A 57,671-nucleotide genomic window follows, 5' to 3' on the forward strand; every position below is an offset into this window, starting at 1 on the left:
GTTCTGAATAGGAACGTCTTTAATTTTTTGGGTTCTGTAGTCATGGACTTTAGAAGTAGTAGAGCCACAAGAAGGGCAAACATGAGATTTTTTTTTAGTTTCAACATGAAATTCAACGAAATCATCACCATTTACAATATTTTTTACGAAAACATCTTTTAAATTAAGCAAATTATTGATAAAATTATTCCTAAGCACTTTATCAGATGCCTCCTTTCAAAATATTTTGTGGGTTAATTATATTTTAGCAAAGCTGGCATCTGAATAAAGTGCTTTTTTGTATTTAAAGAAAAAATGTTGAGGTTTATTTACCACCCCAACATTTATTATAGAACCAAAAATATAAGCCCAAGAACGATATGTTTATACTCTGATGGTTCCATATTATTTCGCAACCTATCGGCTGCTGCCCAAAGGGTTGAAGAAAAGTTTAACACTCCATCGTTGTTCTGACCCATTTCCTTTTTCACTCCCCTAAATATTATTTCGCTTTTAGTAAAATTAGGCTCTTTGTTCTTCCTTATCCATGACACGGAAATAAGTATAAACCATATTTCGTAACAATCGGCTAATAGTTACATTGTAGCGTTGAGCAAGGCTTTTGATATACTCAAGCTCTGCATCGGAAACTTTTATATTAACCATTTTCCCCGACTTCGACTGGAAAGTGTAATCCTCCAAAAGGTTGGCTGGATGAAAATTGTAAAGGATATACATAATCATCTTCGCCCGCGTGGAAGCTATTTTGTTTTCAACTGCATACTCCTTTAGTTTCCTATGCATCGCTGGACTCACTAAAGCCCAAATCTGATGAGGCTTTCTCACGAAACAAATCCCTCCCTCTCTTTAATCATAGCACAATGCGTAATAAAATTCATCAAGTTTTTTTTTAGATTTTTCTTTAAACTTCATGAGTAAAACTAAGCTTATACTGCAGCATTGAAAATTACCTTTTAAGACTGACTTTGGCAAATAAAAGGCATTTATAAGCTTTTATCTATGAATTATTGCGTTTTTCTTTCGCTTGTCACGATTTTCTTTATAATGTTTTCTTAATAACCGGTGAGTGTGTGGCGTTTTTAAAAACATAAAGCTTCATTTTCGGTTAATACTTTATCTTCTAAAGTGCATTTTTAGTGGGCCAACAGTAATTAATTTCTATTAATTGCTATTAATGCGGATCAATATGCATTAATAGAAATCAATAGCCATTAATACGGATCAATGCATATTAATAGGAATTGATAAAGCTGCTGCAATTTAAACTCGTTTTTAAAAACCTCTGCTTACAACTCATCTTACGATATTTGAAGCAAAATTAGCCAATCCCTTGTAATTTAAATACAATTTCGATTTTAAAAACGAAAATCTTTAAGTTTCATATTCAAAATCGTTCCGTTCATTTTTAAAAATGAAGTTCAAAAACGAAAAAAAAGAAAGCCTCTATTCTGAAAGTCTACAGAATAGAGGCTTTTCATTTTATAGTTCTATGCACCAACACTTTTAAATCCTTAATCCTTTTTTCTAATAAACCTTTAGTAAAATTTGATTTTAAAATCCCTTTTTAGTTATTATAAGAGCAAATAATAACATTCCTAAGAAGGGAGAGTGATAGGTATGGAGCAAATTGACATAAGCATAAAGGATTTTAAGACGCTGATTGTATGGCAAAAAGCAAGAGAATTAGCTCAAGATATTTATCAGATTTCAGCTAATTTTCCTGCATTCGAAACTTATGCAACAAAATCGCAAATAATAAGGGCCGCCACCTCCATTGGCGTCAACATTGCGGAGGGCAACGGCCAGCTTTATAAGAAAAAACAAATCAATTTTTTAAACAATGCATTAGGAAGCGCATCAGAAACAAGGCACTGGCTTATTACAGCCCTTGATAACAAATATATCTCACAAGAAGACTATAATAAGCTCGAACAAAAAACAATTAAAATAATTAGAATGTTAATCGGCTATATAAAAAAACTGCAGGAACAAGCAGATGAAAGGGAATTGTGGAATAGGTAACATACAGCTACTTTGCCTATTCCTCTTTTTTTTGTAACTTTATTCCTAAAACCCCTCATGCCTCTATCTCTTACACCATATAAACCTGTTCCTGTACTTCATCTATTATTATATTTTTTTCCGTTACATAGAACCTGATAAAAATTCGTTCGTTAATATCAGTAATCTTGCCAACATCTCCTTCTTCGAGTTGCATGATATAATCTTTGCTTCTGTTGATCATTTCAGTAACCTTTTGTTCTAATACCTTCTTGTCAGCATCATAGCAATCCATCATACAGCCATTCCTGAAAAATATTCTTCGCTCCAGTTTCTATCCCTCCTTATCTTTCCTGCAATAATAATATCAAATTTTTATATCTGTTAAAAGAAGATGTTTTTTACAGGTTCAAGGATTTCAGAAATAAGCAAATTTCCCTCCCTCAAACCCGCAAAAACTCTGCCTGGCATTTCCTGGGAGGTAATAAAGTTTTTCCGTTATTGAGTTGTTTTTATACTAAATTTTCCCAAACACTGCCCTATTTTGTGCGAAAAAAGTCTTTCCAAATGGACAGTGTCAAGGTTAAAAGGAAAAAGGGATAAGTGGCGTAAAACCCTCATCTATCAAGGCTTCACCACTTATCCCACTTCTTGTCCAATGCTGCTTATCCATTAAACCTTTTCCCTTTTCCCTACCTAAATGGAACCACTTTTTTCGCATGCGGAAAAGGTTTATTTGAAATATACACTTTCACTACTTATCCCTGATCTTTTTATTCAACTGTTACAGACTTTGCAAGGTTTCTTGGTTTATCAACATCGCATCCTCTTTCAACTGCAGTATAATATGCAAGAAGCTGAAGAGGAATTACGCTTAAAACTGGAGCTAAAATTGATAACGTTTTTGGGAGATATACAACTGCATCGGAAACCTTTGATATATCATCGTTTCCTTCAAAGGCAAAGGATATTACATGGGCACCTCTTGCAACAACTTCCTTTATATTGCTTAACATCTTTTCAAACAATTCTTCTTGAGTTGCAAGGGCAATTACAGGAACTCCTTTGTCTATAAGGGCTATAGGACCATGCTTTAACTCTCCTGCCGCATAAGCTTCTGCATGTATATATGAAATTTCCTTTATTTTTAATGCACCTTCTAAAGCTACTGCAAAGTCAAGACCTCTTCCTATATAGAACATATCCTTATGAACATAATGGGTTGCTGCAAACTTTTGTATTGTTTCCTTTTGATTTAAGAGGTATTCTGCCTTTTCTGGCAATTTTAACATTTCATCCCTTATAAGCCTAAATTCTTCTATACTCAAGTTTCCATTTAATCTTCCAAGATATAAAGCAATTATATACATAGCTATAAGTTGAGTTACGTAAGCCTTTGTTGAAGCAACTGCAATTTCTGGACCTGCCCATGTATATAAAACATCATCTGCTTCTCTTGCAACAGAACTTCCAACAACATTCGTAATAGCTATAACCCTTGCACCATGTTCCTTAGCAAGCCTTAAAGCTGCTAGTGTATCTGCTGTTTCTCCTGATTGGCTTACTACTATCATTAGCGTATTTTTATTTATTAAAGGATTTCTATATCTAAATTCTGAAGCCACATCAACTTCAACTGGTATCTTTGCAAGTCTTTCTATTACATATTTTCCAACTATTCCAGCATGATATGCTGTTCCACAAGCTACAATATAGATTTTGCTTATACTTTCAAGATCTTCTTTCGTAAGCTTTATATCATCAAGTTTAACTTCATCAACATCCATCATTATCCTTGATGTCATAGTATCCTTTATGGCCTTTGGCTGTTCATGAATTTCCTTTATCATAAAATGTTCATATCCACCTTTTTCTGCTGAAGCAGCATCCCATGTAACATGGAATATTTCCTTATTAATCTTTAATCCTTCTAAAGTATAAAATTCAACATTATCCTTTGTCAATACTGCTATCTCTCTATTATCAAGAAGATACACATCTCTTGTATAAGGTAAAACTGCAGGTATATCTGATGCTATAAAGTTTTCGCCTTGTCCCTTTCCTACAATTAAAGGACTATCTTTTCTTACTGCTATAAGCTTATCTGGTTCTTTACTGCAAATTATTCCTAACGCATAGGAACCTTCTATTTTTGATACCGCCTGCATTGTAGCTTTTAATATATCTCCTTCATAAAAATAATCTATAAGATGAGGAACAACCTCTGTATCTGTTTCTGTTTTAAATTCATATCCTAAAGACATTAACCATTCCTTAAGTTTTAAATAATTTTCAATTATACCATTGTGAACAACACTTATTGTAAAATCTTTATTTGAATGAGGGTGTGAATTTACATCTGAAGGTTCTCCATGAGTTGCCCATCTTGTATGTCCAATTCCAACTGAACCTTCAATTGGATTATTTTTTAATCTCTCCTCAAGGGCTGCTAATCTTCCTTTGCATTTTTCAACTTGTATTTTACCTTGGTTTATAATTGCAACACCTGCAGAATCATATCCTCTATATTCAAGCTTTGATAAACCTTCTATCAAAATTGGAACTGCCTTTTTTGGTCCTATATATCCAACTATTCCGCACATACTTATCTCCTTTCAATCATTTTTTGACCTGCTCCCTCTTTGTCCCGAAAATCGCTTTCCGGTTTTGTAGGGTAGCTAACGGTGGTCAGCCGCAGGGCATCCGCCGATAACTCGATAAACCCTGTCCTCGTCAACTTATCAGCATATAGCTGATAAGTCCCGGCGCTTTATTTTAAACTACTAATTTAATTTTATCCCTCCTTCCTTTAATAAATCAAAACTGCCTAAAAAGGCAGTTTTGACTTAATTCATTATATAATATTCATATTATCTTTAAAATATATTTGCTAAAAAATTAATAAAATATTAATTATTTACACCTTTCTTCTATTAAATTAGCAAGCTTTCTAGCCATATCGGTAATCTTTTCTAAATCTTCTCCCTCAAGCATAACTCTAACTAAAGGTTCTGTTCCTGATGGTCTTATTAGAACCCTACCTTTACCTTCAAGATGTTTTTCTACTTTCTGTATCTCTTTTACTATAACTTCATCATTTAAGTAAGCATTCTTTTTATCGTTTGAAACCTTTGCATTTACAAGAACTTGTGGAAGTTCTTTCATAATTGATTTTAGCTCTGACATTTTTTTGCCGCTCTTTTTTAATATTGAAACAAGCTGTAAAGCCGTTATAAGCCCATCACCAGTAGTATTATAATCAAGGAATATTATGTGTCCTGATTGCTCTCCTCCAAGTTTATACCCATTTTTTAACATCTCTTCTAAAACATATCTATCTCCAACCTTAGTCTTTACTGTTTTTATTCCTTCTTTTTGGCAAGCTATGTCTAAACCTAAATTACTCATAACAGTTACAACTAAAGTATCTTTATCTAATTTTCCTTTTTCCTTTAAGTATTTAGCACAAATTGCCATAATAAAATCTCCATTTACTACTTCTCCATTTTCATCAACTGCAAGACACCTGTCAGCATCTCCATCAAAGGCAAGTCCAATGTCACAGCCCTTTTCAACTGTAAACTTTCTAATATCCTCCATGTGAGTTGAACCACAGTTTTTATTAATATTTTTTCCATCTGGATTATTATGAATAACAAAAACTTCTGCACCAAGAGCTTTAAAAACTTGTGGAGCAACAAAATAAGATGCACCTTCTGCACAGTCAAGAGCAATTTTAAGCCCTTTAAAATCAATATCAACCGTTGATTTTAAAAAGTTAATATAATCAAAAATCGCATCATTTTTAAATTCCCTAACTCCAAGTTCTTCCCCTATTGGAGATGGGACATCTTCAAGTCCTCCCTTTATTACTTCTTCAATTTTATCTTCCACTTCATCAGGAAGCTTATAGCCATCTCTGTTAAAAAACTTTATACCATTATATTCAACTGGATTATGGGATGCAGATATTACAACTCCTGCATCAGCATTGTAAAGCCTTGTAAGATAAGCAACAGCAGGCGTTGGAACTGTCCCTACACAAATAGCCTTAGCCCCAACAGACATAATTCCTGCAACAAGGGCAGATTCTAACATATCTCCTGAAATTCTTGTATCCCTTCCAACAATAATTGTTGGTTTATGAGCCCCTTCAGTTAAAACATAGGCTCCGGCCCTACCTAGTTTATAAGCAAGCTCTGCAGTAAGTTCAGTATTTGCAATTCCTCTTACTCCATCAGTTCCAAACATTCTTCCCATATTCTTCTCCCTTTCTATGCTTAATTAATCTCCTTTACAACATATACAACTAATTTTTTCTTTAGAACATACAAAATCATAGGTATTTAAAATCTAAAGATCCAAACAATCTTATATTTGGTTCATATATCCTTTTAAATTTTTTAAGCTTTGGCATTATAATTACACCAGATTGTATTTTTCATTATTATTTTATCATTAAAAAAAATTAAATCAATATAAAAAAGAGGGGAATTCCCCTCTTTATCTTGCATACTCTGCTCCTCTTTCAAGAGCCTTTTTATTTAATTCATAGAACTGTTCTTTTCCATGTTCCTTTAAAGCTTTAAGTAAAGATTCCATTGAAACTATCTTAGTTTTTTCAACTAATGCCCCTAAAAGAACCATATTAGCTATTTTCTTTGACCCTATTTCTTCTGCTATTCTTTGAGCAGGTATTTTAATAATTTCTATATCTGTTCTTTCAGGTTCTCTATTTACAAGGTCGCTATCTATTATTAAAAGTCCACCTTTAACAACATGGGATTCAAATTTATCTAAAGAAGGTCTATTCATAACAACAACCGCTGTTGCATCAGTAACTATTGGTGCTCCTATTGGGCTGTCACTAATTATAACTGAACAGTTTGATGTTCCTCCACGCATTTCTGGTCCATAGCTTGGGAACCAAGAAACATTTAATTCCTCTTCAAGTCCTGCATAGGCTAAAAATTTTCCCATTGATAAAATCCCTTGTCCTCCGAACCCTGCAAATATTATTTCTTGATGTGGCATTATTTCACCTCCCCAGCTGTTATATCCTTCTTAACTCCTAGAGGATAATATGGTATCATATTTTCTCTTAACCATTTAATTGCTTCGTTTGGTGACAATCCCCAGTTTGTTGGACATATTGATAAAACTTCTACCATAGTAAATCCTTTTCCTTGCATTTGAAGTTCAAATGCCTTCTTTATAGCCTTCTTTGCCTTTATTATGTTTGGAACGCTGTCAACTGAAACTCTTTCAACATATACAGCACCATCTAAAGTTGCAATCATTTCTGATACTCTTATTGGATAACCTGCTGTATTAACATCTCTTCCATAAGGTGATGTTTCTGTAACTTGACCCGGAAGCGTAGTAGGTGCCATCTGTCCCCCGGTCATACCATAGATTGCGTTGTTTACGAATATAGTTGTTATTTTTTCTCCTCTTGCTGCTGCATGAACAATTTCTGCTGTTCCTATAGCTGCAAGGTCACCATCACCTTGATAAGTAAATACTATGCTATCGGGAACTGCTCTTTTAATACCTGTTGCAACAGCTGGTGCTCTTCCGTGAGCTGCTTCATACATATCACACGCAAAATAATCATAAGCAAGAACTGAACATCCAACAGGCGCAACACCTATTGTCTTATCTAATATTCCAAGTTCGTCTATAACTTCTGCCACAAGTCTATGGATAATTCCATGGGTACAACCAGGGCAGTAATGGGTTGGCACATCTAAAAGTGCCTTTGGTCTTTCAAATACTATAGCCATTACTTAGCACCTCCTACGATTTCCTTTATCTTATTTACAATTTCAGCTGGGGTTGGAACCATGCCACCACTTCTTCCATAGAAGAACACAGGCTTTCTTCCATTTACTGAAAGCTTAACATCTTCAACCATTTGTCCTTCATTCATTTCAATTGAAATAAATCCTAATTTAACTTTATCCATAACTTCATCAAATGCCTTCTTTGGATATGGCCAAAGAGTTATAGGTCTTATAAGCCCTACCTTTATACCTTCCTTTTCAAGCATCTTTATTGCGTTTTTGCATATTCTTGCTAATGTTCCATAGGAAACTATTACAATGTCAACTTCATTTTCTAAGTTGTAAAGCTCATATTTTACTTCATTCTTTTCAATTTCAGCATACTTTTGTTGTAATTTTTTGTTATGGGCTTCTAATTCTTCAGGTTTTAAGTAAAGTGAGTTTATAACATTATGAATCTTTCTTCCCCTTAATCCATTTGCAGCCCATGTCTTTTCTGGAAGGTTTCTTGTAGTCTGTCTTTCTTTAAATTCAACAGGTTCCATCATCTGACCTAACATTCCATCTCCCATTATCATAACAGGGTTTCTATATTGGTCTGCAACATCAAAAGCTTCTTGAACTAGGTCAACAAGCTCTTGAACTGATGATGGCGCATAAACAACCATTCTGTAATCTCCATGTCCGCCACCCTTTGTTGCTTGGAAATAGTCAGATTGAGCTGGCTGAATTCCTCCAAGTCCTGGACCACCTCTTACTATGTTTACAATAACACATGGAAGCTCTGCTCCCGCTATGTAGGAAATACCTTCTGACTTTAAGCTTATTCCTGGGCTTGAAGAAGAAGTCATTACCCTAACCCCTGCTCCTGCAGCACCATAAACCATGTTTATAGCAGCAACTTCGCTTTCTGCTTGTAAAAATACTCTACCAACTTGTGGCATTCTTCTTGCCATATAAGCTGCAATTTCTGTTTGAGGAGTTATAGGATAACCAAAAAAGCATTGGCATCCAGCATGTATAGCAGCTTCACCTATGGCTTCGTTACCCTTCATTAGTACCTTTTTTGCCATCTTAGGTTACCTCCTTAATTTATTTTTCAACAGTAATAACAACATCAGGACAAATCCTTGCACATGATGCACATGCTACACACTTTGACATATTTTCATCTTTTACAGTGGCAGGGTGGTATCCTTTTGTGTTTAATTTTTCTGAAAACTCAATAATTTTTACAGGGCATACTTCAATACATAAGCCACATCCTTTGCACCTATCTTCTCTAAATGTTACTCTACCCATATAAAGGCCTCCTTTAAATTTTTTTATTCCATGCTTTGCCTCCATGGTGGAAGCATAAATATTTTTATAGGAAATACATTTCCATCAAACTTTGTTTTTAATTCATCTACTAAATCCTCTCTAACTGCTGTAAAGGCTATAGGTATGTTTAACCTATTTGAAACCTCTTCCACAATTTTTTGTCCCTCTAAAATCATATCAACAGTAGTCTCATAGGATAAGTTAGTATTATTTACAAGATACTTAACCTTGAGCCTTGACGCTTTTTGGATATCATTTATATACTGGATTATACCATCAGCATCCATAGTAAAAGGCCTTGTTGTATTTATTACAAAATACATGTCATAATCTTCTTCTTTAAAATATTTATTAAATTGTCCTAATGCAACAGCCCCTTGATCATCTCCTCCAACGTCTAAAACAACATCATAACTTTTGTCATTAAATACCATCAAAGTATTTAAAGGAACTGTTCCAAGCTCTGCATTTGAAAGCTCTTTTGGAGTTGAAATAACCTTTATACCCCTACTTTCTAAAAATTCCGTCTTATCCCTTGTGCAAAAGTAAGGGTTAACTATATCAAGGTCTGCAATTGCAACCTTTTTCCCTTCTTCATTAAGCTTTAAAGCATAGTTTATAGCAATTTCTGTCTTACCGCTTCCAAAATGTCCAGTAAAAACTCTAATCCTTGACATTTAATCACCTACTTATATTCTTTTGCAGGTTCTTCTCCCCTTAATACCCTAAGTCCGCCTTCTGCAAGGGCTAGCATTTCATCCTCTCCTGGGTAAACCACAACAGGGGCAATAAAGCTTACTCTTTCCTTTATCCATTCAACAAATTCTTTTCCATATGCAAGTCCACCTGTTAATATAATTGCATCAACCTCTCCCTTTAAAACAGTTGCACACATTCCTATTTCCTTTGCAACCTGATAAGCCATAGCTTTGTATACAAGCTCAGCTTCTTTATTTCCTTCATCCATCATCTTTTTAACATCCCTTGCGTCGTTTGTTCCAAAATAAGCCATAAGCCCGCCTTTTCCTGTTATCTTCTTCTTCATCTCTTCTAAAGTATATTTTCCTGAAAAACACATCTTAACAAGGTCCCCTACAGGTAAGCTTCCTGTTCTTTCTGGTGAAAATGGTCCCTCTCCATCCAAAGCATTATTTACATCAACAACTCTTCCTTTTCTGTGGGCTCCAACTGAAATTCCTCCACCAAGATGAGCTACTATTAAATTTAACTCTTCATATTTTTTACCTTTTTCTTTTGCATATCTTTTAGCAACAGCCTTTTGATTTAAAGCATGGAATATACTCTTTCTTTGAATTTCTGGCATACCTGATATTCTTGCTATTTCATCCATTTCATCAACAACAACAGGGTCAACTATATACGCTGGTATATTAAGGCTTTTAGCAATTTCATAAGCTATGACTCCGCCTAAATTTGATGCATGCTGTCCTTGAACACCAATTTTTAAATCTTCTAACATTCTTTCATTAACAATATAAGTTCCACCTTCAATTGGCTTTAAAAGTCCTCCTCTTCCAACTACAGCATTTAATGATTCAAGAGGAATATTTTTTTCTTTTAATGCATTTAAAATAACACCTTTTCTAAATTCATATTGTTCAAATATAGTATTATATGGCGCTAGCTCTTCAGAAGAGTGTCTTAATGTTTCAACAAATACAGGATTTAAATCATCAAATACAGCAATTTTGGTAGAAGTTGAACCTGGATTAATTATAAGCATTCTAAACATAGTTCTTCCTCCCTACTTTGTAAGTTCAGCAACTAAACTTGCAAGAGCTATTGAATACAATTTACTTTCATTGCTGTCTGCCCTTGATGTTAATATAACTGGTGCAGCTGCTCCTAAGATTATTCCACCATTTTTAGCATTTGATGTGTATGTAAGGGTTTTATACATTGCATTTCCTGTTTCAATATTTGGAACTAATATTATATCTGCATGACCTGCAACCGGGCTTTTAATTCCTTTGTGTTTTGCAGCCTCTTCTGATAAGGCATTATCTATAGCTAAAGGACCATCAACTATGCATCCCTTTATTTGTCCTCTGTCATTCATCTTAGATAAAACAGCTGCATCAATAGTTGGTTGCATATCTGGATTTACAACTTCAACTGCCGCAACAACAGCAACCTTTGGCATTTCCATACCTATTGCCTTTGCAACAACAACCGCATTTTCAATTATCTGCTTTTTAGTCATAAGATCTGGAGCTATATTCATAGCAGCATCTGTTAAAAGAAGCATTCTGTTTAAAGCTGGAACTTCAAAAACTGCAACATGAGATAAAACTTTACCTGTTCTAAGCCCTTTTTCTTTATCCAAAACTGCCCTTAAGAATGTTGCTGTATCAACTAATCCTTTCATTACCATATGAGCTTGCTTAGTTGAAACAAGTTCTACTGCCTTTAAAGAAGCCTTTGCATTATCCTTTTCATCTATTATTTCAAAAGTATCTTCTGGAATATTTAAAATCTTTTCGCACTCTAATATTTTTTCTTTATCTCCTACTAAAATAGCATCTGCTATTCCCATTTTTTTAGCTTCATATACAGCCTCTAAAACAGGCTCATCTTGAGCAACAGCAACTGCTATTTTTTTAGTTGGATAATTTTTTACCATTTCTAAAATTTCATCAAATGTCTTAATCATATTCCCACCTCTTCTTCGTAAATTTTTACCTTTTCTTCTCCATTTATAACTCTTAATGCCCCTTCTGCAAGGGCAAGCATTTCATCTTCCCCTGGAACTATTTCAACATCTGATATAAATTTTACCCTATCTATAATTAAACTATTTAATAAATCTGAATAAGCTAGTCCACCTGTTAAAATTATCTTATCAACCTTTCCACACAAAACAGCAGCACAAGCTCCTATTTCCTTTGCTATTTGATAAGCCATAGCCTCAAATATAAGCTTTGCATATTGATCGCCTTCATTTATTCTTTTTACAACCTCTCTTGCATCATTTGTTCCTAAGTATCCTACAAGTCCACCTTGACCTACCATCTTTTTCTTTAATTCTTTATATGTATATTTCCCTGAAAAAGCCATTTTAACAAGATCTCCTACTGGAAGTCCTCCACACCTTTCTGGAGAAAAAGGTCCCCCCTCATTTGCGTTATTGACGTCCACTATTTTACCCTTTTTTAACGGAGCAACTGAAATTCCACCACCAAGATGGGCTACTATAAAGTTCACTTCATCTAAGTTTTTGTTCATCTTTTTTGCTATTTTCCTTGATACTGCTTTAATATTTAAAGCATGCACAAGGGACCTCCTTGGAATTTCTGGAAGACCTGATATCCTTGCTATATCTTCAAATTCATCCACTGCAACAGGGTCTACTATATAAGCATTTATTCCTTGTGAATCGGCAATTGATTTGGCAATAATCCCCCCAAGATTTGAAGCATGTTCTCCTTGATAACCTATTTTTAAATCCTCAATCATCTTTTCAGTAACTAAATAAGTTCCACTTGGCATTGGTCTTAAAAGGCCTCCACGGCCAACTATAGCTAAAAAATTAGACAAATCAAATCCTTCTTCTTTTAGCCAATTTAAAATAGCATTTTTTCTATATTCATACTGATCTGATATTCTTTCAAATTTTGACAATTCCTCAGCAGAATGAGATATATTCTTTTGTCTTATATTTTCATTTCCTTTAAAAACAGCCACTTTAGTTGAAGTTGAACCTGGATTAATAACTAATATGTATTCCCTCATGATACCCCCACCTCTTAATGAACCTCCAACTATATTTTAATTTATTTATCGTCAATTTTGCAACTATTATTTTAAAATTATTTAAAATTTTAAAATTTATTCTTCAATGGGCCTATATTTTTGCATGATTCTTTCTGCAACTTTTATACCATCCACTGCAGCAGATATAATCCCCCCTGCATATCCTGCTCCTTCTCCTGTTGGATAAAGCCCTGATATATTTACACTTTCTAAATATTCGTTTCTCTCCATCCTTATAGGAGATGAAGTTCTTGTTTCAATTCCTGTTAAAATTGCATCATAACCTGCAAATCCCTTAATTTTTTTGTCAAATTCTAATAAAGCTTCTTTTAGAGAATCTACGACAAATTTAGGAAGGCAATTTTTTAATAAAGCAAAGTTATATCCCCTTGGATAACTTGGTTTTACTTTTCCTATCTTTTTAGACAAACTATCCTTTAAAAAATCTCCAACTAACTGAACTGGAGCTAAATAACCTCCTTTTCCAACTTCAAAGGCCAATCTTTCATAATGCCTTTGAAACTCAACCCCTGCAAGAGGATGGCTTGAGCCAAAGTCACTAGGGTTTACCCCAACAACTATGGCACTGTTTGCATTTTCTTTATCCCTTGCATATTCACTCATTCCATTAGTAACAACCATATTTTCTTCAGAGGAAGCTGCAACTACAATGCCTCCTGGACACATACAAAAAGAATATACCGGCCTTCCTTCCTTTGTTGTATATGTTAACCTATAATCTGCCGCTTTTAATCTGGGATGACCTGCAAACTTTCCATATTGATTTTCATCTATCATACTTTGAAGATGCTCAATTCTAACCCCTATTGCAAATGGTTTTTGAGATATCATAAGACCTTTTTTAAATAAAACCTCATATGTATCCCTTGCACTGTGCCCAATAGCTAAAATAACAACATCACAGGGAACTTCAATATTACCATTAACTACAACAGAGTTTATTTTGCCATCAACTATTTTAAAATCTGTAACCTTTGAATTAAAGTGAATTTCTCCTCCTAAGGATATAATTTTATTTCTTATATTCTTAACTACTGTTTTTAAAATATCGGTTCCAATGTGGGGCTTTGCAACGTACGTTATTTCTTGTGGAGCTCCTGCCTTTACAAATTCTTCTAAAACAAAATCACACCTTTTATCCTTTATCCTTGTTGTTAGTTTACCATCAGAATATGTTCCCGCTCCACCTTCTCCAAACTGTATGTTAGATTCTGTATTTAATATGCCTTCCTTCCAAAATATATCAATATCTTTATCCCTTTCATCAACACATTTTCCCCTTTCAAATATTATTGGTTTATAACCATGTTGAGCAAGTAAAAGGCCAGCAAACAAGCCTGCTGGACCTAATCCAATAACAACCGGTCTATGACTTAATTTTTCCTTTCCATACTCTATTTTTAAAGCTTCTTGTTTTTCTTCATAAAGAACATCCTTACTTCCAACTTTCTCTACCACTAACATTTCATTAGGACATTCAAATATAACTTGATAAACAAAATCTATTTTGCCTTTTCTTCTTGCATCAACCGACTCTTTTATTATTTTAAAATTTCTAATATCCTCCACCTTTATTTTTGCCGTCTTTGCTGCAATATAAATTAAAGATTTAGGATCATCTTCTATTGATAGCCTTATATTGTTTATTCTAACTGGCATAGTATACCTCCATCACTTTTTATTTATTTTTACTAAAACCTGATTCTGCATTTTTTTGATATTTACATCTTTTAAAACTTCTATTTTTATAGGAAGATAATGCTCACCCTCATTTTTATTTTCAACATCCACATAAGCCCTTATATCTTCGCTACTTAAAGAGTTTACAATGCTTTCAGGTCCTTCAACAGTAACATTTATTTTATCAGGATATATACTGTAATCAAAATTATTGTTGATATTTAAAATTCCAACATCCACAACAAAATTTTTCTCTACTTTATTTTCTACTTTAATTTCAACAGTTATGTTTTTAAAATTTTCTTCTATATATACATCCTTTGGAATGATTAATTTTACAGTTTTGCTTATAGACTCATTTACTTTGGATAAATCTATAGGCTCCGTTTCAATAAAATTAATAGAATTTAAAATATTTTTATCTCCTAATATAGTAATCTCACTAGGTTTTGCAGAAAGCGAATTTAAAATTTTAGAATCAAGTAAATTCCCTTTAGTTTTAACAACTATATTTACCTTCTTGGAAGGCTTTATAGGAATAAAAACATCAACATACTTGGGCTCAACACTAACATATTGTATAGTATCTCCATAACTGTCTATTATTTTTACAGGTAGAGAGGATAAAAGATCACCCTCTCTTTTTGATAAGTCTACATTTATCAATGCACTAGAAGCCTTTGAAACATAAGTTTCAGCACCCCTTATTAACACTTCCATAGGTTTTACTAAAGGATTAATATATCCATATCCTTCCTTAGGTTTGCCTAAAATATTTAAACTTACAGGGATAGTTCTCTCTAATAAACTATCTACTTTTACCTTAACATAAGGCATGCCCTTATCATAAACTACGGAAATTCCTTTTGGAGCTGATTTAACTTCCACCATAATATTATTTATACCCTTTTTAATGTATCCTCCAAGATCAGCTTCCACTCTAAAATCCTCAGGTTTTACTTTATAAACATCCATTGCTCTTCCTGTTATAGTTAAATTTACAGTAAATGTCTGATTAGGAAGGATGGTTAAATTATTTTGTTCAAGATTTTCAAGGTTTGTAAAATAAACAGGAACATCCTCAATAACTTTTGTTTGAACAGGATTTTGTTCTCCCATAACATAAAGCCATAAAATAAAGGATATAAGTATACATATCAGCATAGTTATTATTTGCTGTTTGTTTTTTCTAGCCATAACTTCACCTTCTTAAACATATTTGAATCAACAAACATATTTTTTATTAAAATTTTTGTTAATATATTTTTAAGCCTCTCTACACTATATCCCCTTGTTAATTTACCATTAATAGCAAGGGAAATAGTCCCTGTTTCCTCAGAAACAACAACAGATATAGCATCTGAAGATTCTGTAATTCCTATAGCAGCTCTATGTCTTGTTCCAAGTTCCTTATTTACCTCCTGTTCCGTTAGAGGCAATACACATCCTGCCGCTAGGATTCTATCCTTTCTAATTATGACAGCACCATCATGCAGTGGAGAGTTTTCAAAAAAAATATTTTCTAAAAGTTCTGATGATACTAACCCATCTATTTTTGTTCCACTTTCTATAAAATCATTAAGCCCTGTTTCCTGCTCTATAACTATTAATGCTCCTGTTTTTGTTTGAGACATATTCCCTACAGCTATCGCTATCTCATCTACAACCCTTTTTATTTCTTCATCAGATTCAAAAAGCTTCTTTGTTAAGAATCTGCTTCTTCCTATATGTTCAAGGGCCTTTCTAAGCTCAGGCTGAAAAATTATAAGAAGGGCTATAACTCCAACTGTAAGAGTATTTTTTATAATCCAATGTAAAGTCACAAGCCCAAACCATTCACTAAACTTCATCACAACTACGACAAGAATAAGTCCTTTTAAAAGCTGTTCTGCTCTTGTTTGTTTTATAAAAATATAAAACTTATAAAGTAGATATGCAACAATCAATATATCAATAACATTCCTAAAAGATATGTTTTTTATAAGTCCTAATAAATCACCTAAGCTACTCATTTTATCCAACTCCTTATCAAAGTTTCAAGTACAATTATATAACAAAAAATTTTTTATTAACATAACTTGATGAATTAAATTTAAATATATTGGAAAAATTATTTAAGGAATAAACAATAGGGGAGTGGTAATATGTTAGAAAATGAAAGAATAGAAAACAAAATTAAAGAGCTTCTTGAAAGAGAAGTTAAAGAACTTTCCTTAGATGTAAACGTAAGATATTCAAACGGACATGTTACTTTATATGGAATAGTGGATACACTATCTGAAAAACTTGCAATAGAAAATCTAGTATCAAAAATTGATGAAGTCAAATCAATTGAAAACTGTTTAACCATATCAACAGATGGAACTTTAGAAGATAAGGAAGCAGAACAAAACGTTATAAACAAGCTTAAAAATCATCCTAAACTTTCTTCTTTAGGCGTTGAAGTTCAAAGAGGTGTCGCAATATTAAAAGGCAAAGTAGATACATTAAAGGAAAAAAGAATGGCAATGAAATTAGCATCTGAAGCCTTTGGGATAAAAGATGTAGTATCTCATATTGAAATAGACTCTTTGTATAAAACAGATGATGTAACTATAAACAATAGAATACAAACCGAGCTTGTTAATAATAATTTAGACAAAAACGACATAAGAGTTAATGTAGAAAATGGAAGCGTAACATTAAATGGATTTGTAAATAGTTTAAAAGACGTGGAAATTGCACAAGAGATTGCAGAAGGCATAGAAGGGGTAAGAAATGTAAAAAACTTTTTAAAAATTAGAAATTAACCTGGAGGGGGATAAATGAATATAAAAAACAAAACTATAATAATCATACTTACCTTGTTAATTACATCTTTTATAATTTCAATTTCTTTTTATTATCTATATAACTTTGAAAATATATCCTATACTCGCAAAACAAAAAAAATATTAGCAAAACTAGAGAAAGAAAATGAAATATTCTCTAGAGAACTTAGCAATTTAACAAATGTCCCTATTGAAGATTCTACTTATATCTTAAACTTAACAAATGCTATAAAAAAAAGTGAAGCCAATATAGATACTTTAATAAATCAATTATATTCAATAACTGTTCCAGAAAAATATTCAAAAGAACATAACAAATTGATTGAAGCTATAAATATGAATAAAAGAATATATACTCAATCAAGACTTATACTAAACAATTTAAAATCAGATAAAATATCCAAAGCTGCAGAAGATTTTGATAAATACATAACAAACACTCAAAAATTATACAATAACTTAAAAATTCCTTATAAAATCAAATTGCCTACAAAATTTAAAGACATATCCAATGAAATGCAATTATTCGCATATAAATGTTATTCAAATTTTGAAGAAAAAAACAGGCTTTATGAACAATATCAAAATTACTTTTCAGAAATAGACAAATTAATAAATGACTTTGCAAACATAAAAATTAACTTATCCTCATATTTAGATAACATCAAAAAAAATCCAAGTTATATAAAACAAATAAAAACTGAAATAGAAAAAAAACTTTTAAAATTAGAACTTATACACATGGCCTTTTTAAATATATCTGTTCCTGAAAATTTAGTAGAAATTCATAAAAACATAGACAGCATAATAATCGATTTTACTAACTACTGCAGAGAATTTAAAGAATGCTTAGATCTTTTAAACATATCAAATAAAAATGAATTTATAAATGAAAAATTCGAGGAACTCAATGAAAAATATAACTTAATAAACGAATCATGGATAAAGCTATTAGAATTATATAACCAACAAAAACAATCTCTAAACGAGGTAAATAATACTTAGGGGGTAGCTAAAAGCTGCCCCTTATGTTTTATTTGGCATTTGTGCCATAATTTTTTCATTTAAACCCCAGTATAGATCTTGGTATAATTATAAAAAAATAAAAGGGGTGATGGTATGCTAAAAAGGATTATAGCATTTACCATAGTTATTTTCATGCTAATTCCTTCAATAGTTGATGCTGCCATAAGCCTTCCTTTATACTACGGCTCTAAAGGGCAACAGGTTGAAGAGCTTCAATCCAATCTTAAATCCTTAGGATATTACTCTTCCACTGTTGATGGAATTTATGGATATGAAACCTATCTTGCTGTAAAAAAATTTCAAGAAGATAATTTATTAACTCCAACAGGCAATTTAGATCTAGTGACATTAAATCAATTAAACAAAGTTTTAAACAATGAACCAAAAATTTTATACTACGGCATAAGACATGAAAAAGTTGCAGAACTTCAAACATACTTATACGCTTTAGGATACCTCTCAGTTCAACCTACAGGATACTTTGGTAGTTTAACTCAAAATGCTGTATTAAACTTTCAAAAAGATTATGGCTTAAGTTTAACAGGACAAGCTGATAAGGCTGTTTTTGATAAAATATTTGAAGTTATAGATAATAAATACAAACCATACACAACCTATGAAACCTACATCGTTCAAAGTGGTGATACTCTATGGAGTATTTCTCAGAAATTTAAAGTCACTATCCTTGATTTAACCTCCGCTAATGGAATTACTACATCAACAGTTTTATATGTAGGACAAGCTTTAAAAATTCCAAAAATAATTGTCCCTGTAAAACCATATTATCCTAAGTATGGTGAATATCTTGACTGGTTTACACAAGCTCAATATATATTTCCGGTTGGTACAGAAGCCACAGTAATAGACTATTTTACTGGAAAAAGCTTTAAAGTAAAAAGAACCACAGGATCTGGACATGCTGACGTAGAAACCCTAACAGCACAAGACACTGCTATAATGAAAGAAATATTTGGTGGAACATGGACTTGGGATGTAAGACCTATAATTTTAGTTGTCAATGGAAGAAGAATAGCTGCATCAATGTCTGGTATGCCCCATGCAGGTTTAGATGCTTATCCTAGCAATATAAACGTTTATAACAGATCTGGTGGATATGGATATGGCCCAAACTATGATTATATAAAAGGAAACAACATGGATGGACATTTTGATATTCACTTTGTCAATTCCCTAAGACATAAGGATTGGCAGGTAGATGAAAGACATCAAGCAATGATAAAAATATCAGCTAATAGATAAGCCAGGTTATTTTAACCTGGCTTGTTATTTTAATCTTAATTTTAGCATATTCTTTATATAGATTTATTTTAAAGGGTGATTATGTGAAAAAGTATTCTTTAATGATTTTTATAACCTTAATTTGCTTTGTAGTTATTATTCTAGGTAAAATAACTTTTATAGAAAGTAACAGCGTATTTAAACAAAACCATCTTCCAAAATATGAAAATTTATATATATTCGTTGATATAACTGAAAATAAGATGTATTTAATATCTAATGGTAAAGTTATTAAAACCTACCCTGTATCTTCAGGCAAACCTAAAACCCCATCTCCCATTGGAACATGGACTATAACAAGTAAAGCAAGATGGGGAGAAGGATTTGGAGGATATTGGATGGGGTTTAACGTTCCTTGGGGAATGTATGGAATTCATGGAACAGATGAACCTTGGTCTATAGGTCATGCTTTATCCCACGGCTGTATAAGAATGTTTAACAAAGATGTAGCTGAACTTTATAAAATAACACCTATAGGAACAAAAGTAACTATATATGGAGGCCCTTTTGGGCCCTTTGGCAGCGGTTTTAGAATTTTAAAGCCTGGTGATAGAGGATCTGATGTTTATTTTGTTCAAAAAAAATTAAAAGAACTTGGATTTTTTAAAGGTTATGTAAATGGTATATATAACGAAAGCATGAAACATGCTGTTCATTCTTTTCAGAAAAAACACAATTTAAAAGTAAGTGATTATATAGGAATATCATTTTACAACAAACTTGGAATATATTTATTTGACTAGCCCTTGGCTAGTCAACTTTTATATACTTTATCTCTCCATAGATATTTTGCGGATTTTTTGATTTTACAAGTAAACATAAGTAGTTATTATTTAAATCTAAAAAATACAAATATTTATCCTTTGGTAAAGCCTTTGCTATACCTTTAGAAATATCAATATATTTTATGTTATCTCCTTCTACACTGTTAATATAAAAAAGTCTTTTATCCTTTATATAAAAGTCCTCAACATTTTTTTCTAGTATTTCTTTTTTATAGTTCTTTAAGTTAACTCTAATAAGTTTTTTACTTTCATAGTCAATAAAATATAAATATCCATAATCTACAATAAGCCTACCTTGATAAAAATCTAAAACGTTCTCTTGAGCTTTACAGCTGATTTCTGTCAATTTTTTACCATTAAGGTCTATAACTGATATATTAGACAAACTATTTATAAAATAAATTTTATCATTATAAACATCTAAGGAATAAACAGGGCCATCATATAATTGTTTAATAGAATAATTATCTAAATTTATTTTTTTTATTCCATTTTGTCCCCATGTTAAAATATAGTTTTTAAAACATCTTTTGTTTTCTAATAAAGATAAGGCAATACTGTTTTCATAAGGAAGGACCTTAAATTCCCTTCCATTTTTTATTTTTCTTAGTTTATTGTTTGAATCATAATAAAAAATATAATCTTTAAAAATAAAGAAAGTATTATACCCAGTTAAAACTTTATTTTGGCTTATTTTTTTAAGTTTTTTAGTTAAAATATTATAAGAATACAAACAATTATCTTTATTAGAAACAAATATAATTTGATTGTTAAACAAAATAAATCCTGCCTCATTTATGTTATAAATTATAGGATTTTTGTTTTTATATAAGTTAAAATTATTAGTATTTACATAGTAAACATCTTTATCAACAAAATAATAATTAGGATATATTAAAGTTTGTCCATAATCCATATTTGAAAAAGCCTTATTTATAAACAAAACATACAAAACTATAAGTAATAAAAAAATTTTTCTTTTCATACCATCCCCTCTTTCTTTTTATAACTTATTTATTATTTTTCCCATACAAAGTAAAAATATTCACTTAACCCAAATTTTTAAAGAATAATTCTTTGTTTATATGCAAAAAATATTTGTGAAAAACAACAAGGAGGGGAAAAAATGATAAACAAGAACATTTCCTGCAATGTTAAAGACTGCAAATATCACGCTCAGACTGAAAACTACTGTACATTAAATTCAATTCAAATAGTAAACCACACAACCCCTGCAACAACTAAAGAAAGCACCGACTGTGCAAGCTTTGAAAAAAAATAAGGATCTGGATAGCCAGATCCTTATTTTAATTCAAACTCATACTCATTTTTATATTCAAAACCTAAATTTTTAAACTCCAAATAGTAAACTCCTTTTTCTAACCTTAAAAAGTAAATGCCTTTTAAGTTTATTTCCTTTAATACCTCTTCTTTTTGATTTTTTAACAAAACTTTAACTTTAGGTGAAAGATTATAAATTTTTAATAGTACATCCTTATAAGCATAAAACTTAAAAAAATCTACATCTTCAATATAATCTATCCTACCCTTATATACCTTATTAAACTCAGCCTCATAAGCTTTATTTATCAAATTATTATATTCATAATCATCCATATCTATGTATATACCATCCTCTATTATTCCCTTATACCTCATAGCTTTAAACTTCTTACCGTTTTGTCCTTTTTTTATTTGTTCATAACTTCTATAACTTACAACTGTTTTATCTACACTATCTTTGCTGTGCCTTGCTTCAAGAGTTATAATTCCACTTTTGTCATAGCTTTCCTTTAAATAAATAAATACATGCTCCCCCTCTGCATTATATATATCCATTGGTTTTATTTTGTTTTCATTTATATATTTAAAATATTTTTCCATATCTTTTGTTGAAATTTTTTCAGGTAAATTAAAAACTGCACTAACAAAACCTGAGCAATCAAGACCTGCCGTTTTTTCCTTATACAATCCCTCTGTCAATACATTTCCTGGAACATACCCTTTATAGAGGGCATCTTTAAAATTTTTAACTTCCTTTATGTTGCTAATATCAACAGAAATGTATCCTCCCCAGCAATATGGAATTCCAACTACAATCTTTTTTTCATCACCTAAAAAATTGGGAAGTTTTATATCCTGCCTATATAATTTAATAGGCTCATATTCCCAAACAAAATTAATTATATCCATTGCTCTTTTATATGCTTCTTGACGAGATATTTTTCTTATAAAAATCTCTTCTTTTTTAGGCTTAATTAACATAAAAATCAAAAAAACTATTATAAACAAAACTAAGCAAAGCTTTATCAAAAAACCTTTTCTTCCCATGTCCTCCTCCAAAATATTACTTTCTTTAAATTTTTATGATATTAAAACCAAAAACTTCACATACTAAATATAAAGTTAAACTGAGGGGGACTATATATGACCCGGGTCAACCAAGTAATAATAGACTTTTTACTTATATTTTTGCTAATACTAATTAATGGATTTTTTGCCGCATCAGAAATTGCAATTATATCTATAAATAGAAATAAAATATCTATGCAAGCTCAAGAAGGAATCAAAAAAGCAATTTTAATTCAAAAATTATTTAAAGAACCTAGCAAATTCTTAGCAACAATACAGGTTGGAATAACTTTAACAGGATTTTTAGCTAGTGCATCAGCTGCTGTAAGCATTTCAACATATTTTTCACAATATTTAAAAAGACTAAATATCCCCTTTAGTGAACAAATTTCCCTTATTCTTGTAACCCTTTTTATATCATATATAACTTTAGTTTTAGGAGAACTTTTGCCAAAACGTTTGGCTCTACAAAATCCTGAAAAAATAGCATTTAAAATAATAGGAATCATTTTATTTATATCTAAAATAACTTCTCCTTTTGTAAAAATATTAACACTTTCCACAAACTTCTTTGCAAAAATGTTTGGAGTAGGTTCCACCTATGAAGAAGAAAAAGTAACAGAAGATGAAATAAGAATGATGATAGATGTTGGAGAAGAAAATGGTGTATTAAACCAAACAGAAAAAGAAATGATAGATGGAATATTCGACTTTGATGATACCCTTGCAAAGGAGGTTATGACTCCAAGAACAGCAGTATTTGCAATTGACATAAATACGCCTTTAGAAGAAATAATTCATAAAATCATAGAAGAACAATACTCAAGAATCCCAGTATATGACGGGGATATAGACAACATAGTAGGAATTCTTTATATGAAGGATTTATTTGTAGAAATGGTAAGCAAAAAAATAGAAGATATATCAATAAAAAATTTACTTCGCAAAGCTTACTTTGTTCCAGATACAAAAAAAATAGACGTATTATTTAGAGAACTTCAAACCAGCAAAAACCACATGGCAATCCTTATAGATGAATATGGAGGAGTTTCTGGAATAATAACAATTGAAGATTTGATAGAAGAAATTGTAGGAAATATATCTGATGAATATGATGAAGATATAAAAGATTTTCAAAAGCTTGAAAATAACATTTACTTAGTTGATGGACTTGTTAGTATTGATGAAGTAAACGAAAAATTAAATTTAAAAATACCCTCTAAACATCATGATACAATAGGTGGCTTTGTATTAGACCTTATAGGCAATATACCACAAAAAGGCCAAAAAGTTGAATATGAAAACATAACCTTTACTGTTGAAAAGATTGATGAAAAAAGAATAGAACAAATTAAAATAGAAATAAAATAAGTTTTTAAAACAACAATGCCCCATGAAAGCTTATCTTTCATGGGGTTTAAACTTTATTCATTTAACATCTTGTCTATCCAATTTAATTTTTCTTGTAACAATTCTTTGTATTTCTTTAAAACTTCTTTTCTATCCTCTACATTTGCGTTAAATGCATTCATACAAAATTGCCCTCTAAATCCTCTACCCAAATTGCATAACCTTCTTCTTTGTCTTAATTCCATTCCAATAGGACCATATCCACATCTTCCAAACATACTTTCACCTCCCAAGTAATTGGCATATGCTATTTACAATTATTATTATACTACTTTTTTGGCATACGTCAATAACTTTATAAAAATAAAGCATGTTGAAATTACTTCAACATGCTTTATTGGTTTTCTTCATTAAATATCTTACACCATCTTTTACAACGCTTTTCAGCATTATTACATTTTACATTATTTGAACCGCACTTAGGGCATGTTGTTTTATCCCGCTCATAATTAACTTCATACACATTGCCACAATCTAAGCATATGTTTTTACAAAAATGGGTAGTATAATGCCCTCCACTAATTCTTATTGCTTTTCCTTCTGTTAGGGCAATAGCTACTTTTTTCCTTGCAGAATCTATTATATTTTGAAAGGTTTGTCTTGATACTTGCATCCTTTCTGCACACTCTTCTTGACTTAGCTCTTCTATATCCTTTAGCCTCATCGCTTCAAGTTCTTCTACCTTTAAGACTACCTCTTGTAAGTCACATCTTGGTCTACCAAAAGGAATAAAATAAGTATCCTGTGGAAAAAATTCTACTCTTCTAAATTTAATTGGCCTTGGCATTTTAATTCCTCCCTGCATATATTACATAATCCATAAAGCATCATATCCATGTCATGTATTTCTATATTGTTTTCCTCTTCTAATCTATTATTTAGTTTAACATATTCAACGCTTATTTTGCTATTAATATCTATCGTTTTTCCACAATTTAAACATTTAAAATGAATATGCAGGGGGTTTTTGCTAAACATTTTCATTTCATAGTAACTAACTCCACTAACATTTATCTCTTTTATAATCCCTAATTTTTTAAATAACTTTAATGTTCTATATACAGTAGCAAGTCCTATATTTTTATCCTTTACCTTCTCATATATTTCTTTTGCACTTAAATGAACCGGACTTTTTATTATAACATCTAATATTAATTGTTTTTGTTTTGTAAACTTATAATTATTTTTTTCAAACATTCTCTTAAAATAACTTATATCCATATAATCATCCTTTTTACATTAATCATTGCAATGACCTTCATGGTGATGTTCTTTACATATACTACCAGTAGATTTTAATTCACCCCTTATATATTTTTCTACTACATCATCAGCTAAACCTTGGGCACCTACTACTACCTTTATTCCATTTTCATTAAACAATTGTTGTGCAGTTTCTCCCATTCCTCCAGATATCACAACATCAACCTTCAATTCTTTCAAAAACACTGGTAAAAAGCCTGGTCTATGACCCGGATTTTCAACAAAACTTTTATCAACAACTTTTTCTTCTGCGATTTCATAAATTATAAATCCTTCACAATGTCCAAAATGAGCACTAACAAACTTATCTTCACACGCAACCGCTATTTTCATAATGTTATTCCTCCTTTAATTTAATATATTCTTTTATATTGTTCCACATATTCCTAATAGCTTTTGCTGCTATGCTATCTTTATAAAAAGTTATAGGCTTAAGTTCATTTATTGATTTTATAACTATATCATCATATGGAATTTTACCTACTAAAGCTAAGTTATTATCCTTAATAAAATCTTCTATTTCCTTTGTAATATCCTCATTTATGTCGTATTTATTTATACAAACCATAGTAAAAATGCCAAAATATTTACAAAGCCCTACTACCCTAGATAAATCTTGTAAACCTGATTTTGTAGGTTCAGTAACAACCAATACCATATCTGCACCTGTTATTGAAGATATAACAGGACATCCTATACCTGGCGAACCATCTATTATAATAAGTTTATCTTTTTCATTTACTCTTCTAGCATTTATTCTTAATTGAGTTATTAATTTTCCTGAGGCATCGGCTCCAATTTCCATCTTTGCCCTTGAAATTATTCCCTGTTTAAGTTCCGTTAGATAAATATCTGCCGTTTTTTCATATTCTAAAGTTATAGCATTTTGATGGCAAACTAAAGTACATGCACCACATCCTTCACATAAAAAAGGCTCTACATTAAAATTCTTTATAGCATCAAATTTACAAACTTTTTCACATTTTCCACATTCAATACATAAAAATTTATTAATTGATGCTTTTTTACCTCCAAAAAAATCCTCATTGTGGATATCTTTACCTTGATAAAACAAATAAAAATTTGGTGCATCAACATCACAATCAACCCTAATCACATCTTTAGCAAGCTCTGAAAGTGCTGTTGCAATCGTAGTCTTTCCTGTTCCACCTTTCCCGCTAATAACAACTAATTCCATTTAAGTTCCTCCTTTAAACGGCTTGCCAACTCATCAAATAACTCTTTATATTTTACATCTTCATATAATATTTTTCCCTTTGAATACATAAAAGCAATCTCTCTTTCATAGGGAATAAGCCCTATTATTTTTATACCCTCTTTTTTACAATAAACCTTTATTATATTTTCCCCACCATCATCTTTATTAATAACTATTCCAAAAGGTATTTTAAAAGTTTTAACTAACTCAACAGCCATCTTAAGATCATGAAGTCCAAACTCAGATGGTTCTGTAACAAGCACCGCCACATCAGCATACCTCAATACATTAATAACATTGCAAGAAGTTCCTGGCGGGCAATCTATTACATTTACTTTGCAAGTTAAATCCCTAAGTAGTTCTTTTATTACAGGCACAGCCATAGGTTCTCCTACATTTAAAATACCTCGACTACAACCTATATTTTTATATTTACCTTTTTCAATTTTCCCAATTTCTCTATTAGAATATTCTATTGCTCCAAATTTACAAGATATTTGGCATGCACCACAACTGTGACACAACTTTTGAAAAAGTACAATCTCCTCTTTTGCTTTTGCTAAAGCATTAAATTGACACACTCTAACACATTCTCCACATAAAGTGCATTTATCTTTATCTATAATAGGATACTCCACTAATACATCTTTTACTTTATAAATTTGAGGTTCTAAAAATAAAAAACCATTAGGCTCCTCAACGTCTGCATCGATATAATTAGCATTTAAAGCCAACGCAAGATTTACTGAAACTGTAGTTTTACCAGTTCCACCTTTACCACTCAATACTGCAATATTCAATCTATTCCCTCCCATTATTACATACCATGATGTGCTTTACCTGCTACTTTTATCTCTTCAAGTTTCGAATTTTTAAATTTTTCCAATACAATGTTTATTGGCATTGCTTCACATTTATAAGCTTTTATTCCTGCTTTATTTATAAGCTCAAAAGCATTAGGTCCTAAGCTGCCTGTTATTATGATATCTATCCTTTCATTTATTAGTTGCTGTGCAGCAGCAATGCCTGCCCCTCCCCCTGAAAGCTGTCCTTTATTTTCTATTACTTTTACTTTTCCACTATCTGTATCATGAATCTGAAAATATTTACATCTACCAAATCTTACATCAAGCATGCTGTCCATAGAACTTCCAACTGATGATATTGCAATTTTCATCATCATCAACCCCTTAAAATATTTTTAGCATTTGCTAATTATATATTACTACTAAATACCATTACTGTCAAATGCCAATTATAAAAAAACAAAAAAACTTAGGGGGTTGCCCTAAGTTAATTTGAAAACTGGCTATTGTAAAGTTCTGCATAAAATCCACCCTTAGCTAAAAGTTCTTTATGGGTTCCCTGTTCTATTATTGTTCCACGGTTCATAACAAGAATTAAATCCGCATCTTTTATCGTTGAGAGTCTATGGGCAATTACAAAGCTTGTTCTTCCTTTCATAAGATTTGCCATGGCCTTTTGAATTAAAGCTTCCGTCCTTGTATCTACATTACTTGTAGCTTCATCAAGTATTAATATTGGAGGATCAGCTAAAAAGGCCCTCGCAATTGTTAGAAGTTGCTTTTGACCTTGTGAAATATTAGAAGCTTCCTCATTTATAACTGTATCATAACCATGGGGCAATGTTCTTATAAAATGATCTGCATGAGCAGCCTTAGCAGCTTTTATAATTTCTTCTTCTGTTGCACCTTCTTTTCCATAAGCTATATTATCTCTAATCGTTCCATTAAATAACCATGTATCTTGTAGCACCATACCAAACATTCTTCTTAAGTCTTCTCTTCTCATATCTCTTATATCTACACCATCAATAGTAATTCTTCCGCCTTTTACATCATAAAATCTCATCAAAAGATTAACAAGGGTAGTTTTACCAGCACCTGTTGGCCCAACAATTGCAACCATCTGTCCTGGCTTTACATGTATATTTATATCCTCCATTAAAAGTTCGTCATCTTTATAACCAAACTTCACATGCTCAAACTTAACTTCTCCTTTTGGATTTTTAATTTTTACAGCATCTTCTTTATCCTTAACTTCCTCAACTTCATCTAAAACTTCAAATACACGTTCTGCTGAAGCTACTGTAGATTGAATTATATTAGCTATATTAGCTGTTTGAATTATAGGTTGAGTAAACTGCCTCATGTATTGTATAAAAGCCTGAACATCTCCTATTTCTATTTTTCTTTTTGCAACAAAAATTCCACCTACCACACACACTAAAACATATCCAACGTTATTAACAAAATTCAAAGCAGGCATTATAAAACCTGACATGAATTGTGCCTTCCAACCTACATTATAAAGCCTTTCATTAATTTCCTTAAAGGTTTTTATAGAATCCTCTTCACGCCCAAAGGCTTTAACAATTTTATGCCCTGTAAACATCTCTTCAACATGTCCATTTAACTGTCCTATAATCTTTTGTTGCTCTGCAAAATATTTTTGAGATTTTTTTGCAATCATAGCGGTTAACATTCCAGATGAAGGTAACGTAAAAAGAGCAATTAAAGTCATAACAGGACTTATGGATATCATCATTCCTAAAATACCTATTATAGTTACAACTGAAGTTATAAGCTGAGTTAAACTTTGCTGAAGGGTTGTTGCAATATTATCCATATCATTTGTAACACGACTTAAAATCTCACCATGGGTTCTTGAATCAAAATATTTTAATGGCAATCTATCAAGCTTATCTTTAACTTCTGAACGCATCTTAAATACAGTCTCTTGAGCTACCGTTGACATTATATATGACATAATAAAACTTAAAATAGCGCTTATTAAATATAAACTAATCAAAATAATTAAAATTTTTCCTATATACTCAAAGTCAATGCTTGGAACAGGTTGCCTTTTTAAGTTTTCAATAACTTGCCTTGGCATATTTCTTTTAATAGCTATTTGTATTTGAATAATACGCAAGTATCTTGCAAGTATTCCTTCTCCAATTTTAGTAGTTGCTTTACCTAATATTTTAGGTCCTACAATATTAAATACTGTACTTAATATTGCAAGAATAAACACTGCTAAAAACTTATATCTTTGGGGCCTCATATATTCTACTAATCTTTTTACAGTTCCTTTAAAATCCTTTGCCTTTTCAACAGGTCTTCCCATGGCAGGTCCCATATGACCTCTTGGTCCCCCAAAGGGTCTTTGTCCTTTACTCATGCTATCTCCTCCTCACTAAGCTGGGAAGACACTATCTCACGATAAACCTCACATGTTCTTAATAACTCTTCATGTTTTCCCATACCAACTATTTTTCCTTCATCTAAAACAATGATTTTATCTGCATCCATAATAGTTGCAACACGCTGAGCAACTATCAATACTGTTGAATTAGAAGTTTCTTTTTTTAGTTCTGAGCGAAGTTTTGCATCCGTTTTAAAATCTAAAGCTGAAAAGCTATCATCAAACATATATATTTGGGGCTTTTTAACAAGTGCCCTTGCTATAGACAAGCGCTGTTTTTGACCTCCCGAAAGATTAGTACCACCTTGAGAAACTAAAGAATCAAAACCATCCTTCATATTTAAAATAAACTCTGTTGCCTGAGCAATTTCTGCAGCACGCATAATTTCTTCATCTGTAGCATCTTCTTTTCCATACCTTATGTTATCCTTTATAGTCCCTGAAAATAAAACTACTGTTTGAGGAACATATCCAATTTTTGATCTTAATTCTTTTTGAGACATATCCCTTATATCTACGCCATCAATTAAAATACTTCCACTTTCAACATCATAAAAACGCATAATAAGATTTAAAATAGTAGACTTTCCTGAACCAGTTCCCCCTATTATAGCGGTAACTTCCCCAGGCTTTGCTTCAAAGGAAATATTCTCAAGAGCAGGGCTTTCTGCTCCAGGATATCTAAAGGTTACATTCCTAAACTCTATGTGACCTTTTGATATCTTAGGAGTCTTTGGCTCTTTAGGATCCTTTATTTCAGGTTCAATCTCTAAAACTTCATTAATTCTTTCAGCTGAAGCTTGAGCCCTAGGAACCATAACAAACATTATAGATACCATTATTATTGAAAACAATATCTGCATAGCATACTGGATAAATGCCATCATATCTCCTATTTGAAGCTTATTTGCATCAATTCTTTTTGCAGCAACCCATATAATTGTTATATTTGTAAGATTCATCAAAAGAATCATTATAGGCTGCATCATTGCTAATATTTTATTAACTTTTATTGCTGTATCTGTAAGATCTTTATTTGCTTCATAAAACCTTTTCCTTTCTGTCTCTACCCTGTTAAAAGCTCTAATTACCCTAATTCCTATTAAATTTTCACGAAGTATTTGATTAACTTTATCAAGCTTTTTTTGCAAAGCTTTAAAAAGGGGAACTACTTTAGCTGCAAGTAAAGCGATTGTTACAACAAATAAAGGCAAAACAAACGCAAGAACTAAAGTTAAATGTTTATCCTTTGAATATGCCATTATTATTCCGCCAATACACATTATAGGCGCATAAATCATAAAACGCATCATCATTACAAGAACTGTTTGTATTTGAGTTATATCATTTGTAGTTCTGGTTATTAAAGAAGCAGTTCCTATTTTATCAAATTCATTTAATGAAAATCCTTCAACTTTAGTAAATACTTTATCCCTCAAAAGCGTTCCAAACCCTACTGCTGTCCTTGAAGATAAAAATGCTCCAATAATTGAACTTATTGAACTTGCACCAGCAACTAAAAGCATGTATCCACCGTATTTCCAAATAAATACTGTATCTCCTTTCATCATTCCATTATTAACAATTTCGGACATAAGAGTTGGAAGATAAAGCTCTGAAATGGCTTGAACAAACATAAACAAAAGAGTAAAAAATATAAGCCATTTAAACTTTTCTAAATATCTAAATAGTTTTATCATAAAACATCATCTCCAGCTATTTTATATTTACAACTGCATTATCAAACAAATTATTTACATTGGATATTGCTACTTTTTCATTTTCCTTTAATCCACTTATTATCTCAACCTCTTTATTATTTTGAAGGCCTACTTCAACTTCTCTTTTTTTAGCTAAATTGTTTTCTATAACATAAACATAGTTCTTTCCGTTATTACGAACAAGTGCTGAAGAAGGAACTACAATTCCCTTTTTTGATATATTTAAAACAGCATGAGCAGAAAGTCCAGGCTTTATATTATCAACATTTTTTATGCTAATTTCAATTGGAAAATACATTCCTGTGCTAACTGCCATAGGCCCAACGCTAACTATTTGACCTTTATAAATCTTATTTGGATAAATATCCACAATAACATCTATAGTTTGACCAACTTTAACATAAGGAAGATATTTTTGTGAAATAGTTCCTTTTAATTTAAGAGCTGAAAAATCTCCAACTACAAACAAAGGCACTGTTGGTGAGGCTAATTCTCCAACGTTTATATTTTTATTAATTACTATTCCACTTATTGGACTTACAATTTTAGAATTTTCAATTTGAAGCTTTACATTTTTCATGTTAGCATAGGCAACATCTAAAGCAGCCTTTGCTTGTTTTAAACTTCCATTTGATACAGTCTCATATTGCTTTTTAGCCAGCTCATATTTTGTTGCTATCTCATCTAATTGATCTTTTGTAACCAATCCCTTGCTATATAAATCTTTAGTTTTTTCATAGGCCTTTTCCATAGAGTCAAGATTTATTTTAGCTTGATCTACTTGGCCTTTTGCTAAACTTTCAGCTGCCTTTGCTGATTCTAAAGAAGCCTGAAGTTGTTCAAGTTGTATATTTAATGCTTTTGTTTCTATTTGTGCAAGTATGCTTCCTTTTTTTACTTCACTTCCAACTTCAACATTAACTTTTTCAACTTGTCCTGTTAATTTGCTATAAATATTAACTGTTTTTGCTGGAATTAATGCTCCTGAAACATTCAACTGTGAATTTATATCTTGTGTTTTAGCGACTGCAACTTGAACATCAAAAGCATTTTGACTTGAATTTTGGAAGTTACATCCCAATATAAACAGTAAGCCCATCAATAAACTTATTAACTTTTTCATACTTATCCCCCTTTACTTTATGTGAATTTTAACAGTTGCATTCATTCCTGGCATTAAAACTACATTATCATTGTTTATGATAGTTATTTTAACAGGAATGTATTGAGTTTGCTTTGAATAAGTTCCACTAGTAGTTAAACTTGGCATAGAAGAAAAAGCTGATTGTGTAGCTTGACCTATAGTTTTTACATATCCTTCAAATTTCTTATCTGGATATGCGTCTATCTTTATATCTACTTTTTGACCTTCCTTTATTTTTGAAATATTTGTTTCTTCAATATTTGCTTTTATAAAAATATTAGATAAATCTATTATTTGTGCAATTTCCATTCCAGGAGATACCACCTGACCTACAACTGCATTAGATAAAACAACCTTACCATCTATAGGAGATTTTATATAAGACTTAGAAGCTATAACATCTGCAGAAGAACTCAATCCTTGGGAATTAATAGCACTAGTTGAAACAAGGGCACTTACATCTTGGCGTCCAAGTATTTGACCACTTTTTACATAATCTCCTTCTTTAATATTCCACTCTTCTATCTTCCCAGTTAATTCCGGAGTTATTGATACCATAATTGCAGAAACTTGAGCATTATCTGTTGTAATGTAATGGCTATCATTATAAAAGTAAAAATACAATCCAACACCTGCTCCAATTAATAACAACAATAAAATGCTTATTAGGATAGATTTTGCTTTTTTCATGTTAATCCCCCTTTTTTATTAATCTAATTTATTAAAAATAATTTTTAACTCATCAAACAACTGGCCTAATTTTTTAATATCGTTTTCATCAAGCACCTCAAGCTTTTTTAAAATATCCTGCTTACTTTTTTGTTTACACTCCTTTAAAAAGGCCCTTCCCTTTTCAGTTATTTTTAATAAAATAACCCTCCTATCCTTTGGGTCAAAAACTCTTTCTATAAGTCCATCTTGAATTAATTTTTCTGATATGGATGTTAAATTTGATTTTGGAATCATCATCTTTTCACTATAATAACTCATAGGCTTTTCATCATAATTTTCTACAAGATGCAAAAGCCAAAGCTGTTGCTTAGATATTCCAGTAATCGAAATACCCTTCATAAGTTTTTTATAAAAAGCAGGTAAAAAAGTTAATAAATCCTCTGCAATAATTTCCCTCATCATTTTCCTCCTCTTTTTTATGTTACAATTTATAATAGTTACTTTTTGTAACTATTATAAATTGTAACATAAAAACCAAAAAAGTCAATAAAAAACTAGAAACCTGGATAATCCAGGTTTCAATTTCTATACATAACCATACAGCTTATTGAAGATACCCTTACTTTATCACCATATATTTTATACAACGTATCCACCCCAGCTAATCTTCCATCTACTACAACGTTCCAAACTCCATTTTGAAGGTTTAAATCTATAGGATTTTTATTGGCGTTATAAACAACTATTATTTCCCTCCAAGAATCAGCAGGACATTCTATTTTAAAAGCTATAGTTCTTTTAGGAGAATCAATAAATTTTAAATATTTTTTAACATCCTCCACTGAATCCAATCTAAAGGCTATATGTTCTTTTCTTAAAGTTATAAGCCCCTTTACATATTCAAATACATCCCTAAACTCATATTTTCTATTCCAATCAATTGAATTTATATTATCTGGAAGATTATAACTATTTTCGTATCCTTGCTTTGTTCTGCAAAAGTCACATCCAAGATGTAAAAAAGGAACACCTTGGCTTGTTAATAATATAGCATAAGATAATTTATGAATTCTTACCCTATCCTCTATTGAATCCTCTTTATTTGTAATACTTATCTTATCCCAAAGAGTATGATTATCATGGCAAGAAACATAATTAATGGATTGATTAGGCGAAACATAAGGACCTTTTAAATCTTCACTATAATTTGTACATGCAACTACACTTCTTTTTATGTCGTATTCTCTATCCTCTCCTCCAGCAAATCCCTTCTTTTCTGCATCAAAAGTATTTCCTCTTACCGCATCCCTTATTGTATCGTTAAAAAATCCAATGTTTAAAACTTTATAAGCATTTTTTTGAATAACCCTTTTATCACTTTCTAAAAAAGTATTTAAATCCCAACCTTCACCATAAACTATGATATTCTCATTTATTTTTTTAAGTTCATCATATATCTCATTTATAGTATCTATATCAAAAAGTCCTAAAAGATCGAATCTAAATCCATCAATATGATACTCCTTTGCCCAATGTAAAACGGAATCTTTTATAAACCTTCTTACCATTTTATTTTCTGTTGCTATATCGTTCCCACATCCGCTGCCGTTAGATATATTGCCAAATTTATCGCTTCTAAAATAATATCCAGGAAATAATTTTTCAAAACTGCTTTGTTTATAATCATAAACATGATTATAAACAACATCCATTATAACGCCTATATTGTTATCATGAAATTTTTTAATCATAGTTTTAAGCTCTTTGATTCTTGATATAGGATCATAAGGATCTTTTGAAAAACTTCCCTCCACCGCATTATAATTTTGAGGATCGTAACCCCAATTATATTTTTTAAAAGGCTCCCTTTCATCTACGCTTTCATAATGGAAATCATAAAAGGGCATAATCTGAACATGGGTTACTCCTAACTCTTTAATATGTTCAAGTCCTGTTTTAACTCCTTTTTCTGAAAAGGTATTTTCCTCTACAAGCCCTAAAAACTTTCCCTTATCCTTAATACCACTATTATCACCTAAAGAAATATCCCTTATGTTTATCTCGTAAATTATTGCATCAACATATCTTTTTAAATTTACTGGCTTATCCTTATCCCAATTTAAAGGATTTGTATCATTAAAATCAATTATGGCTCCTCTTAATCCATTTATTCCAACTGCTTTTGCATATGGGTCAACTACTTCATAAACCTTATCATATACTTCAACTTGATAATTATAAAAATATCCCTTTAAATTTTTATCTATTAAAATTGAAAAAAGTCCATTTTTTTCTTCCATTTGATATACCAAAGGTTTTTCATAAATCAAAGGATCTTTGGTTTTATAAATAAGCAAACTGATAGATTTTGCAACAGGCGACCATACTCTAAATTCAGTTTTATCATTTATAATCCTACATCCTAAAAATCCATCATAAAAATATTTTTCTTCAAATTCCTTTGTCTTAAAAAGATAAGAATAAGAAACTTCAACCTTGTTTTCTTTTAAATATAAATATGTTTTTTTCTTTATATCAATTGGATCTTTTAAAATTATCTCACATAAATCCTTCCTTTTGTTTATTACGCTAATTTCTAAAGGTTGATTTTCTTGAAAAACCCTAATACTTGTTAAATCTACACCATCAAATTCATTTAAGAAAAATTTTATCTTATAAAATGTTGAAAAATAAGCCTTCATATCATACCTCCACTATTTGAAATACTTTCCCTGCCAAGTATCCCTTTCCTCAAACCTTTTATCTATAGCATTTAAAACTTCCCATTTTTTTAAGCTCCATAAAGGTTCTATTATAAGGCTTCTTGGACTGTCCCCTGTTAATCTGTGAACCACCATATTTTCAGGAAGCCTTTCTACACAGTCAACTATAAGATCAACATATTCCTCTTTAGTTAAAAATCTTAACTGTCCCTTTTTATACATGTCAACAAGTCTTGTTCCTTTCATAAGGTGAAGAAGGTGAAGCTTTATCCCTTGAGTATTTGTATGCGCTACAAAATCAATAGTTTCAAGTATTCTTTTTTTATCCTCTCCTGGAAGGCCTAGTATAACATGCGTTACAACATCTATATTTCTTTTTCTTAAATTTTCTACAGCTTCTATATAAGTTTCTAAAGGATATCCTCTGTTTATAAGCTTTGCTGTATCCTCATGAATGGTTTGAAGACCAAGCTCCACCCAAAGATAAGTTTTTTTATTTATTTCATCTAAAAGCTCCAAAACATCCTCCGGTAAACAATCAGGCCTTGTTGCTATAGCCAATCCTACAACTCCTTCAAGATTTAAAACCGCCTCATATTTTTCCCTTAAAACATTAACTGGCGCATAGGTATTAGTAAAAGCTTGAAAGTAAGCAATATATTTTCCATGTTTCCACTTTTTATTCATCATTTCTTTAACTTCATAAAACTGCTCAACTAGATCCTCCTTAGTTCCTGCAAAATCTCCTGAACCTCTCTCGCTACAAAATATACAGCCTCCATACCCTTTTGTCCCATCTCTGTTAGGACATGTAAATCCCGCATCCAAAGATATTTTAAAAACTTTTTCTCCAAACTTTTGCCTTAAAAAATAGTTTATAGAATAATACCTTTTATCTCCCCAAAGTTTCAAACGACCACCTTCTTTTGTTTAATATTTTCATAACCATTTTACTTATATTATTATTTTCTTTCAATAAATTATAAACCCAAACTTTAATAATATACCTTTTAGAGGTATACTTAATAGTATAAAAGCATATGAGGAGGTAATAATATGCATAAATTTGATCCTAAAAATTTAAAAAAACTTGACAATCCTACAAGAAGAAAATATATGCCACCATATAAAACCCTTGAAAGATTTGGATTAAAATTAAAAGGTGAGGAAACATTTCTAGATGTTGGATGCGGTATAGGCTACTTTACCATTCCTGCTGCCAAAATACTTTCAAAAGGTAAATCCATAGGAATTGATATTTCAGAAGAAATGCTAAACTATGCAAAAGAAAGAGCAAAGGATATTGACAACATAGAATTTAAGCAATGCTTTGAATATGAATTTCCTATTGAATCAAATTCAATAAATTATGTAATGCTTTCAAATGTTTTACATGAGATAGAAGATAAGAAAAAATTTTTAAAAGAAGTAAAAAGAACCTTAAAAAATAACGGCCAAGTTTTTATAATCGAATGGAAAAAAATAAATACAAATTACGGACCTCCTTTTGATCATAGAATATCTAAAGAAGAAGTTATAGAAATATTTAAAACTATGGGATTTGAACTTATAGAAGATCTTGAAGTTTCAAAACATCACTATGGACTAAAATTTACCTTGTCGAATAATGTAATTTAATAGTTTTTTAACACTTTTTCAACATCTTTTTAAAATACTCTTGTTATTATAAAATTGTCTTAGTTCCCCCCTTTAACATAGATCTACTTCCCCATTAAAAAAAGCCGGCTTTTGCCGGCTAATTTACTTTTATTATTACTTTCCCATCCCTAATTTGATACTTTTTTGAATTTATAACTACTAATCCATCATATTTATTAAAAATAAATTCAAATTCTTTATAATCCTCATATCCATAATGTTCCTTTTCTATATTTATCTCTAAAAAATCATTTAGTTTCATTGTAAACTTATAAAAATTATATTTTCCATTCTTATATTCAAAAGTTTCTCCATCATCTTTATAATGATAATAAACTCCATCTCCAGGATATACATCAAGTATAAGCTTATTCATCTTCTTTTCACCAATATAATTTTGAATTTCAAAATTTGGAATAATACTTCCTTTTTTAATGAACATAGGACATAAATCAAGGGGAGCATATTTTAAAATATATCCTCCGCCTTTATATTCTTCTTTTGTCCAATAATCTATCCAATCCCCCTCTGGAAGATAAACCGCCTTTATATTCTTCCCTTGCTCAAGGACAGGAGATACTAATATATTTTCTCCAAACAAAAATTCATCATTTAATTCATAAGTATTTTTATCATTTTGATAGTGTAAAAACAAAGGTCTCATAACAGGAAGTCCCGTTTTTTCACATTGATACATCAAATCATACAAGTAAGGAAGAAGCTTATATCTTAGCTTTATATATTTTCTGTTTATATCTTCTGTAATTTTATCAAAGGCCCAAGGTTCCTGATCTCTTGTATGAATACAAGAATGATTTCTAAAAAGAGGCATAAAACAGCCAAGCTGAACCCATCTTGATAAAAGCTCTGGTGTTGCATCAAATTGAAATCCTCCAACATCAGTTCCACAAAAAGCTATTCCTGAAAGACCTAAATTTAAAAGCATAGGAACTGCCATCCTAAGATGTTCCCAAAAACTATGGTTATCTCCTGTCCATACAGTAGAATACTTTTGAGTTCCTGCAAAACACGCCCTTGTTATAACAAAGGGTCTTTTATTTGTATGCTTTTTAATTCCCTCATAGGTTGCTTTTGCCATAAGATGTCCATAAACGTTATGCACTTCCAAATGATTGGTAGTTCTTCCGTCATTTTTAAACTGAACATCATCCGGAATTGGACCTTTAAAAGAAGCTGGTTCATTCATATCATTCCAAATGCCACTTATTCCATCATCAAGCATTATTTTTTGCTTATCGGCCCACCAGTTTCTAACCTTTTCATCAGAAAAATCAGGATATAAAGCCTCTCCAGGCCATACCTCATTTACATAAGGTATTCCATCTTTATCGGTTATAAAATATCCATTTTTAAGTCCTTCCTCATACATAAAATAACCTTTATCCTTTTTAACTGCTGGGTCTATTATAGTTACAACCTTAAATCCTTTTTCTTTAAGCTCTTTTATCATATCCTTATGATCTTTAAAAGCTTCTTCATCCCAAGTAAATACCCTATAACCATCCATATAATCAATATCAAGATGAATCACATCACATGGGATATCCTTTTCCCTAAACATATTTGCAACTTCTAACACCCTATCTTTTGGACAATAGCTCCATCTTGATTGATGATATCCTAATGTCCAAAGCTGAGGAAGTGGTGTTCTTCCCGTCAAATAAGTATATCCTTCTAAAACATCTGTAACATAAGGACCATATATAAAATAATAATCTAAGTTTCCATCATCGGCTGCAAAATAATAATAGCTGCTATTTTCTTTTCCCATATCAAAATAAGTTTTAAAGGTATTATCAAAAAATATTCCAAAAGATATACCATTTCTTAAAGTTATAAAAAAAGGAATAGACTTATACAAGCTTACAAAACTCTCAACATGAGGCCTTGGTTCATCAGTATTCCACATCTCATAATAATAACCTTTTTTATTAAGATATCCTGTCTTTTCACCAAGACCATAAAAATATTCATCTCCATACATCTTTTTTAAAATTTCAATTTTATGTTTTTTAAACTTCTCCTCTCCTTTTACTGCCTCTGTTTGATACGTTTTTCCATTTCCCCTTCTTTTAAAAGGTTGTCTTTCTCCTCTATAATCCTCACATAAAACATTCTTATCAACATCATAAAAATCAACTTTAAAATCATCAAAAATCCTTACAATTAACTTGTTGGTTTTCAGTTCTATGAAATTGTTATATTCTTTCACATCAAAATCAACTTCTTCTATCTTAAGATCCTCTATAGCCCTTGAAAAAGCTCTATCATATTTAAGAGGAGAAAAAACATTAATTATGTCATCTTTTATTACCCTTATTATTCCCTTTCCTTTTTCAAACCCCAGGATTAATTCATTGTTTTCGACACAAAACTTCTTTAATCTACCAAACACGACTATCCCCCCAATAAATTTACATTTTGTTAACAATATATAAATAGTTTTTTAATATAGTATTGATATTATTAAAATGCAAGCTTGAAAACCAGATACCCCCCCTCTTTAATATAGATTTAAAATATTTAATATAACCTCGCCTATATGGCGAGGTTTTTACTTTTTTGTTTTCTTATTTAAAGTCTCAGAAATCAACTTATCTAAAACTTGATAAAAATTAGAGGCTAAAAGTATTCCAAAAGCTATAGCACCTGCAGTTGCTGCTGTTTCAATTCCTTTGTTTATACCCTCTTCTAATTTTCCAAAAGTCAAAAGATTTATAGTATCAAAGGCCATTATACCAGGAACTAAAGGATATATACCCGGTAGAGAAAAAACATATGCAGGAGTTTTTAATCTTCTTGCCATAACCTCGCTATAAAGACCTACAAACACAGCAGCAATAAAAGTGGCATATATAGCTCTTCCTGAAAACAAAACTAAAAATTTATATATAGCCCAAGCAATTCCACCACAAAGCCCTGCCCAAAATAAGTTATATCTTTCAATATTAAACAAAATAGCTCCTGTGAAACTTCCAAGAAAAGCCAATAAAAATTCCCTCATAGTGTCACCCATCCTATTCCTAATGTTAATGCAAAGCCAACTCCAACTCCTATTGATGCTGCAATATAAAGTGCCTCTCCAAGCCTTGCTAAACTTGATACAATATCTCCATACAACGCATCCTTTATGGCATTTGTAATTGCAATTCCTGGAACAAGAATCATTATAGAACCTATTATCACTTTATCTATATTAACTGTCCATATAAAATTATTAACAAAAAGTGCAAAAATTGCAGCTAAAAATCCAGAAATAAAATATTCAAAGAACTGAAAAAAACCAAATTTCTCGATTTTTTCTTTTAACACATAAATAACACAGGTTATTATAAAGGCAAAAAAAGCATCTAAAACCGTACCTTCAAAAAGCTGAGTAAAGGAAAAGGCTACAATACCAGCACTTAAAATCCTTAAAGGAAAATTAAAATAAGGAAGCTTTTCTATATTTTCAATTTCCTTTACTATAACATCGTAACTTAATTTTTCAGCTTCAATTCTTCTTGATAAGTCATTTAAAAGTTCAATTTTATGAAGGTCTACTGTCCTATCCTTAATCCTTTTTACACAGGTTATCATTTTGCCATCTGAAGTTTTTCCTGTAGCAGAAAATCCATTTGGCATGACAAAACTTTCAATTTCAATTTTATAGGCTGCACCAATTCGCCTCATGGTATCTTCTACTCTATAAATTTCTGCTCCTGAACTTAACAAAAGCTCTCCTATTTTAGTTGCAACTTCTACAACCTGCTTTACCTCCATAACATCACCACCCATTACATTGTAACATAATTTAACAAAAATAAAAGCCGCTTTTGCGGCTATTTTAAACTATTAATTATAGATATTATTTTTTCTTTTACTTCTTTTGCAATATTTTTTAATTCATCTTTATTTAAATCCTTTATTAAATACTCTGGGTCTATAAATCCAACTTTTACTTTGTCTTCATCTTCATAAACTGCTATCTTACAAGGTAGAAAATATCCTATTTTTATATCCTTTTCTAATACTTCCTTTGCTTTATATGGATTACATACTTCTAAAATAGTAAAATTGCCATCATAAGCCACACCTTTTTCCTTTAACTTATCTTGATAATTCATCCTCCAAATAACTCCAAATTTTGATTTCTCAAGCTTTTCAGCAATTTCATCTAAAGCATCTTCATATCTTTTATTAACCTCAATCTCATAAATAAAACCTTCCATAGCATCACTCCCTATAAAAAATTTAGATGCTAGGTTTACTTTTTATTATATCATATTTTTAAAAAATTTGAAAATTAAATCAAATATTATTTAAAACAACCATATTTCTTCCTTTCTCCTTTGCAATATACATAGCTTGATCTGCTCTTTTTATAACTTTTTCAATGTCAAGATTATCCTGTTCTCTTAAAGAAGATACTCCAAAGCTTGCAGTATATCTTATTACATTACCATTTATACTTAATTTGCTTTCTTCTATATATTTTCTTATAGCTTCTGCTTTATCATAAGCTTTATTTCCATTTTCATGTAATAAAATTATAAACTCCTCTCCTCCAAATCTTGCAGCAAACCCTTGTTTTGTATGGAATTTTAAAATCTTTGCAAAATGTTTTAAAACCTCATCTCCTATATCATGTCCAAAGGTATCGTTTATATTCTTAAATCTATCTATATCAGCCATAATAATAGATATATCTTTAAATTTTTTAATTTCCTCTTTGGCCCTTATAAAAAAAGCTCTCCTATTATAAATCTTTGTTAAATAATCGATCATTGCCATTTTTTGGGCTTTTTGCTTTTCTTTTTTTAATTTTTCTTCAACATTTTTTAATCTGGTTATATCCTGATCTATTCCAAGAACCCTTATTATCTCTCCTTTTTCGTTTTTTATGGGAATATACTTAGATAAAATCCATTTATAACTTCCATCAGAGTTTAATATCCTATAAACAGACTGAAAAAAACCTTCTTCTTTTATTTTTTTAAGGGCATAATCCATAGTAAATTCCTTCTCTATCCTTTTTAAATCCTTAGGATGAACAGATATTTTCCATAAATGTTTATTTTTTAAAACCTCTTCAATCAATATGCCATGAATTTTAGAAAAAGAAGGACTTATATATATAATTTCTTTAGTTTTTACATCTTGAAGTATAATTGCTTCTTCTAGATTTTCTGTAACTTGTTTTATAATATTTTCTTTTTCTTTAGACTTTAAATATAATTTTTTATATCTTGTAATATCATTAAAAATTAAAGCTACACCTTCCTTATCAAAACAAATATCTATAGAATAATATTTACCTAAAAAACAATATTCATCATTTAAAAAATCAAAATTTGAAAGGATATCTTTTATGCTTTTATTTAAAATATCTTCCTTTTTCAAACCTACTAACTCTTCAAAAGCCTTATTAACTTCTAATATTAAAATATTTGTAGGATTTTTATTTTCATCAAGAATAATATTGCCATAAACAAAGGGATTTTTCATATTATCGATTATAAATTTAATATCCTTCATAATATCACCTTCAAATATAAGTTTTGGCCACCTTAAGGTGGCCAAAACTTATTCTTCTACTACCATGAGTTTTTGAACCCATGGGCTTATAAGACAAAGTATAATACCTGCTCCAACTGATACAGCTGTTACAAAGCCAAATACCTGTAAACCTCCCCATGTTTCAACATAAGCTGCTGACTTTCCTGCAATATAATTACCAAAACCTGTAGCAAACAACCATGCTCCCATCATTAAAGCTGAAATTTGTTTAGGTGCTAATTTACTTACCATTGAAAGTCCAACTGGTGATAGGAACATCTCACCCACAGTATGCAATACATAAGCACCAATCAACCATATAACACTTGCCTTTATTGATGGATCAGGTGAATTTCCTCTTTGTAGTGCAGCACATACCATAAGTCCAAAACCTAATCCCAAAAGAATTAATCCATAACCCATCTTTGTAGGGGTTGGTATATCTCCCTTTGGTCTCTTTGATAATTGTAAGAACCACCAAGCAAATGTTGGACCTAAAACTATACATAAGAAGGGGTTAATTGACTGGAACCAGCTTGTTGGTATTTCAAATCCACCTACATTTCTATTTATATACTCATTTGTATATAACGTTAAGCTTGAACCAGCTTGTTCAAATCCTGCCCAGAATATTATTACAAATAATGATAAAATAAAAATTGCTGCAACCCTTTTCTTTTCTTGAGGCGTAAGAGGTCTTTTTTCTATAACTTCTGAAGTTGCTGCAGCCTCCTTATGAACACTTCTTGAATAGCCAAACTTACCTACTTCGCCAAGAAGCTTTTTATAAGATACTAAATAAATTAAAGAACCAATTAACATTCCTATACCTGCTGCTAAAAATCCATATTTATATCCATAGCTTATAACTTCTGTTCCATTTGTTACTGCAAATGTTTTTTCAGCTAAAGTTCCACATACTAAAGGAGCAATAAATGCACCAATGTTTATAAAAGTATAGAAAATTGAATATGCACCATCTTTTCTTGGGTCATCATCATCATAAAAATCTCCAACGATTGATGTTATATTTGGTTTCCAAAATCCATTACCTAAAGTAATCAATATAAGTGCTAAATAAACCATCATCTTAGTTTTAGCTATAAATAATCCAAACATTCCAAGGAATATAAAGATAGAACCTAAAAAGAAGGTATTTCTCTTACCTAAAAACTTATCCGCTACATAACCTCCTAAAAGCGGTGCAAAATAAACAAACATCGTAAAGTTTGCATAAATAGTTGCAGCAGTAGCTTTATCAAGCCCAAGTCCACCTTTTAGTGCCTCTGTTGTTAAAAAAAGCATTAAAAGACCCCTCATACCATAGTAACTAAATCTTTCAAACATCTGAATAATTGATACAAGCCAAAATCCAGGGGGATGTTTTTTGGTGTGTGTCATATCGCTACCTCCTTAGAATATTTTGTAAAAATCTTAATTTTCAAACACTTATATATTAACATATTTTTTTTTTTAAGTTAAGTATTTTTTTTAAAAAAAGCTAGATGTAAAATATAACAAAAGGGGGGGAATATGATGTTATATATAAATATGATAAAAAATGATATGAAGAATGAATTTTTAAAATTTATCAAAGAATACAATATTGATTATTTAATAATTTACATAATAAGAAATAAAATAGCCATAAGAATATTAAGCATTTGCAAAGAAAAACTAAAAGAAGACTTTAACTACTCCGAATTTATAAATTTAGATATATGCAAAGGAAACATAATTAATAAAGTCATAAGCAGCAATGAAATAATCTTTAATTATTCCAAAGAAGGAAGCCTACCCTTTATAAAAGGGGTATTATATGAAGCACTTATACCGATTAAATTTGACGAAAAAATAATTGGATGCATTTATTTAGGAAATATTCAAGATAAAATAAATAATCCTGATATAGAAAAATTAAATAAAATTTTAAAGGAAAACATGCTTGAACTTAAAAACATTGAAGCTATAAAAGTATTTTATAAAACAACAATCGAAGATGCTATATTGATAAATGAATTATTCAAAATCAAATCCCAATTTATGTCAAATCATGCCTATAACGTAGCTTCATGGGCAATTCAAATAGCCAAAAAAATGAATTACTCTGAAGAAGAATTAACAAAAGTATATCTAGCTTCACTTTTACATGACATAGGAAAAATATTTATAGACGAAAAAATTCTTAACAAAAAAGGCAACTTAACAGAAGAAGAATATAACATAATGAAAAAACATGTTGAATTAGGATATAACATAATAAAAGATAAATTTTTAATAAATGATGATGATAGCATTCCAAGGTGGATTTATGAGCACCACGAAAGATGGGATGGAAAAGGATTTCCTAAAAGATTAAAAGGTGATGAGATAACAAAAGAAGGTAGAATTCTAAGAATAGCAGATGCTTTAGATGCAATGATTTCAGAAAAAAGTTACAAAAATCCAAAAGATTTAAAAGAAGCAATTCTAGAATTAAAGGCATGTAAAGGTAAAAATTTTGACCCTTATATAACAGATGTTGCAATAGAAATAATAAACGAAAGGCTAATTTCATTAAGTCCTGTATTAGATGATGTTTTTTTACCCTCCAAAGTTATAATAAAAACAAAGAACATATCCATTAATCTTGATGGATATATTTTTAAAGAAAAAAACAATATAATATTTTTATCAACATCCCTTATACCTGACATTGAAAATGAAAGAATAGATGATGCTAACTTAATATTTGAAAAGTTAAATACTTTATATGAATATAAAGCTCAATTGGAAATAATAGATACAAATAAATTCATAATCAAGCACCTTAAATCCCTTGATGAAGGAAAAACCTTCAGTATACCATGGCTTTTAAGTGGTAAATTAATAGATCCCTCAACAAGAAAAGCATATGAAATAACTATAACAAAAATCTCTGGAGATAGCTTAGTATTCACCTTAAAGGAAGGTGAAAATTTAGATCAATCAAAATTATACATAATCACAGTAAACTTTGAGGATGGAACAAGTATCCCCCTTACGGGTAAAATTTTAAAAAATATAAATATACAATCAATAAACCATTATACATTTGAATACGCGGGCATAAAAGAAAGCTTTAGAGATGAAATATTCAGACAAATATTTAGAAAGCAAGTAAATTTAAAACGTATATTAAAATAACCCTAAAAGGAAAACCTTTTAGGGTTATTATAGTATCATATTAAAAAGATAACCTGTAAACACTATTCCAATTCCCACAATTGTTATAAATATTGCAAGAAGTTTTGGTTTTAATACCCTTCTTAAAAGTATCATTTCTGGAACTGAAAGAGCTGTAACTGCCATCATAAAGGATAATGCTGTTCCCATTGCAACTCCTGCTCTTGTTAACTCGCTAACAAGTGGAATAACTCCAGCTGCATTTGAATATAAAGGAATACCAAATGCAACCGCCACAAACACTGCGAATGGATTATCTTTTCCTGCATATTTTGCAAGAGCTCCGGTTGGTATCCAACCATGCATAAATCCACCAATTGCAATACCTATTACTACATAAATCCAAATCTTTTTAATTAAATCCTTTGTAAACATCCATGAATCATACAATCTTTCTTTAATTGTTGGGTTAGGAATATCAATATTTTCAGCATCTATCTTTACTTCATATACATAATCCTCTACATATTTTTCAAGCCCTAGTTTACCTATTATAATACCGCTTACAATTGCAATTATTTCTCCTGATAAAACATAAATTAAAGCAATTTTTATACCAAACATACCATATAAAAGCCCAAGAGCTACTTCATTTACCATAGGTGCTGCTATAAGATATGAAAACGTAACTCCAAGAGGAACACCTGCTTCAACAAATCCTATAAACAATGGAACTGCAGAACATGAACAAAATGGAGTTACTATTCCAAGCATTGCTGCTAAAATATGTCCTATAAATGTATTGCCCTTCTTTTTAGCTAGTATTTTTCTTGTCTTTTCTGGAGGGAAAAAGCTTCTTATAAATGTTATCGTGTATATAATTATAAGAAGCAATATAAATATTTTTATTGTATCGAAAACAAAGAAATTTAATGCACTACCTAGTTTACTTTCTTTAGCTATTTTAAAAACATCATAAACCAACCAATCAGCAAATTTTTGAACCCAAGTAAACATATTAAAACCTCCTAATTTATAATTATATTAGAAAATCCTAATATAATTATAAGAGATAAACTTACAAATGTCAATTTTTTTATTGTTATTTAAAACATTTAAGCATGCAGAAACTGCATGCTTATCCTTGTAAAATCTTCTTTACTTCTTCTACTGTTAAAACCTTTCCATAGGATTTTACTTTTTCATCAACGACAAGTGCTGGAGTTCTCATAACTCCATACTTCATGATTTCTTTAAAGTCCTCAACTTTTACTACTTCAGCTTGAATTTGAAGTTCCTCAAGGGCCTTTTTTGTGTTTTCTTCAAGCTTTCTGCAATTTGCACAACCTGATCCTAAAATTTTTATTACCATTAATCTCCCTCCTTAATCTTTTAATGTTTCAAATTTATTATCAATTATTTGTTTAGCAACTTCTATTAAATCCTTTATTTTTTCATCATAAAGGCTATAATGTATATTTAATCCTACCTTTTCTCCTTTTACAATTCCTGCATCCTTTAATATTCTAAGATGCTGAGAAAGGTTAGATTGACTAAATTCTATATCTTGGTTTAATACACATACACATTTTGGTCCATCAAGAAGATAATTTACAATCTTATATCTTATAGGGTGTCCTAGTGCCTTAAACATTTTTACAATAAGTTCCTCTTTTGTCATTATTAACCTCCTTTGTATGAGTATTATTAATTAATTTAATTATAAAATTCTTAATTAAATTTTTCAAGAAAAATTATATTTCTCTTATAGTAAAATAAGCAATTAGCATCGTTATAATTAACATAACCCCATAGAACAAGAATATACTATTTAGTCCCATGCTTTGAACAATCCTACTACCAATTGCTGTTCCAACGCCACCTCCGCCCATAAAGCAGAAAGCAACTAAGGACATTGCAGCTCCTCTTTCTTTTTTAGCAAACTCAGTTGCTCTTGTTAAAAGAGTTGAATGTGTAAATATAAAACCTAGTCCCATAAGTCCAATTGAAACTATTAATATAATTAAATTATAACCCAAGTTATAAATTAAAAGTTCTCCTAATGCTGCTGATAGCAAACCAATTACTAATATCTTTCTAATCCCAATTTTTTTAGCTACATTACCACTTATTCTTCCTCCAATTAAAGACATTACTCCAAAGGCAGTCATAATCAATCCTATTAGTAGGTTATTATAATTATATTCTTTTGCAATAAAAGAACCAATATATGAAAATCCACCAACTATAAACATACCTTCAAATAGAACAACAAAATAAGTTATTAAGCTTTTAAAATTTGATAATAGCATTAAATAAGGTTTTAAAAATTGACTGTCTGGATTTTTTATAGATGGCATATTTTTATAATTTTTAAGAATTAACAAAGCTGGAATTACTGACAAAATAGCATAAACAACAAATACCTGTCTCCAATTAATAAAATATGCAATGGCACCACCAATTGCCATACTCATACCTTGACCTAAAAAGGATATTCCCATAAATGAACCTATGGCACTTTGTCTTTCTTCTATTGGAAACACATCTCCTATTAATGCTAAGGATATAGGCATTACAGAGGCTGCAAAAACTCCAGTTAAAGCTCTAAATATAGCAAGATTTGTTAATGATGATCCTAAAGCACAAAGTCCTGTAGCTATTGTAAACATTACAATTGAAAATGTTATTATATTCTTTTTACCATATCGATCAGCTAATGGTCCAAATAAAATTTGAAATATTCCAAATGGAATCATATAAGATGAAATTAAAAGTCCTGCTCTTGCAATATCAACATTAATGTCCTTTGCTATTGCAGGTAATATCGGTGAAACAACCCAATTATCAGCCATTACAATAAAACCTGCAAAACCTAAAATTAAAATTAAACTTTTTTTAAAATCCTTTTCCATTCTTCCCACTCCTTTTATTATTTAATAATTTACTTATATAATAATACATTAATGATTATACCCTATCACGGTATAACTGTCAATTACTTTATAATCTTTATAATATAAAATGCCCTAAAGTTTCATTTTAAATACTTTAGGGCAATTAGGTTTAATATAAAATTAATCTATTGTCTCAAAAATTTGACAAAACTCATCAAGGCTAATTCCTATGAAATATTTATTAAAATCAAATTCTTTAAGCGCTTTTTTTATGTCACCAATTTCATATTTACATCCCTTTAGGGCATTTTCAATATCTGAAATATCAGCAACATTAAAAAAATCTCCATAAATTTTAATTTCATCTATTTTCCCTTTTTCTATTTTTAAATAAACTTCAACAATGCCCGAATTAAACTTTTTAGAGTTTTTATAATTAAATTTAGGAGAATTACCGAAATTCCATTCATAAGTTGAATATTTATTCCTAACTAATTCATCGATATTTTTAATATCTTCTTGTGTTAATATATACTCTTTTATATCTGTATTATTCTTAATATATCTATAAAGTTCATCCATAAACTCTTCAACAGTCATATCATTTTTTAAATAACTTTTTATATTAGTAACTCTACTTTCAACTGATTTAACTCCCTTTGATTCATATTTTTCTTTCGAGACTTTTAAAGCTTCCGATACATTTTTTAAATTTGCCGAAAAAAGGAGTGTCCCATGGTGAAGCATTCTTCCATTTTTAATGGTTTGGGCATTACCTGAAATTTTCTTCTCATCTACAACAATGTCATTTCGCCCTGAAATCTTAGCCTCAACCCCTAAACTTTTTAAAAATTCAACTATAGGTTCTAAAAATTCCTGAAAACTTATATTAACATCATTAATATTTTTAATAAAGGTAAAGTTAATATTGCCTTTATCGTGAAAAACTGCTCCTCCACCTGTTAATCTTCTTACTACAGATATATCATTCTTCTTAACAAAATCAATATTGATTTCAGATAACGTATTTTGATTCTTTCCAACAACAATACAATTATCGTTCCTCCATATTATAAAAAATTCATCCTTTGATTTTGTTAAGAAATATTCTTCAAGAGCTAAATTAAAATAAGGATTCAAACTTTTGTTATAAATATAAAGCAAATTTATCACCATCCATTAGCAGCTTCCGCAGCAACATCCTCCACTACTTTTTCCTTCTGATTCTAGTTCCTCCAAGGCTTCCTTTGTTAAAATATCGCTAATTATTTTATCTATTTTCCTACAAATTTCATTAGCTACTTTATCAACCATTTCCTCATAATTTTCTGGTAGTTCCTTTAATGAAACTAATTCTGAAAGTGCTATTTCTTCTCCAAGTATTTCTGCAACATTGATAACAGCATTAACTTTTCCGCTATACTTTTCAGTTGCCCTCATTGCACAAAGTTTAGAGCAACCATCAACAGCTATTGTAGGGAAAACTTTTGCAAAAAGTCTTTCTTCTTCACCACCTGCAATAAATAAAGGAAGACATATTGTAACAGTTTCACCCATCCTAAGCTTTTCTAAAACCTTTCTTGTAGCAAGCCTTGATATTGTTCCTCCAAGACATTCTTCACCACTACATGATACTATCCCAACCTTTGTTTCCTTCATTTATTTCACCTCCATCTTATCTATTATTTCAACAATCTTATCAGCTATATAGTCCACAACTCCCCATCCTTCTTCGTTTAAATTTGTCGCCGTTCCAGGTTTCATAGCTCTTTTTTCTTTAGCAAACTCTATTGATTTCAATTCCTCTATAACTTCTGCCCCAGCTTCCTTAGCATTTTTTGCCGCACACATTTTAGGACAGCCATCAATTGTTATGCACTTTTTACCCTGCATGTAATTTTTTATTTCTTCATCTCCTGTAACAAGATAAGCTAAACATTTTGTTTCAGCCTCATCCTTTTTAAGTTCCCTTACAACCTTTAATGCAGCTTCTCGTGCTATTAAGCCATAAACTTTTCCCATCCCACTACATGGAATAACAACTACCTTAGACATGAAACTCATCCACCTTTCTTTTCATTTTTTCAAAGTATTCATCAAAGGTTAATAAAAGCATTTTATCTGATTCAAAATCACTAAGCTCTATATCAGCGATCCATCCCTTTTCATAAGGATTTTCATTTATATATTCGGGGCTTTCTAAAAGTTTCTCGTTTATCCTAACTATTTTTCCACTAACTGGTGATATAATCTCAAAAACTGCTTTTCCAGATTCGATAGTTCCCACTTCATCAAATTGACTAATTTCATTTCCTACAGTTGGTGGATTAAAAAACATTATATCTGAAAGACTTTGCTGAACATAATCTGTAACTCCAATTCTTGCTAAATTTCCATCAACATATACCCAGCAGTCATTTTCATTAAAATAAAATCCATTTTTAGGCAATCTGAAAATAAATTTATCCTTTTTATATATCTCATAATCCAAAGTTTCAGGAAATTTTATTTCTAAGTCTTTTGATGTATTCTGATTTTCCTGCAGCAATTCATTAATTATAATTTCAATAACCCTCTTTTCATCTTCTCCTACTTTAAGCTCCTTTGAAAGCGTAATATTATTTTTCTGTGCCACTTCACTTACGTTTACCTTTTTATAAACCTTAAGATTCTTTTCAGAAGCAAGCCTTGTTGCACACCTTGTATTACATCCATCAATTACTATCAATTGATTTTCATTTGCTAATTTGTTATATCTAGCATCTGCAACCCTATAAAAAACAGGGCATATTATTTCACAGGAAATTTTTTCTTTTAAAATTAAGGCAATTTCCCTAGTTATGCAACCTGCACATTTATCAAGGCCATTACAAGGTAAAACAACATAATTCTTATCCATTTTGCTCCATCTCCATTCTTAATTGTTTAATTTTTTTAGTAACTTCTGACTTATCTGGGAATGAAAGCGCATCAACTCCACAAGTTTTACCACAAGCCCTGCAAAACACAACGCAATTATATGGATTTTTTACTATAACTTTTTTTTCTTCATTTTCTCTAACTTCATACACATCGTGTGGACAGAACTTAACACATTCAAGACAATAATTACACTTATCATAATCAATTATAGGAAACCAATCTATCTTTTCCCTTGGAACCCCCATGAAGGTGTTTTCACTCATATTAATTCCTCCTCTAATCCAAGCTCCTTTAATGCATTTTTTACTACCTCCAAGGCTTTTTCATTTGTCATATCCCTTATATCAAGCATAACTGCATCCTTTTCAATATCAAGCCCAGCTTCCTTAAAGGCATCTTTAAACATTTTTCTTTGCATGTTTGGAGCACAAGCACCTATTATTAATTTTCTGTGAACTTTTAAAAAGTCAGCAAGGAATCTGTCTCCATCCTCTTCACAAAGTTGAGGATGAATAAAGGCATATTCAACTGGAAGTTCAACTCTGACTTGATTTATAAAATCCCATATGTCCATCTTTGAAAATCCTGGACACTTTCCTGTACAAACACACATTATAAAGCCTGGTAAATTTCTTTCACCCATGATAATTCCCCCTTATATTTTATGAACTGATAAACCTAATGCATCATTTATCGCTTCAAAAACAGCCTCTGATAATGTAGGATGAGGATGAATCATTGAAGCTAAAGTATTCAAATCGGCCTTTAATGTTATTGCAAGAGTAATCTCTGATATTAACTCTGAAGCTCCCTCACCTAAAATTTGGCATCCTAATATTTTATTGTTCCTTTTATCCGTAACTACCTTTACAAGTCCGTCCCTTTCACCCAATGTAAGTGCACGTCCATTGTTTCTAAAATAAAACTTACCTATCTTTACATCATAACCTTTTTCAATAGCTTCTTTTTCAGTTAATCCAACCATAGCAACTTCTGGGCTTGTATAAATGCATATAGGAACTGCTTCATAATTTACCTTACCTTCTTTTCCCATCGCATTTAAAATCGCAGCTCTTCCTTCTGCAAAACTAAGGTGGGCAAGTTGCCTGCCTCCTATAACATCCCCAGCAGCATATATATTTTCTATATTCGTTCTATATGATTCGTCAACTTGTAAAGCATTATTTAAAATATCTAACCCTACATCAACAAAATCGCTTGTAATATTTGGTTTTCTTCCAACTGCAAGCAATACTTTGTCTGCAGTTAAAAAACTTTCTTTAGACTTTTCCTCAAAATATACCCTTAAGCTACCTTCTTTAGTTATTTTTTTAACATTTACTCCAAATTTAAAATTTATTCCTTTTCTTTTTAAAATCTTTAAAAGTTCATTTGAAATTTCTAAATCTCCAACATCTAATGTATCTTTTATTTCAAGCACCGTTACATTACAAAATGGAGAAAACATCTCCGCAAATTCAAGTCCAATTATACCTGAACCTATTATAACTAAACTTTCAGGGATCTCAGTAAGGTCTAATATATCATCACTTGTTAATACCCCTTCCAAATCTACACCTTCAATTTGGGGAATTATAGGAACTGCTCCTGTTGCTATGACAAGCTTATTAAAATTGATTATTTTTTCTTCATCCTCTGCGTTGACGTATAGTTGATTTTGATTTTTAAGAATTCCTATTCCATTTACCAAATTAATTTTGTTAGAGGATATTAAATTTTCAAGGCCAATTCTAAGAGTTTTTACAACTCTATTCTTTCTTTCTACAGAAGTTAGCCAGTTTGTGTTTTTAATTTGACTTTCTATTCCAAACTCTAGACTCTTTTTAAAATTTCTTACTAATCCACTTGTTCTTAAAAGTGCCTTTGTAGGAATGCAACCCTGATTTAAGCAGACTCCACCTAAATTGCTCTTTTCTATCAATGTCACTTTTGCACCTAACTTTGCTCCAGTTATTGCTGCATAATAACCAGCAGGTCCACCACCTAAAACAACATAATCACAATCTAATTTTTTCAAATTATCCCCCCTTACACTTTATAATTTAATTATTTTCTTAACTAATTATATTATAAATCAATAAATGTCCAAATTCAACTTATAAATTTTCAGCATTTTTATATAATTCATTTATTTCTTCCTTCGTAACAAATCTTAACAATATATATGCAATTATAATTATGCCTGGTATATCTATCAAAAGCCTTGTTATTGCAAATTTAGTTCCTAAAGATGAAAGTTCAAATAAAAACATTGGTATTTTTGTGGTTGACCATGCACCTATGAAAATCAATATATTGCTAAACTTAACTCCCTTTTTCATAAAAACAGCCGCTATTGGGAAAGCTCCATATAAAGGTCCTGCTGCAGCTGAACCTAATATTATTGCAAGTGCTACTCCCTTAATTCCTGAACCTTCTCCCATATATTTAATCATGGTTTCCCTTGGAACCCATACATCTAAAAGACCTAATAAAACAAATATCGGTGGTATAACAAGAAGCATCTCCTTAAAACTATATCCAACTATACTTAAGGCCTTTTTTCCAACATTAAAATCTATTAAAAATATAATACTCATTATTATTACAGTTACTATAAAGAATTTATATCTCTTTATTAAATTTTTCATATTCCACTTACCACCTTTCCAATTATAAATGCAACTATAAATGAAAATATAAAAGCTAATAGATTTCTTAGAATTGTAATCTTCTTCCCAAAATATTTTATTTCAACAGGCATCGTTACAACTCCAACCATCATAAGTGTTGAAACAAATGCTGCAATTTGAGTATATCCCGCTCCACTTTTTAATAACATAGCTGCAGTGGGAAATGCAACAAAACCAGGTATCAATGTAATTGAACCAACAATTGCTGCTAAAATAACACCTAAAATCCCTGATTCCTTTCCAATAATTTTTGAAATGATTTGTGGATTTAATACAGCTAGTAAAATACCAACTAACATTAGAACACCAAGAAATTCTGGAAGAATGTTTTCAAATGATTTCCATGCTTTTAAAAGTGCTTTTTGAGTCTTTTGTTTGTCTTTTAAGTAAGATAAAATCAATAAAAGAAATGTTAAAATATAAAGGAACAAATTCCACATATCTTAATCACCTCTTATTTAACTTTTTAATTAATTAATTAATTATAGTTTAAATTATCTTATAAGTGCTTGTCAATTTAGCTTTTTAATAAATTAATATTTAATTAAATCATTATTTGTCATCTTTAAATTATTGACAAAATCTATTATAATGAGTAATATAATACATAATTTCAATACTAATAAAAGGGAGGGACTAATGTGAATATAAAAATTTCTAAGGAAATAGCGCAACAAATAAAAGATATTCTTGCAAAGGAAGGTAAATCTGCAATAAGATTTGAAGTTGTTGATTTTGGTTGAGCTGGTCCTGTTTTTGATGTTGTTCTGGATGAACAACGCAATTTAGACGAAGTTGTGGAAATAGAAGGAATAAAATTTGTTGCTGAAAATAGTATAAAGCCATTTATAAGAAACATTGAAATTACAATATCTGATGGAAAACCAGCAATAGTTCAAACTGGTTGCTGCTGCTAAAAAAAGTCCCATGCTAGTCTTTTTACATAGCATGGGACTTTTTTAATTTATTTATGTGCTTCAAAATATCCTCTTGTAGCATTAGCAATTCTAACTAATGTTAACATGATTGGAACTTCTGTTAAAACACCTACAACCGTCGCAAGGGCTGCACCAGATTTAAGCCCAAATAGAGATATTGCAACTGCAACTGCAAGCTCAAAGAAGTTACTTGCTCCAACCATAGCTGCTGGTGCTGCAATATCGTGTGGGAGCTTCCAAGCCTTTGCCCAGCCATAAGCTATGAAGAATATTAAAAAGGTTTGAATTGTAAGCGGAACAGCTATTAAAAGTATGTGGAATGGATTATTTACAATTATTTCACCTTGGAAGGAGAATATAATAACTAATGTCAATAAAAGTCCGATTATAGTTATATTATCAAACTTCTTTAAAAATACGTTTTCAAAATAATCTATTCCCTTGCTTTCTATAACTCTTTTTCTTGTAAAGTATCCAAAGGTCAATGGAATTACGACAAACAATATTGTTGAAAGTATTAATGTATCATAAGGAACTCTTACATTAGAAACTCCAAGTAAAAATGCAACAATTGGTGTAAATGCAAATAAAATTATAAGGTCATTTGTTGCAACTTGAACAAGCGTATAGGCTGGATCTCCGTTTGTTAAATAGCTCCATACGAACACCATTGCTGTGCATGGTGCCGCACCAAGCAATACTGCACCTGCAAGGTATTCTGTCGATAGGTTTTCAGGAATATACGCTTTAAATACTATTTTTAAAAAGAAATACGCAATTAAATACATTGTAAAGGGTTTTATAAGCCAGTTTGTAACCCAAGTTACAATAAGACCCTTTGGTTTTTGCCCTATCTTTTTAACGCTTGAAAAGTCAATTTTAAGCATCATAGGATAAATCATAAGCCAAATTAATACTGCAACTGGAATTGATACATGGGCATATTCCATTCTGCTTAAAAATTTTGGAATAGATGGAATATACTGTCCAATTAAGACTCCAGCAATAATACAAAGTGCAACCCATATACTTAAATATCTTTCGAATAAACTTAAACCCTTTTTAGCCATAAAAACTCCCCCTTAATTATGCTTTTCCAGTTCTTATATTTTCAGCAAATTTTTCTGGAAGTCCATTTTTTAATATTTCTTTTGCTACAACCTCATAATCATAATTTACAGAACATATTTCAACATCAACCTCTTGACTTATGTTTAGAATAACATAATTTGCATAAGGACTTCCTGTCTTTGGCTTTCCAATGCTTCCTGAATTTACAAGAAGTTTTTCTCCATATCTTTTTACATAAGGAATGTGAGTATGACCACAAACTAATATATCATATTTAAAATCCTCCATAACCTCTTGGGCTTCCTTTGAATTTTCCTTTAGATATTCATTTAATCTTCGAGGACTACCATGAACAAACATTATACTTTTTTCTTCAAACTTTAAAATCATTTCATAAGGTAACTGCCTTAAAAATTTTTTATTTTCTTCCTTTAAAGTTTCGATAGTAAAATTTAAAGATATTGCTGCATTTTCCATATCTTTAGGATCTGGATAATCACATCCACAAATCATTCTTTCATATCCTACAGCATCATCATAGTTTCCCATTA

General features: G+C 30.7%; 63 protein-coding genes (1 of these 63 running past the window's edge). 9 read left to right on the plus strand and 54 right to left on the minus strand.

The window, feature by feature from the left end; all coding sequences use genetic code 11:
* The 3 genes from C4R78_RS09545 to C4R78_RS03065 all read right to left on the minus strand — a co-directional run.
* Nucleotides 1-198 (minus strand): transposase family protein (locus C4R78_RS09545; protein WP_146057657.1); only part of this gene is annotated, 198 nt, incomplete at its 3' end.
* 128 nt (nucleotides 199-326) lie between these two features.
* Nucleotides 327-458: a type I restriction-modification system subunit M N-terminal domain-containing protein gene (locus C4R78_RS09455; RefSeq protein WP_423236630.1), complete on the minus strand. Its 132-nt coding sequence runs from the start codon at nucleotides 456-458 to the stop codon at nucleotides 327-329.
* A gap of 43 nt (nucleotides 459-501) precedes the next feature.
* Nucleotides 502-825, minus strand: a complete 324-nt coding sequence (locus tag C4R78_RS03065; protein WP_103895633.1) for a hypothetical protein — start codon at nucleotides 823-825, stop codon at nucleotides 502-504.
* Between the two features lie 792 nt (nucleotides 826-1,617).
* Here C4R78_RS03065 and C4R78_RS03070 point away from each other — a divergent pair.
* Entirely contained in the window at nucleotides 1,618-2,022 is a 405-nt protein-coding gene (locus C4R78_RS03070) for a four helix bundle protein (RefSeq protein ID WP_103895634.1), read from the plus strand.
* Nucleotides 2,023-2,092: 70 nt separating this feature from the next.
* Here C4R78_RS03070 and C4R78_RS03075 read toward each other — a convergent pair whose 3' ends face one another.
* The 14 genes from C4R78_RS03075 to cdaA form a co-directional block, all read right to left on the minus strand.
* Nucleotides 2,093-2,299: a hypothetical protein gene (locus tag C4R78_RS03075; protein WP_103895635.1), complete on the minus strand. Its 207-nt coding sequence runs from the start codon at nucleotides 2,297-2,299 to the stop codon at nucleotides 2,093-2,095.
* Between the two features lie 475 nt (nucleotides 2,300-2,774).
* Complete coding sequence (gene glmS, locus C4R78_RS03080; RefSeq protein WP_103895636.1) at nucleotides 2,775-4,604, minus strand: glutamine--fructose-6-phosphate transaminase (isomerizing); 1,830 nt, start codon at nucleotides 4,602-4,604, stop codon at nucleotides 2,775-2,777.
* 310 nt (nucleotides 4,605-4,914) lie between these two features.
* The gene (gene glmM / locus C4R78_RS03085; protein ID WP_103895637.1) at nucleotides 4,915-6,261 is read right to left on the minus strand and encodes a phosphoglucosamine mutase; all 1,347 of its coding nucleotides are present in this window, start codon (nucleotides 6,259-6,261) and stop codon (nucleotides 4,915-4,917) included.
* A 243-nt stretch (nucleotides 6,262-6,504) separates the two neighbouring features.
* Nucleotides 6,505-7,035, minus strand: coding sequence for a 2-oxoacid:acceptor oxidoreductase family protein (locus C4R78_RS03090; protein WP_103895638.1), 531 nt, complete (start codon nucleotides 7,033-7,035; stop codon nucleotides 6,505-6,507).
* Nucleotides 7,035-7,787, minus strand: a complete 753-nt coding sequence (locus C4R78_RS03095) for a thiamine pyrophosphate-dependent enzyme (protein ID WP_103895639.1) — start codon at nucleotides 7,785-7,787, stop codon at nucleotides 7,035-7,037. Before C4R78_RS03095 ends, C4R78_RS03090 begins: the two co-directional genes overlap by 1 nt.
* Nucleotides 7,787-8,860, minus strand: coding sequence for a 3-methyl-2-oxobutanoate dehydrogenase subunit VorB (locus C4R78_RS03100; RefSeq protein WP_103895640.1), 1,074 nt, complete (start codon nucleotides 8,858-8,860; stop codon nucleotides 7,787-7,789). The genes C4R78_RS03095 and C4R78_RS03100 overlap by 1 nt, the downstream gene beginning before the upstream one ends.
* A gap of 19 nt (nucleotides 8,861-8,879) precedes the next feature.
* A complete protein-coding gene (locus C4R78_RS03105) occupies nucleotides 8,880-9,089 on the minus strand; it encodes a 4Fe-4S binding protein (RefSeq protein ID WP_103895641.1) in 210 nt (69 codons plus the stop codon).
* Between the two features lie 23 nt (nucleotides 9,090-9,112).
* Nucleotides 9,113-9,787, minus strand: a complete 675-nt coding sequence (locus C4R78_RS03110) for a nucleotide-binding protein (protein WP_103895642.1) — start codon at nucleotides 9,785-9,787, stop codon at nucleotides 9,113-9,115.
* Nucleotides 9,788-9,795: 8 nt separating this feature from the next.
* A complete protein-coding gene (buk, locus tag C4R78_RS03115; protein ID WP_103895643.1) occupies nucleotides 9,796-10,863 on the minus strand; it encodes a butyrate kinase in 1,068 nt (355 codons plus the stop codon).
* A 12-nt stretch (nucleotides 10,864-10,875) separates the two neighbouring features.
* Nucleotides 10,876-11,784 (minus strand): phosphate butyryltransferase, encoded by a 909-nt coding sequence (gene ptb, locus C4R78_RS03120; RefSeq protein WP_103895644.1) that lies wholly within the window; start codon nucleotides 11,782-11,784, stop codon nucleotides 10,876-10,878.
* Nucleotides 11,781-12,863 carry a butyrate kinase gene (gene buk, locus C4R78_RS03125; RefSeq protein ID WP_103895645.1) on the minus strand — a complete coding sequence of 361 codons (1,083 nt, stop codon included), beginning with the start codon at nucleotides 12,861-12,863 and terminating at the stop codon, nucleotides 11,781-11,783. The genes ptb and buk (C4R78_RS03125) overlap by 4 nt, the downstream gene beginning before the upstream one ends.
* Before the next feature lie 96 nt (nucleotides 12,864-12,959).
* Nucleotides 12,960-14,564, minus strand: a complete 1,605-nt coding sequence (locus tag C4R78_RS03130; RefSeq protein WP_103895646.1) for an NAD(P)/FAD-dependent oxidoreductase — start codon at nucleotides 14,562-14,564, stop codon at nucleotides 12,960-12,962.
* Nucleotides 14,565-14,576: 12 nt separating this feature from the next.
* Nucleotides 14,577-15,782 (minus strand): CdaR family protein, encoded by a 1,206-nt coding sequence (locus C4R78_RS03135; RefSeq protein WP_103895647.1) that lies wholly within the window; start codon nucleotides 15,780-15,782, stop codon nucleotides 14,577-14,579.
* Entirely contained in the window at nucleotides 15,755-16,597 is an 843-nt protein-coding gene (gene cdaA / locus C4R78_RS03140; protein ID WP_103895648.1) for a diadenylate cyclase CdaA, read from the minus strand. Before cdaA ends, C4R78_RS03135 begins: the two co-directional genes overlap by 28 nt.
* Nucleotides 16,598-16,729: 132 nt before the next feature.
* Here cdaA and C4R78_RS03145 point away from each other — a divergent pair, with 132 nt between their 5' ends.
* The 4 genes from C4R78_RS03145 to C4R78_RS03160 all read left to right on the plus strand — a co-directional run bounded on the left by C4R78_RS03145 (nucleotide 16,730) and on the right by C4R78_RS03160 (nucleotide 20,463).
* The gene (locus C4R78_RS03145; protein ID WP_103895649.1) at nucleotides 16,730-17,374 is read left to right on the plus strand and encodes a BON domain-containing protein; all 645 of its coding nucleotides are present in this window, start codon (nucleotides 16,730-16,732) and stop codon (nucleotides 17,372-17,374) included.
* A 15-nt stretch (nucleotides 17,375-17,389) separates the two neighbouring features.
* Complete coding sequence (locus C4R78_RS03150) at nucleotides 17,390-18,400, plus strand: hypothetical protein (RefSeq protein ID WP_103895650.1); 1,011 nt, start codon at nucleotides 17,390-17,392, stop codon at nucleotides 18,398-18,400.
* Between the two features lie 114 nt (nucleotides 18,401-18,514).
* Nucleotides 18,515-19,681 carry a peptidoglycan-binding protein gene (locus C4R78_RS03155; protein ID WP_103895651.1) on the plus strand — a complete coding sequence of 389 codons (1,167 nt, stop codon included), beginning with the start codon at nucleotides 18,515-18,517 and terminating at the stop codon, nucleotides 19,679-19,681.
* Nucleotides 19,682-19,782: 101 nt separating this feature from the next.
* A complete protein-coding gene (locus C4R78_RS03160; protein ID WP_173689739.1) occupies nucleotides 19,783-20,463 on the plus strand; it encodes a L,D-transpeptidase family protein in 681 nt (226 codons plus the stop codon).
* A 7-nt stretch (nucleotides 20,464-20,470) separates the two neighbouring features.
* On the opposite strand, the gene C4R78_RS03165 is transcribed toward C4R78_RS03160, so the two are convergent.
* A complete protein-coding gene (locus C4R78_RS03165; protein ID WP_103895653.1) occupies nucleotides 20,471-21,490 on the minus strand; it encodes a DUF5050 domain-containing protein in 1,020 nt (339 codons plus the stop codon).
* A gap of 141 nt (nucleotides 21,491-21,631) precedes the next feature.
* Here C4R78_RS03165 and C4R78_RS03170 point away from each other — a divergent pair, with 141 nt between their 5' ends.
* A complete protein-coding gene (locus C4R78_RS03170; protein WP_103895654.1) occupies nucleotides 21,632-21,787 on the plus strand; it encodes a DUF1540 domain-containing protein in 156 nt (51 codons plus the stop codon).
* Nucleotides 21,788-21,807: 20 nt separating this feature from the next.
* Here the strand turns inward: C4R78_RS03170 and C4R78_RS03175 are convergent, their stop codons facing one another.
* The gene (locus tag C4R78_RS03175; RefSeq protein ID WP_103895655.1) at nucleotides 21,808-22,836 is read right to left on the minus strand and encodes a C40 family peptidase; all 1,029 of its coding nucleotides are present in this window, start codon (nucleotides 22,834-22,836) and stop codon (nucleotides 21,808-21,810) included.
* 96 nt (nucleotides 22,837-22,932) lie between these two features.
* Here C4R78_RS03175 and C4R78_RS03180 point away from each other — a divergent pair, with 96 nt between their 5' ends.
* Nucleotides 22,933-24,228 (plus strand): hemolysin family protein, encoded by a 1,296-nt coding sequence (locus tag C4R78_RS03180; protein ID WP_103895656.1) that lies wholly within the window; start codon nucleotides 22,933-22,935, stop codon nucleotides 24,226-24,228.
* Nucleotides 24,229-24,281: 53 nt separating this feature from the next.
* On the opposite strand, the gene C4R78_RS03185 is transcribed toward C4R78_RS03180, so the two are convergent.
* The 14 genes from C4R78_RS03185 to mnmL all read right to left on the minus strand — a co-directional run bounded on the left by C4R78_RS03185 (nucleotide 24,282) and on the right by mnmL (nucleotide 37,149).
* Nucleotides 24,282-24,485 carry a DUF5320 family protein gene (locus C4R78_RS03185; RefSeq protein ID WP_103895657.1) on the minus strand — a complete coding sequence of 68 codons (204 nt, stop codon included), beginning with the start codon at nucleotides 24,483-24,485 and terminating at the stop codon, nucleotides 24,282-24,284.
* 116 nt (nucleotides 24,486-24,601) lie between these two features.
* On the minus strand, nucleotides 24,602-25,054 hold the full coding sequence (locus C4R78_RS03190; protein WP_103895658.1) for a DUF134 domain-containing protein: 453 nt from the start codon (nucleotides 25,052-25,054) through the stop codon (nucleotides 24,602-24,604).
* Nucleotides 25,024-25,488, minus strand: coding sequence for a Fur family transcriptional regulator (locus C4R78_RS03195; RefSeq protein ID WP_103895659.1), 465 nt, complete (start codon nucleotides 25,486-25,488; stop codon nucleotides 25,024-25,026). Before C4R78_RS03195 ends, C4R78_RS03190 begins: the two co-directional genes overlap by 31 nt.
* Nucleotides 25,489-25,506: 18 nt before the next feature.
* Nucleotides 25,507-25,863: a NifB/NifX family molybdenum-iron cluster-binding protein gene (locus tag C4R78_RS03200; protein ID WP_103895660.1), complete on the minus strand. Its 357-nt coding sequence runs from the start codon at nucleotides 25,861-25,863 to the stop codon at nucleotides 25,507-25,509.
* A 4-nt stretch (nucleotides 25,864-25,867) separates the two neighbouring features.
* A complete protein-coding gene (locus C4R78_RS03205; protein WP_103895661.1) occupies nucleotides 25,868-26,728 on the minus strand; it encodes an ATP-binding protein in 861 nt (286 codons plus the stop codon).
* On the minus strand, nucleotides 26,719-27,549 hold the full coding sequence (locus C4R78_RS03210; RefSeq protein WP_103895662.1) for a P-loop NTPase: 831 nt from the start codon (nucleotides 27,547-27,549) through the stop codon (nucleotides 26,719-26,721). Before C4R78_RS03210 ends, C4R78_RS03205 begins: the two co-directional genes overlap by 10 nt.
* A gap of 17 nt (nucleotides 27,550-27,566) precedes the next feature.
* Complete coding sequence (locus C4R78_RS03215; protein ID WP_103895663.1) at nucleotides 27,567-27,926, minus strand: NifB/NifX family molybdenum-iron cluster-binding protein; 360 nt, start codon at nucleotides 27,924-27,926, stop codon at nucleotides 27,567-27,569.
* 116 nt (nucleotides 27,927-28,042) lie between these two features.
* Complete coding sequence (locus tag C4R78_RS03220) at nucleotides 28,043-29,953, minus strand: ABC transporter ATP-binding protein (protein WP_103895664.1); 1,911 nt, start codon at nucleotides 29,951-29,953, stop codon at nucleotides 28,043-28,045.
* A complete protein-coding gene (locus tag C4R78_RS03225; RefSeq protein WP_103895665.1) occupies nucleotides 29,950-31,677 on the minus strand; it encodes an ABC transporter ATP-binding protein in 1,728 nt (575 codons plus the stop codon). Before C4R78_RS03225 ends, C4R78_RS03220 begins: the two co-directional genes overlap by 4 nt.
* 16 nt (nucleotides 31,678-31,693) lie before the next feature.
* Nucleotides 31,694-32,821: an efflux RND transporter periplasmic adaptor subunit gene (locus C4R78_RS03230; protein WP_103895666.1), complete on the minus strand. Its 1,128-nt coding sequence runs from the start codon at nucleotides 32,819-32,821 to the stop codon at nucleotides 31,694-31,696.
* 12 nt (nucleotides 32,822-32,833) lie between these two features.
* A complete protein-coding gene (locus tag C4R78_RS03235; protein WP_103895667.1) occupies nucleotides 32,834-33,532 on the minus strand; it encodes an HlyD family secretion protein in 699 nt (232 codons plus the stop codon).
* A gap of 18 nt (nucleotides 33,533-33,550) precedes the next feature.
* Nucleotides 33,551-33,973: a MarR family winged helix-turn-helix transcriptional regulator gene (locus C4R78_RS03240; RefSeq protein ID WP_159945782.1), complete on the minus strand. Its 423-nt coding sequence runs from the start codon at nucleotides 33,971-33,973 to the stop codon at nucleotides 33,551-33,553.
* Between the two features lie 119 nt (nucleotides 33,974-34,092).
* On the minus strand, nucleotides 34,093-36,216 hold the full coding sequence (gene pulA / locus C4R78_RS03245) for a type I pullulanase (RefSeq protein WP_103895669.1): 2,124 nt from the start codon (nucleotides 36,214-36,216) through the stop codon (nucleotides 34,093-34,095).
* A 12-nt stretch (nucleotides 36,217-36,228) separates the two neighbouring features.
* Nucleotides 36,229-37,149: a tRNA modification radical SAM protein MnmL/YtqA gene (gene mnmL / locus C4R78_RS03250; RefSeq protein ID WP_103895670.1), complete on the minus strand. Its 921-nt coding sequence runs from the start codon at nucleotides 37,147-37,149 to the stop codon at nucleotides 36,229-36,231.
* A gap of 144 nt (nucleotides 37,150-37,293) precedes the next feature.
* Between mnmL and C4R78_RS03255 the strand changes: the two genes are divergently transcribed.
* The gene (locus C4R78_RS03255; RefSeq protein WP_103895671.1) at nucleotides 37,294-37,875 is read left to right on the plus strand and encodes a class I SAM-dependent methyltransferase; all 582 of its coding nucleotides are present in this window, start codon (nucleotides 37,294-37,296) and stop codon (nucleotides 37,873-37,875) included.
* A gap of 118 nt (nucleotides 37,876-37,993) precedes the next feature.
* Here the strand turns inward: C4R78_RS03255 and C4R78_RS03260 are convergent, their stop codons facing one another.
* From C4R78_RS03260 to C4R78_RS03285, 6 genes are all read right to left on the minus strand, one after another.
* Complete coding sequence (locus tag C4R78_RS03260) at nucleotides 37,994-40,312, minus strand: glycoside hydrolase family 31 protein (RefSeq protein WP_103895672.1); 2,319 nt, start codon at nucleotides 40,310-40,312, stop codon at nucleotides 37,994-37,996.
* Between the two features lie 159 nt (nucleotides 40,313-40,471).
* Nucleotides 40,472-40,921: a threonine/serine exporter family protein gene (locus C4R78_RS03265; protein WP_103895673.1), complete on the minus strand. Its 450-nt coding sequence runs from the start codon at nucleotides 40,919-40,921 to the stop codon at nucleotides 40,472-40,474.
* A complete protein-coding gene (locus C4R78_RS03270; RefSeq protein WP_159945783.1) occupies nucleotides 40,918-41,679 on the minus strand; it encodes a threonine/serine exporter family protein in 762 nt (253 codons plus the stop codon). The genes C4R78_RS03265 and C4R78_RS03270 overlap by 4 nt, the downstream gene beginning before the upstream one ends.
* A gap of 59 nt (nucleotides 41,680-41,738) precedes the next feature.
* The gene (locus C4R78_RS03275) at nucleotides 41,739-42,128 is read right to left on the minus strand and encodes a DUF302 domain-containing protein (protein ID WP_103895675.1); all 390 of its coding nucleotides are present in this window, start codon (nucleotides 42,126-42,128) and stop codon (nucleotides 41,739-41,741) included.
* A 79-nt stretch (nucleotides 42,129-42,207) separates the two neighbouring features.
* The gene (locus tag C4R78_RS03280; protein WP_103895676.1) at nucleotides 42,208-43,434 is read right to left on the minus strand and encodes a diguanylate cyclase; all 1,227 of its coding nucleotides are present in this window, start codon (nucleotides 43,432-43,434) and stop codon (nucleotides 42,208-42,210) included.
* A 48-nt stretch (nucleotides 43,435-43,482) separates the two neighbouring features.
* A complete protein-coding gene (locus C4R78_RS03285) occupies nucleotides 43,483-44,856 on the minus strand; it encodes a peptide MFS transporter (RefSeq protein WP_103895677.1) in 1,374 nt (457 codons plus the stop codon).
* Nucleotides 44,857-44,991: 135 nt separating this feature from the next.
* Between C4R78_RS03285 and C4R78_RS03290 the strand changes: the two genes are divergently transcribed.
* On the plus strand, nucleotides 44,992-46,620 hold the full coding sequence (locus tag C4R78_RS03290) for an HD-GYP domain-containing protein (protein WP_159945784.1): 1,629 nt from the start codon (nucleotides 44,992-44,994) through the stop codon (nucleotides 46,618-46,620).
* A gap of 27 nt (nucleotides 46,621-46,647) precedes the next feature.
* Here the strand turns inward: C4R78_RS03290 and C4R78_RS03295 are convergent, their stop codons facing one another.
* The 15 genes from C4R78_RS03295 to C4R78_RS03365 form a co-directional block, all read right to left on the minus strand.
* Entirely contained in the window at nucleotides 46,648-47,616 is a 969-nt protein-coding gene (locus C4R78_RS03295; RefSeq protein WP_103895679.1) for a permease, read from the minus strand.
* A gap of 121 nt (nucleotides 47,617-47,737) precedes the next feature.
* A complete protein-coding gene (locus C4R78_RS03300) occupies nucleotides 47,738-47,971 on the minus strand; it encodes a thioredoxin family protein (RefSeq protein ID WP_103895680.1) in 234 nt (77 codons plus the stop codon).
* A 12-nt stretch (nucleotides 47,972-47,983) separates the two neighbouring features.
* Nucleotides 47,984-48,280, minus strand: coding sequence for an ArsR/SmtB family transcription factor (locus C4R78_RS03305; RefSeq protein ID WP_103895681.1), 297 nt, complete (start codon nucleotides 48,278-48,280; stop codon nucleotides 47,984-47,986).
* Nucleotides 48,281-48,353: 73 nt separating this feature from the next.
* Nucleotides 48,354-49,514: an MFS transporter gene (locus C4R78_RS03310; protein WP_103895682.1), complete on the minus strand. Its 1,161-nt coding sequence runs from the start codon at nucleotides 49,512-49,514 to the stop codon at nucleotides 48,354-48,356.
* Nucleotides 49,515-49,676: 162 nt separating this feature from the next.
* Nucleotides 49,677-50,672 carry a lipoate--protein ligase gene (lplA, locus tag C4R78_RS03315; protein WP_423236631.1) on the minus strand — a complete coding sequence of 332 codons (996 nt, stop codon included), beginning with the start codon at nucleotides 50,670-50,672 and terminating at the stop codon, nucleotides 49,677-49,679.
* Nucleotides 50,673-50,675: 3 nt separating this feature from the next.
* A complete protein-coding gene (locus tag C4R78_RS03320) occupies nucleotides 50,676-51,155 on the minus strand; it encodes a putative zinc-binding protein (RefSeq protein WP_103895683.1) in 480 nt (159 codons plus the stop codon).
* Entirely contained in the window at nucleotides 51,156-51,551 is a 396-nt protein-coding gene (locus C4R78_RS03325) for a putative zinc-binding protein (protein ID WP_242971187.1), read from the minus strand.
* Nucleotides 51,544-52,395 (minus strand): glycine cleavage system protein GcvH, encoded by an 852-nt coding sequence (gcvH, locus tag C4R78_RS03330; protein WP_103895685.1) that lies wholly within the window; start codon nucleotides 52,393-52,395, stop codon nucleotides 51,544-51,546. The genes C4R78_RS03325 and gcvH overlap by 8 nt, the downstream gene beginning before the upstream one ends.
* Nucleotides 52,388-52,681 (minus strand): 4Fe-4S dicluster domain-containing protein, encoded by a 294-nt coding sequence (locus C4R78_RS03335; protein ID WP_103895686.1) that lies wholly within the window; start codon nucleotides 52,679-52,681, stop codon nucleotides 52,388-52,390. The genes gcvH and C4R78_RS03335 overlap by 8 nt, the downstream gene beginning before the upstream one ends.
* Nucleotides 52,678-53,061, minus strand: a complete 384-nt coding sequence (locus tag C4R78_RS03340) for a hypothetical protein (protein ID WP_103895687.1) — start codon at nucleotides 53,059-53,061, stop codon at nucleotides 52,678-52,680. The genes C4R78_RS03335 and C4R78_RS03340 overlap by 4 nt, the downstream gene beginning before the upstream one ends.
* A 12-nt stretch (nucleotides 53,062-53,073) precedes the next feature.
* Nucleotides 53,074-54,456, minus strand: coding sequence for a dihydrolipoyl dehydrogenase (lpdA, locus tag C4R78_RS03345; RefSeq protein WP_103895688.1), 1,383 nt, complete (start codon nucleotides 54,454-54,456; stop codon nucleotides 53,074-53,076).
* A gap of 79 nt (nucleotides 54,457-54,535) precedes the next feature.
* Nucleotides 54,536-55,069: a permease gene (locus C4R78_RS03350; RefSeq protein WP_103895689.1), complete on the minus strand. Its 534-nt coding sequence runs from the start codon at nucleotides 55,067-55,069 to the stop codon at nucleotides 54,536-54,538.
* Nucleotides 55,066-55,551, minus strand: coding sequence for a permease (locus tag C4R78_RS03355; protein WP_103895690.1), 486 nt, complete (start codon nucleotides 55,549-55,551; stop codon nucleotides 55,066-55,068). The genes C4R78_RS03350 and C4R78_RS03355 overlap by 4 nt, the downstream gene beginning before the upstream one ends.
* 524 nt (nucleotides 55,552-56,075) lie before the next feature.
* Nucleotides 56,076-57,119 (minus strand): ACR3 family arsenite efflux transporter, encoded by a 1,044-nt coding sequence (gene arsB / locus C4R78_RS03360; protein WP_103895691.1) that lies wholly within the window; start codon nucleotides 57,117-57,119, stop codon nucleotides 56,076-56,078.
* 16 nt (nucleotides 57,120-57,135) lie between these two features.
* A protein-coding gene (locus C4R78_RS03365) for a metallophosphoesterase family protein (protein WP_103895692.1) crosses the window boundary here: on the minus strand, nucleotides 57,136-57,671 show its 3' portion. It continues 175 nt past the right edge of the window; 536 of the gene's 711 nt are visible here — the last part of the coding sequence; its start codon lies beyond the right edge, outside the window; the stop codon is at nucleotides 57,136-57,138.

The organism is Caloramator fervidus (genome assembly GCF_900108045.1).
In the GTDB taxonomy this organism is placed as follows: Bacteria; Bacillota; Clostridia; order Clostridiales; family Caloramatoraceae; genus Caloramator; species Caloramator fervidus.

Bases quoted from the DNA above. Each gene is read 5' to 3' on its own strand.
- C4R78_RS03220 (WP_103895664.1), bottom strand. From the start codon at position 29,953: ATGAGTAAAGGACAAAGACCCTTTGGGGGACCAAGAGGTCATATGGGA.
- C4R78_RS03200 (WP_103895660.1), bottom strand. From the start codon at position 25,863: ATGAAAATAGCGGTTGCGTGTGAAGATAAGTTTGTTAGTGCTCATTTT.
- gcvH (WP_103895685.1), bottom strand. From the start codon at position 52,395: ATGGATAAGAATTATGTTGTTTTACCTTGTAATGGCCTTGATAAATGT.
- C4R78_RS03170 (WP_103895654.1), top strand. From the start codon at position 21,632: ATGATAAACAAGAACATTTCCTGCAATGTTAAAGACTGCAAATATCAC.
- C4R78_RS03285 (WP_103895677.1), bottom strand. From the start codon at position 44,856: ATGACACACACCAAAAAACATCCCCCTGGATTTTGGCTTGTATCAATT.
- C4R78_RS03105 (WP_103895641.1), bottom strand. From the start codon at position 9,089: ATGGGTAGAGTAACATTTAGAGAAGATAGGTGCAAAGGATGTGGCTTA.
- C4R78_RS03280 (WP_103895676.1), bottom strand. From the start codon at position 43,434: ATGAAGGATATTAAATTTATAATCGATAATATGAAAAATCCCTTTGTT.
- arsB (WP_103895691.1), bottom strand. From the start codon at position 57,119: ATGGCTAAAAAGGGTTTAAGTTTATTCGAAAGATATTTAAGTATATGG.
- ptb (WP_103895644.1), bottom strand. From the start codon at position 11,784: ATGATTAAGACATTTGATGAAATTTTAGAAATGGTAAAAAATTATCCA.
- C4R78_RS03195 (WP_103895659.1), bottom strand. From the start codon at position 25,488: ATGGATATAAGTTATTTTAAGAGAATGTTTGAAAAAAATAATTATAAG.
- C4R78_RS03355 (WP_103895690.1), bottom strand. From the start codon at position 55,551: ATGTGGAATTTGTTCCTTTATATTTTAACATTTCTTTTATTGATTTTA.
- C4R78_RS03185 (WP_103895657.1), bottom strand. From the start codon at position 24,485: ATGTTTGGAAGATGTGGATATGGTCCTATTGGAATGGAATTAAGACAA.
- C4R78_RS03155 (WP_103895651.1), top strand. From the start codon at position 18,515: ATGCTAAAAAGGATTATAGCATTTACCATAGTTATTTTCATGCTAATT.
- C4R78_RS03075 (WP_103895635.1), bottom strand. From the start codon at position 2,299: ATGATGGATTGCTATGATGCTGACAAGAAGGTATTAGAACAAAAGGTT.
- C4R78_RS03070 (WP_103895634.1), top strand. From the start codon at position 1,618: ATGGAGCAAATTGACATAAGCATAAAGGATTTTAAGACGCTGATTGTA.
- C4R78_RS03095 (WP_103895639.1), bottom strand. From the start codon at position 7,787: ATGGCTATAGTATTTGAAAGACCAAAGGCACTTTTAGATGTGCCAACC.
- glmS (WP_103895636.1), bottom strand. From the start codon at position 4,604: ATGTGCGGAATAGTTGGATATATAGGACCAAAAAAGGCAGTTCCAATT.
- C4R78_RS03090 (WP_103895638.1), bottom strand. From the start codon at position 7,035: ATGCCACATCAAGAAATAATATTTGCAGGGTTCGGAGGACAAGGGATT.
- C4R78_RS03165 (WP_103895653.1), bottom strand. From the start codon at position 21,490: ATGAAAAGAAAAATTTTTTTATTACTTATAGTTTTGTATGTTTTGTTT.
- C4R78_RS09455 (WP_423236630.1), bottom strand. From the start codon at position 458: ATGGGTCAGAACAACGATGGAGTGTTAAACTTTTCTTCAACCCTTTGG.
- C4R78_RS03255 (WP_103895671.1), top strand. From the start codon at position 37,294: ATGCATAAATTTGATCCTAAAAATTTAAAAAAACTTGACAATCCTACA.
- glmM (WP_103895637.1), bottom strand. From the start codon at position 6,261: ATGGGAAGAATGTTTGGAACTGATGGAGTAAGAGGAATTGCAAATACT.
- C4R78_RS03350 (WP_103895689.1), bottom strand. From the start codon at position 55,069: ATGAAAAATTTAATAAAGAGATATAAATTCTTTATAGTAACTGTAATA.
- C4R78_RS03320 (WP_103895683.1), bottom strand. From the start codon at position 51,155: ATGAAGGAAACAAAGGTTGGGATAGTATCATGTAGTGGTGAAGAATGT.
- C4R78_RS03110 (WP_103895642.1), bottom strand. From the start codon at position 9,787: ATGTCAAGGATTAGAGTTTTTACTGGACATTTTGGAAGCGGTAAGACA.
- C4R78_RS03325 (WP_242971187.1), bottom strand. From the start codon at position 51,551: ATGTCTAAGGTAGTTGTTATTCCATGTAGTGGGATGGGAAAAGTTTAT.
- C4R78_RS03160 (WP_173689739.1), top strand. From the start codon at position 19,783: ATGATTTTTATAACCTTAATTTGCTTTGTAGTTATTATTCTAGGTAAA.
- pulA (WP_103895669.1), bottom strand. From the start codon at position 36,216: ATGAAGGCTTATTTTTCAACATTTTATAAGATAAAATTTTTCTTAAAT.
- C4R78_RS03145 (WP_103895649.1), top strand. From the start codon at position 16,730: ATGTTAGAAAATGAAAGAATAGAAAACAAAATTAAAGAGCTTCTTGAA.
- C4R78_RS03340 (WP_103895687.1), bottom strand. From the start codon at position 53,061: ATGGGTGAAAGAAATTTACCAGGCTTTATAATGTGTGTTTGTACAGGA.
- C4R78_RS03180 (WP_103895656.1), top strand. From the start codon at position 22,933: ATGACCCGGGTCAACCAAGTAATAATAGACTTTTTACTTATATTTTTG.
- C4R78_RS03240 (WP_159945782.1), bottom strand. From the start codon at position 33,973: ATGAGGGAAATTATTGCAGAGGATTTATTAACTTTTTTACCTGCTTTT.
- C4R78_RS03275 (WP_103895675.1), bottom strand. From the start codon at position 42,128: ATGGAAGGTTTTATTTATGAGATTGAGGTTAATAAAAGATATGAAGAT.
- C4R78_RS03190 (WP_103895658.1), bottom strand. From the start codon at position 25,054: ATGCCAAGGCCAATTAAATTTAGAAGAGTAGAATTTTTTCCACAGGAT.
- C4R78_RS03310 (WP_103895682.1), bottom strand. From the start codon at position 49,514: ATGGAAAAGGATTTTAAAAAAAGTTTAATTTTAATTTTAGGTTTTGCA.
- C4R78_RS03175 (WP_103895655.1), bottom strand. From the start codon at position 22,836: ATGGGAAGAAAAGGTTTTTTGATAAAGCTTTGCTTAGTTTTGTTTATA.
- C4R78_RS03130 (WP_103895646.1), bottom strand. From the start codon at position 14,564: ATGCCAGTTAGAATAAACAATATAAGGCTATCAATAGAAGATGATCCT.
- C4R78_RS03100 (WP_103895640.1), bottom strand. From the start codon at position 8,860: ATGGCAAAAAAGGTACTAATGAAGGGTAACGAAGCCATAGGTGAAGCT.
- lplA (WP_423236631.1), bottom strand. From the start codon at position 50,672: ATGGTGATAAATTTGCTTTATATTTATAACAAAAGTTTGAATCCTTAT.
- C4R78_RS03215 (WP_103895663.1), bottom strand. From the start codon at position 27,926: ATGAAAATTGCAATATCATCAGTTGGAAGTTCTATGGACAGCATGCTT.
- C4R78_RS03295 (WP_103895679.1), bottom strand. From the start codon at position 47,616: ATGTTTACTTGGGTTCAAAAATTTGCTGATTGGTTGGTTTATGATGTT.
- buk (WP_103895645.1), bottom strand. From the start codon at position 12,863: ATGAGGGAATACATATTAGTTATTAATCCAGGTTCAACTTCAACTAAA.
- C4R78_RS03230 (WP_103895666.1), bottom strand. From the start codon at position 32,821: ATGAAAAAGTTAATAAGTTTATTGATGGGCTTACTGTTTATATTGGGA.
- C4R78_RS03305 (WP_103895681.1), bottom strand. From the start codon at position 48,280: ATGACAAAAGAGGAACTTATTGTAAAAATGTTTAAGGCACTAGGACAC.
- C4R78_RS03335 (WP_103895686.1), bottom strand. From the start codon at position 52,681: ATGAGTGAAAACACCTTCATGGGGGTTCCAAGGGAAAAGATAGATTGG.
- C4R78_RS03150 (WP_103895650.1), top strand. From the start codon at position 17,390: ATGAATATAAAAAACAAAACTATAATAATCATACTTACCTTGTTAATT.
- C4R78_RS03290 (WP_159945784.1), top strand. From the start codon at position 44,992: ATGTTATATATAAATATGATAAAAAATGATATGAAGAATGAATTTTTA.
- C4R78_RS03225 (WP_103895665.1), bottom strand. From the start codon at position 31,677: ATGATAAAACTATTTAGATATTTAGAAAAGTTTAAATGGCTTATATTT.
- C4R78_RS03270 (WP_159945783.1), bottom strand. From the start codon at position 41,679: ATGGAGGTAAAGCAGGTTGTAGAAGTTGCAACTAAAATAGGAGAGCTT.
- buk (WP_103895643.1), bottom strand. From the start codon at position 10,863: ATGTTTAGAATGCTTATAATTAATCCAGGTTCAACTTCTACCAAAATT.
- C4R78_RS03265 (WP_103895673.1), bottom strand. From the start codon at position 40,921: ATGAGGGAATTTTTATTGGCTTTTCTTGGAAGTTTCACAGGAGCTATT.
- C4R78_RS03235 (WP_103895667.1), bottom strand. From the start codon at position 33,532: ATGAAAAAAGCAAAATCTATCCTAATAAGCATTTTATTGTTGTTATTA.
- C4R78_RS03300 (WP_103895680.1), bottom strand. From the start codon at position 47,971: ATGGTAATAAAAATTTTAGGATCAGGTTGTGCAAATTGCAGAAAGCTT.
- C4R78_RS03135 (WP_103895647.1), bottom strand. From the start codon at position 15,782: ATGGCTAGAAAAAACAAACAGCAAATAATAACTATGCTGATATGTATA.
- cdaA (WP_103895648.1), bottom strand. From the start codon at position 16,597: ATGAGTAGCTTAGGTGATTTATTAGGACTTATAAAAAACATATCTTTT.
- C4R78_RS03205 (WP_103895661.1), bottom strand. From the start codon at position 26,728: ATGGAATTAGTTGTTATTAGCGGGAAAGGTGGAACAGGAAAGACTACG.